Genomic DNA, 55,219 nt, shown 5'->3' with positions numbered 1-55,219 from the left:
CGACGAAGCCGAGCGCTGCGTGAAAGGCATCTGAAGCCTGGTTGGGCGGCTCGGCATTCACCTCGCAGGTGACGATGGTCTGGCCGGCACGCAATGCATGGTCGAACAGATCCTCATAGAGCCGCCGGGCATGGCCGCGGCCACGCGCTTCTCCCGCAACGACGACGCGGTCGACATAGACGAAGCGAGGATAGCGCTCGCGGAACCACAGGAAGTTCGGGCTGTCGTAGCGGGCGTCCTGGTCGAAGGTCATGATGAAGGCTTCGAGCGCGCCGATGCGGCGCGCATAAAACGCTTCGCCGAGCAGGAAGGACAGGCGTTCTGGCTCAAGCCACGACAACTCGGCCGCGTGCGCGTTGTTGAGGGCGAGGATGACGGGCTCGTCCTGCGGCGAGACCCGGTCGATCGGCAGGCGTGCCCGTTTGTTTTCTTCCTTCGCGATCATGCTTTCGCCGCCGCAATCGTCGCCGCCACCAGCGCCGCGTCGGTCACCGTGTTGCGGTACTCGCGGTCGAGGTCGGTGCCGCCCATGCCAACCCGGGGATTGCGGTAACGCATGGCGCTCGGCACGTCCTTGAGTGCGGCGAAATGCATTTCGGTCAGTCCGGTTCTTTCCCGCACCTCGGCGATGTTGTTTGGGTCGAGCCCGCCGCAGCCGAGGATGATGATGCGCTTCCCCGCCTGCCGGACGAGGGCCGCCAGCAGGGCCGCGCCCTCCAATGCGGTGTCGCGCTGGCCGCTGGTCAGCACGCGGCCGACCTTGCTGCGGATCAGCGCTTCCAGCGCATCAGTCGGATCGCGTGTCATGTCGAAGGCACGGTGGCAGGTGACGTTTAAATGCCCTGCCGCCTGCACCAATTCGCTCATCCGCTTTTCGTCGATGGTACCGTCGGCATTCAGGCAGCCGACGACGACACCGGCGACGCCAAGCTCGCGCAGCGCGCTGATATCGGCGAGCATCGAACGATACTCGGTGTCACTGTAGAGAAAATCGCCGCCGCGCGGCCGCACGATGACGTGGAATGGGATCGTCGCCAGTTCGACGGCTGCGCGCACCATGCCAAAACTCGGTGTGACGCCGCCCTCGACGAGGCTGGCGCAGAGCTCGATCCGGTCGGCGCCGGCGGCTTGCGCGGCGAGCAGGCCATCGATGCCTTCGACGCAGATTTCGATCAGCGGCAGGCGAGGGCGTTCAGTGTCGGTCACAGGGCGATCCGTTGCTGATTCAAGATTTGCAGCCCTTAGCATCGGGCTCCGTGCCGCGAAAGCCGGAACTATTGGCTCAACGCGACGGGTTGTTGCGGTTTGCAATGCGGCCAATCAACGCCTTCAACCGCCTCAACGCCGCCACCCGGCAGATGGTCGGCGCCTGGGGTGAGCCGGACCGGCTCGCCGATATGCGTCATGGCTGGTTTCGCGGCGGCGCATCAGATCCGCAAATTGTGGGCGTTGGCGCGGACGAAATCGATGAACGCCCGCAGCTTTGGCGGGACGAGGCGACGGCTGGGATAATAGAGGTGGAGCGGTTCGTAGGTGGGACAGAAAGGCTCCAGCACCTTGACCAGCGCGCCTGAGGCGAGGAGCGGCGCAGCGAGGCCTTCGACGGCAAAGGCCAGGCCAAGCCCTTGCGCGGCGGCGGTGATGCAGAGCGGCAGTGTGTTCACGACCAGACGTGCGTCGGGCGTGAACTCGACCTGGCGTCCATCGACAACAAACTCCCAGGGCGAGATGGCGCGGGTGCGGGTGAAGGCGAAGGCGATGCAGCGGTGGGCAGCGAGGTCGGCGGGTCGTTTTGGCGTGCCGTTACGCGCCAGGTAGTCGGGGCTGCCCAACACCACCGTCTGCAACGGTCCGCCTAGACGCGCGCCGATCATATCTTTCTCAAGAAGCTCGCCGATCCGCACGCCGGCATCGAAGCCCTGCGCGGCGATGTCGACGAAATTGTCGTCGAAGATCAGGCTAAGCCGCACCTCGGGGTAGGCATCCATGAACGGTCCCATCAGCGGCTCGATCAGCAGCGGCGCGGCGATCCACGGCAGGCTCAGCCGCAGCGTGCCGGCGGGGCGGTCGCGGGTCTCACGCAGTGCCGCGCCTGCCGCCCGGATCTCCTCGGTCGCTGGGCGCACGTGGTCGAAATAGTGGGCGCCGGCTTCGGTCAGGCCGACGCTGCGGGTCGTGCGGTTGAGGAGCCGCACCCCGAGACGCTCCTCGAGGCCCTTGACCGCCTCGCTGAGCGAGGCCGGGGCGACGCCGAGTTCGGCAGCGGCGCGGGTGAAGCTTTTTGCCTCCGCGACCTTCACAAAGGCGACGATGCCGCTGAACTGGTCGAGTCGCATTGTGAGGATATTCCAAATAGCCTTGTCGGACTCTACGGGTTTTTCCGGTGAACCAAAAGTCTCATGTTGGGCCCGACGAACGGCCTCGCTGTTGCGACGGCTCGATCAAGCAAGGAGACAGGACCGATGACCAGGCTCGCTTCGCTCGCCGCCGGCGCTCTCCTGGCGGTGTCCGCCGCCCCCCGCCAACGGCGGCCCGCAGGAAGACCGCAACATCCAGTTGATCAAGGACTATTACGCAGCCTATGCGACCGGGAACCCGGAGGCGGTTCGGCCCTTCCTGGCGGCCGACATCGTGTGGCGCATTCCCGGCCACCATCCGCTAGCCGGCGACAAGCGCGGGCCGGAGGAAGTGGTCGCCTTCTTCCGTGGCCTGGCCGACGGCAAATTCAGGGCTGAGCCGATCTTCTTCCAGGCGCAGGGTGATCTCGTCGTCGATATCCATCGCGGCTGGTCGAACGTCGGCTCGGGTCCCGAGATCGACCAGCTTTTCGCCCTGATGTTTCGCATCAAGGACGGCAAGATCGCCGAGGCGCAGAATTTCTTGACCGACATGTACCAGTCGGACACCTTCTACTGGACGCACTACAAGCTGAAGCCACTGCCCGGCCGACTGGCGGATGACCGCTGAGACGGCGGCCTTTAATCCGTCGCTCCGCGCTTTTCGCTCCAGGCCAAAGGAGATTTACGATGTTGAAAATCCTGACGCTGGCCACGGCAACCGCCGTCGCCCTCGGCTCAAGCGCCTTCGCCGCATCGCGCGTCGAGCGCGTTGCTTTCGCCGCGCACGGTGAGCAGATCGTCGGCGACCTCTATCTGCCCGAGGATCTGGACCCGGCGAGACCTCGACCCGCGCTGGTGGTGACCGGTGCCTGGATGACGGTGAAGGAACAGATGCCGGCCCGCTACGCCCGCGAGCTGGCCGACCGCGGCTTCGTCGCCTTGACCTTCGATTTTCGCGGCTGGGGCGAGAGCGGCGGCGCCCGCCGCCAGTATGAGGACCCCACCGCCAAGGTCGCCGACATCGAGGCGGCGGTCGCCTATCTCGCGGCCCGGCCCGAGATCAGCAAGGACCGCATCGGCGGGCTCGGCATTTGCGCCAGCTCCGGCTACACGGTCACTGCCGCCGCCAAAAATGCCGCGATCAAGTCGGTCGCTTTGGTCGCGCCCTGGCTGCACGATGCCGAGGTGGTCGAGCAGACCTATGGCGGCAAGGACGGCATTGCCAGGCTTGAAGCTGTGGGTGATGCGGCCGAGGCCGCCTATCGCCGCACCGACAAGCAGGCTTTCCTGCCCGCCGCCAGCCTGACCGACGAGCGGGCGACCATGTTCAAGGTGCCTTACTATACAGAGGCTGGTCGCGGCATGATCCCGGCCTGGCGCAACGAGGCCGATCCGGCCTTCTGGCGCGGCTGGCTGACATTCGATGCGATCCAGGCTGCCCGGCGCCTGCATCAGCCCTTGCTGATGGTGCACAGCGAGGCGGCTGCCATCCCGCAGGGCGCGCGGAAATTCTATGCGCGGCTGACCGGGCCGAAGCAGGAGCTGTGGCTCGACAACGTCACCCAGTTCGACTTCTACGACCGCGCTGCGCCGGTGAAGTCGGCGAGCGACGCCGTTGCCGCGCATTTCCGCGCCACGCTGGGCAGTGCAGGGGAGGCGGGACAATGAGCCCCGTCACCCGCCGGTTTGTTTTGGCCTCGGCAGTTTTTGCCGCGACGCTTGCCGCTCTGCCCGCCTTGAGCACCATGCAGTCCACGGCTGCGCTGACGAGCGAAGACAAGGCCGCCATCGCCGAGGCGGTGGCGGGGATCGGCCTCTATGCCGATTTGCGCGAATGGGATCGGGTAAAATCCTATTTCACGACCCGCGTCACGACCGACTATACCAGCCTTTTCGGTGGCGAGGTCGCGACCAGCGACCGCGACGCGCTGATTGCTCAGTGGCAAGGCCTGCTGCCGGGCTTCGACGCCACCCAGCACCTCATCACCAACATCGTTGTCGAAGGCGCGGGTAACGATGCGGTCGCGCGCAGCCATGTCCGCGCCAGCCACTGGATCGGCGCCCGGTTCTGGACGGTCGGCGCCAGCTATCTGCACCGGCTGGTGCGGACGCCCGAAGGCTGGCGCGTCAGCGCCATCTCGATCCATCGCTTGTACGAGGAGGGCGACCGCGCCGTGCTGGCCGCCGCTGCGGACCGGGTGGAGGCGGCGGCGAAATGACAACGCAAGGTTGCGCCGGGAACCGATTGGCGCCGACATTGGTGGTCCGGCCACTTCCCGATCATTTCATGTCGATGTGAACTCGGTTTGGTTCGGGAGTTCTGCCTCTCCTGAACATGCCTGGCGTCATGCCATGCATGGTCCGGAACGCACGGGAAAGATGGCTCTGGTCGGCGAAACCTGCCGCAATGGCGGCCTCAGCGAGGCCGAGCCCCTGTTCGATCAAGAAACTGGCGCGACGCAGTCTCCGGTCGCGGATATAAGCTGCAGGCGTCAGGCCAATCGCTTTCTTGAAATCCCGGATGACCTGGAACCGGGTGACGCGCGCGGCGTCGGCAAGCCGCTGCAGGTCGCACTGCGACCCAAGGTCGCTTTCGACAAGGTTCTCGTAGAGCGAGAACCTCCGTCGCGATCCCGAGCTTTCGATCTCCTCTACCCGCCCGCTGCAATCGCCATGCCGAACGATGAGATGTCTCAAGGCGACGAGCAGCGACGTCTCGGCTTGCGTCGCGTCCGGTGAGGTCGAGCTCCGGTGCGCTGCCATCAACGCTGCGGCGAGATCGCTGTCTTCGATATTCGGACGTGAGAAGACCGGAGCGTCAGCCCTGCCCAGTTCGTGGGCGAGGCCCGCCATCAGCGGCACCGGGGGATAAAACGTCCGGTAGGCCCAGCCTTCATCCGCACCCTGTTCCCCGTCATGCCACTCCTCGGGATTGACGACGGCAATGGTGCCTGCCGGAGCGACTATTTTGTGGCTCCCGATGCGGATGAGTTCGCAGCCAGCCGTGATCAGCGCGATCACATAGGTTGGGTGCGTGTGCAGTTCGTAGCGATGCTGCGTGAAGCGCGCCTTGAACAGGCCAAGCTCAGGGAAGCAGGGATGGCGCCAGTATTTCCTGGTCTCTGTCGCGTCCACGGTTTTTGTCCCTGCAGCGGTCAATCTGGTTCAAGACGCCTGTTGTGCGACCTTCTAATCGTGATCCAAACCGCCCTTTGCGGCTTGGAAGGAGAGCATCATGCTGCATAATGACCCGATCGCCGCTCTGACTCCAGAGGTCATAGCCTGGCGGCACCACATCCATTGCAATCCCGAACTCGGATTCAAGGAATACGAAACGGCGCGTTTCATTGCCGAGAAACTGCGCGCCTTCGGCCTCGACGAGGTGCATGAGGGGATCGGCGGCACCGGGGTCGTCGGCGTCCTGCGCACCGGCACGGGCACACGCGCCATCGGCCTTCGCGCCGAGTTGGACGCGCTTCCGGTCGCAGAAAGGACCGGTTTGCCCTATGCGTCCAGGAACGAGGGCGTGATGCACGCCTGCGGCCATGACGGCCACACCGCCATGCTGCTCGGCGCGGCCAGCCTGCTCAGCCAATCCCGCGCCTTCGACGGCACCGTCTACTTCGTCTTCCAGCCAGCCGAAGAAAACGAAGGCGGCAGCCTGCGCATGATCGAAGACGGCCTGTTTGAGCGTTTCCCGATCGAGGCGATCTATGCCGTCCACAACTGGCCGGGCCTGGAGCAGGGGACGATCGCCGCTCGCGCTGGAGCACAGATGGCGGCCGTCGACAATTTCGAGCTGACCTTCGAGGGTTTTGGCGCGCATGCCGCCATGCCGCAGCTCGGCGACGACCCGATCCTGGCCGCGGGCGCCTTTGTCCAGGCCGTTCAGCGTATCGTCAGCCGCTCGGTCGATCCGCAAACCGCGCTGGTCGTCAGCCTCACCCAGATCCACGGCGGCAAAGTCGGCAACATCGTGCCGGGCAGGGTCTGGCTGCAAGGCACTTGCCGGTTTTTCGAGCCCGGTCATTCCGATCATTGCGAGAAGCTGATCGGCGAGATCGCCCACGGCATTGCCGCAGCCCATGCGCTCAAGGCCACGCTCGACTACAAGAAGGGCTATCCGCCGCTCATCAACACGGCTGACGCCACGGCCCGCGCCATCGCGGCAGCCGCCGCCACCGTCGGCAGCGAGAACGTCTCGACCGAGTTCAGCCCGAGCCTCGGCTGCGAGGATTTCGCCTTCATGATCCGCGAGGCAGGCGGCTGCTACGCGTGGATCGGCGTCGGCGATGTCGGGCCCGGCGAGGGCCTGCACGGCGACCGCTACGTCTTCAATGACGAGATCGTGCCGACCGTGCTGCGCTACTACGTCAACCTGGTCGAGCAGACGCTTCCCGCCTCGTGAATCGTCAGAGGGAAAACTGACGGCTCAGCGGGAAACCCCGATCTGAATGCGATTCGTGCGCGATAAGCCGGGAAGGAGTCAGGCGCGAACCAACCCGACGCATCTCAGCCGGCTGTGGCCACGAGTTGCGTTACGCGGATGGGATTTTCCAGCACTGCCTGTGCGGTATCGGCCTGATTTTCATCGACCTGCGCCATCACGAAAATGACGCCTTGTTCAACATTCGGCTCACCCGGCTGTCTGGCAACATCGGCAGATGCCTGGAGAAGCCCACCAGCAAAGCCGCCGCAGGCCCCACCGACAAGAGTTAGGCCAGCCACCGCTCCGACAGGATCAATGCCGGTGGCCTCAAAAGCACCCAGGCCGATTAACAGACCAGCGGCCGCGCCAAGCGCGGCACCGCCCGGACCACGCAGGACAGCCCTGATTTCGTCGTCGTAAGGTCCGATGACGCTGATCTGTTCTTGAGAAACTCCTGCCGCCTGAAGCGCGGCAACGGCACGCGCTGCCTGGTCGCGGGAATCGAAAAGTCTGCTGATTGTTCGCATTTTGACACTGCCCATCGCATAGTCGCCCGCCGCTCATTTCGAAGCGGCGGGCGTCTCCTCCCCTCGCGTTCAGGTCACTGAATGATCTTGACGATCTTGCGTGTGCCGGGATCAACAAGAACGGTGCGATTGTCGACGACGACGTAGCGATACTCGACGTCGGGAACCTCGTGAAGCTCGACCGTCTCGGGTATCGTTGAACCGATATTGAGTTCCACCCCAGGGAGTTCCACGGATGCGAGCGGCTGCTTTTTCACATATTCCCTGATCACGGTCTCCTGTTCAGGCGCGATGATCACGTCCTGAGCGGCAACAGCGCCAACGCTGGCCAGCAGAAAAAGGCCCGCGGCTGCGGTGGAAAGATGCATTCTCATAACTGCCTCCTTTATGTCTGTGACTTGTAAGCCCATTTGCGCTGGACGGCATCAGCGCCTTGCTTACCCAAACTGGAGGCAGCCGCAAACGTTCCTTAGCTGGGCTTCGGTCCGATTTGGCAGGCCTTTGCGTAGGACCTAAGTCTGACGCGTCGCGCCCAAAGGACGATGCCGCGGGTTTCGGGGCGCACCGACTGCACGCTTCAATTGCTATGAACCATGGGCGCTATGAAACCGTAGGCGCTTTGAACCGTAGGCGACAGCGGAACGGCAAGACGGCCCGCCGCGTCCAAGCGGCGGGCGTCTCCTCCCCAGGCCATTTCAGTCAATCGATGATTTTAACGATCCTGCGTGTGCCTGGATCGACAAGAACGGTCCGATTGTCGACGACGACGTAGCGATATTGGACGTCGGGAACTTCATGAAGCTCGACCGTCTCGGGCAGCGCCGAGCCGATATTGAGCTCTACGCCAAGCAGGTTCACCGAGGCGAGCGGCTGCTTTTTCACATACTCCCTGATGACGGTCTCCTGTTCGGGCTGGATGATCACGTCCTGGGCAGCCACGGCGCCGACACTTGCCAGCAGCAGAAATCCTGCGGCTGCAGTGGAAAGATGCATTCTCATAAGTTTTTCCTTCCTGATGAGCTGTCTTGCGCTGGGACGCATCTTCGTCGCGCCAAGCTCACCTTCAACAACGAGACAGCTGCAAACGTTCCGCGGCTGGGCTTCGGTCCGACCAGAGACGCCGTGCCGATGGACCTAAGTCTGAATTGTCGTGCGCAAAGGGCGACGATGGCGTGTGGCCCGGAACCACGACTGCCAGCACTCGTTGCTCGCCGTGCGTCACGGGAGGAATCGATGGAGAATAGTGTTCACCAAGCCCGCTGGCTACTTGCACCGGTCTTCGCTGTCTCCATTGCCTTCCTGGCAATTGGAATAGTCGTCAGCTGATGAACGACCGACTTAACGATGTGGCTGATGGACGAAGATATCTGCGCAGCTAAGTCCCTTCCTGCGCCGATAAGGGACCACCCGCCATTCCTCGATTTGGCGGGTGGTCCCTCGTTTGCGTCCAATGTTCAAACGAGCTTTAGTGGGAAAACGGAAATGGACGACAACAACAAAGATCGATCGTTTCTCGACCGCGACCGCCTGTCGGTGGACCAGTATTACGAGGTGGAGCATTTCGCGCGAGAAAATGGCGTTTCGCCCAGCCAGGTCAGCAGGCTGATCAAAAAGAACGGCAACGATCGGGTGACCCTTACGCAAGCGGTGAGAGCATTGCGCGACCGGAAGTGAAAGACGCCGCACCTTCCGCCGCGCTGCCAGGGGCGACCGGTGCCTGCAGCACGTGGTTGAGGAGTCATATTTGCTGCCTCGCTCAACCATGGCAGTGGCGCTTGCGCAAAAAACCGCAAGGTTGCGGTTTTCGTCCAGCCCGCAAGCCCTAAGTTCCCTTGTTATTGATCGGTGCAGATCAAAGATGGCGTCATTTAGCGTCGTTCGACGACAGATTGGCTGGTTCTCTCGAATCGTGCCGCTGGCGCGACGCGCCGCCGACCGGGCCAGTGGAGATATGGCGCCATACAGACCGACAAGATTGCTCGATCGGTGGAATGCACTGTCGCTGGCCACTCAGTTTCTGCTCGCCGGCGGGCTGTTCTCGCTGTCGGCGATGATCGTGGTGGGAATGTCCGTGACAAGCCAGATAGAAGCCGCCGTCACCCGGAACTCGGCCGCCTCTACCGCTCTTTACGTCGACAGCGTCATCGCGCCGCTGCTTCCCGACATGCGCAAGAGTGAGATGCTGGACGAGAGCGTTGCGCACGCGCTGGATGAAACGCTGGGACAAGGCGCACTCGGCACAAGGCTCGAATCGTTCAAGCTCTGGCGCCGCGATGGCACCATCCTCTATTCAACCAATAAAAATTTGGTCGGGAAGCGCCTTCCACTCAGCGACAATCTCCGGGCCGCATTCGCCGGCGACATGGTTGCTGAATTGGACAGGGACTATGATAACCAGGCTGAGAGGGACAGCAGCCTGCATCTTCTTGAAATCTATAATCCGATGCTTCAGCCGTGGTCGGGCGAAGTCGTGGCTGTTTTGGAATTCGACGAGATCGCCACCGATTTTGAAAAGGATCTCCGGCAGGCACTCGTTCGGACCTGGTTCGATGTCGCAGCAGTCACCGCGGTTTTTTTCCTCGGGCTTTCGGTGATCGTTTTTCGTGGCAGCCGCACGATTCGTTCCCAGAGCCGCTCCTTGAAGCAGCGTATTGCCGAACTTTCCGATCTGGTCGCTCAAAACAGAATGTTGAGGCTGCGGGTGCAACGTGCTTCGCAGCGCGCCACGGCACTTAACGAACGTCACCTCAGGCGAATCGGCGCGGACCTGCACGACGGGCCGGCGCAGTTGGTTGCCCTCGCTGCGCTGGGGATTGACAGCCCCGTGCTGACCGATCCGGCCACGCCGGCTGCGGCGCGCGCACGGGAATTGCAGGTGGTCAAAGCGAATCTGGACGATGCGATGCGAGAAATCAGGAATGTCAGCAAGGGTCTTATGCTGCCGCATGTCGAGAATGCCGAGTTGACGGAAATCCTCGAGCTTGCCGTGCGAGCGCACGAAGAGCGGACCGGCGTCAAAGTGATGCTGTCCATGACCGGGAGCCACACACCCTTGTCGCCAGCGGCCAAGATCTGCATCTTTCGCTTCATTCAGGAGGCGCTGAACAACGGCTTTCACCATGCCGGGGGTGCCGATCAATCGGTCGCGAAACATTTCGACGGGGAGCGCGTTTCTATCGAGGTTTCCGACACCGGCCCAGGTTTCGACCCGAAGATCATCCATCCTGAACGGCTGGGGCTCATCGGGCTGCGTGAGCGGGTAGAAAGCCTCGGCGGCCAATTTGATGTAACATCTTCACAGAACGGCACGGTGGTGAAAATGGTTCTCAACACAGTCGAAATAGGACAGGCGTGATGGCAGCGGCCATAAAGCTCGCCATTGTCGACGACCATCCGCTGTTCAGGGAAGGCGTTGTGCGCACCCTCGAGCAGATCGGCGGGTTCGAGATCGTTGCCCAAGGCAGCAGTAGAGATGACGCCTTGCGGATATCGGAAGACCAGCAACTCGATATTCTGCTGATGGACATCTCAGTGCCTGGAGGGGGCCTCAGCGCAGTCGAGCCGGCCCTGGAGCGGCACCCGGATCTGAAAATCGTGATGCTGACCGTTTCGGAGGAAAACCAGCACGTCATGGCCGCCTTGCAGAGCGGGGCAAGAGGCTATGTCCTAAAAGGTGTCGGATCGAGAACCCTGGCCGCCATACTGCGCACGGTGGCGATGGGCGAACGGTATGTTTGTCCGCAATTGTCGGCGCGCGTGTTGGTCGACCTGTCCAGCCAACCAACCGCGATCGAGAAACCCGACGTTCTGGGCGAACTCACCAGTCGCGAAAGAGAGATCCTGACGCTCGTTGCCGCGGGATTGAGCAACAAGCGGATCGGTCTTCAGCTGAACCTGCACGAGAAAACCATAAAGCACCACATGACGCGGATTCTGGCCAAGCTCAATGTGAGCAACCGGACCGAAGCCGCGATGACATTGCGCGACGCGACCGAGCATCAGCATCCGCCTGTCCGCGATCCTGCATGAAGCAAGACAGCCTTGCGGCCTGTGGAACGCGCCATCACTCGATCATCCGGAGCAGTCTTGCCCGATCGGATTTCTTTGCCTGCCGCCGAATGATGGTGCGGCCCATGGCATCGCGCATCTCGTAATGGCCGCCGTCGATGCGCTCGCTCAGCCCGTTGGAATGCACCACACCCACGCTTGCCCCGCGCACCTCGATCCGGTCTCCAGTGGTCACGTTGATATACGTCTTGGGCTTGTTGCCAGGATTTAGCGCGGTAGCCGGATTTGTCGGGGGAGTGACGTTCAGTGCTTTTGTTTTGTTCGCATTGCCGTTCGGGTCCGTGGCCTGTGGGGCTGCGGCATTTCCAGGGTCTGTGGCATTTCCAGGGTCTGTGGCATTTCCAGGGTCTGTGGCATTTCCAGGAGCGTTTCCAGAGTTGTCGGGGCTTTCAGTGTCTCCTGAGTTGCCGGAGCCAGAGTTGCCGGAGCCGGAGTTGCCGGAGCCAGAGTTGCCGGAGCCGGAGTTGCCGGAGCCGGAGTTGCCGGAATCAGAGTTGCCGGAGTCTGAGTTCCCAGCGTTCCCAGAGTTCCCTTGTGCCCAGGCGGCCTGTGGGCTTAGCGTCAGGGACAGGCCGTCCTGTGCCACACGGTAGGGGCTGACGACGAGAACCAAGGCCGATGCGCTCAGGCAGATGGCGACGCGAAGCCCTCGAAGAGATTTGAGACTGCGCTGCGATTGAGGCCGGGCAGGCCGCGCACCGGCGAGAACTCTTGTCTCACAATGCTTCGGGCGCTGCGGCCGTATTGCGTCTGTGATCAATGAATTTGCCAATAGCACGCCAGAATATCCTTTTACCGTCACGCCCTATGTTGCATCTCTGCCTATTTCGAATTCGCCCAAGTCAATCCTTCGCCCAAGCCAATCTTCTGAACTGCACCGATTTATCAGGCTTTCGCCATCATCGGGCTGTGTCAAGACCCACCAGTCTCGAGGGGGAGAACCGGTGGGTCTCGCTGGCGCAGGAAGGGACTCATGACTGCGCGAGTGCGTTGCCTTCATCGGTGGACCTCATCAGCCGATGAAAAGCCCAACGGCTGCAACCCCGAACGCCAGGCCAAATATCGGAAAAAGCAGCCAACGTGCCTGGTGAATGCTGGGGTCCATTGCAGCCTCCTGTCACGGTGTCGGGATCGCAACGACGCCAGCAGAAGCTCGGTTCCTACAAACTCCCCCATTTCAGGCTTTTGCCATAGCGGTCCCGGACCAAAGCACTGCCTGGGCCAGCCCATGGTCGGCAAGCGGCCAGACCGAAGTCCTAGCTCAGGCCTTTTGAGCAGGGAGGACGCCGTCCAGATGTAATCCAGGTGGGAAGCGGCTGAAGAAACCTCGACACGCAGAAAGCCTGTCAGTTTGAACAGGCGTAATAACCGTGCCTTTGGTGGCAGAGACTGGTCCATGCAAACGAGGGCTCCGCCGTGGGGGCAGCGGACCCCTCGTTTAGCCCGAACTAGGGCGTCAGGCCAGAATAAGGACGATCTTGAATGTATCCGGGTCGACGATGACGATACGGCCATCGGCCAACACGAAATACTGGTACTCTTCGTAAGCTGGGACGATCTCGATGATTCGCCGTGGCAGAGGACGCAGTTCAACCCTCTGCCGCGGAACCTCGACACCCACCGAGATGTCAAAATCGACGTCGGCAACCGGTTCGACCTTTTCCTCCTTGAGGATCTGGGTGATTTGCGTTTTCTGTTCAACGGTCACATTGCTGATCGCGCCGGTCTCCGTCTCATCCTGTGACTGAGTAGTGCCCTGGGTCTGCTGCTCGGTGGTGGTACCGGCCTCGCCCTGAGTCTGTTTCTCAGTGGTGGCGCCGGCCTCGCCCTGAGTCTGTTGCTCGGTGGTGGCGCCGGCCTCGCCCTGGGTCTGCTGCTCGGTCTGGGTCTTGGCCTTGTCCTGCGCCTGTTGCTCAGTTGTGGCGCCAGCCTCGCCTTGAGTCTGCTGCTCGGTGGTTACGCCGGCTTTACCCTGGGCTTGCTCGTCTGTCTGCATCTTCGCCTTGCCTTGAGCCTGCTCCTCGGTGGTGGCGCCGGCCTTACCCTGTTTGCCCCTCGCACCTTCCGGGCAACCGGCCGAGCCAGCCGGGCAGTCGGTGCCGGACTGGCTTTGGGCCGGCTGCTGTTCCTGAGCGAATGCTGCGCCACAGCCAACGCCTATGGCCAGCATACTGGTGATCAGAACTTTTTTCACGAGACGTCTCCTTCGAAAAGTCTGTCCCTTCATGGGGAAAACCACCTCTGGAATGTTTTGTTCCAAGCGAATTGACCGGGCGCGGAAGCCGCGTCCAGGCGCGCGCCGGACTGAGCCAGCGAGCGCGCCGAATAGGCCGTGTCCTTGTTCCAGCAGAGGCGCGGGCTCTCCGTTCGGCCCACCCTTCCAACTGGCGGTTGGTAGACGCCGGGCAGCCAGCACGCGAATGATTTTTCTCGGTCCGCGCGCACCGGGCACATCTCAGCCCCCCCAAGCCGTGCTTGACCGCTTGATCGCCCCGTCGCACCTGCGGGTACGGCGGGCTTTTTTTGCCTGTGCCAGTCTGTGAGGCTGGAACACTGTCCTGCGAGGAAAATTTAGTGCCAGCAGCGTAGTATTGTCCCCTCATACAATGCTGCGAGATCGGTAGCTCCGGTCAACCCGCGTCTTCTCCCCGAGGGCGCGGGCTTTCTGCTGTTGTCCGGGCCTTCCGGCGTGACGAATGCTGCCGACGGCCTTTGCGAGAGTTCGGTTTCATCGGGAGCGATGGCGTTCGCCCGTCCTCGGCTGCGGGTTGCAGCGCTACACAGCGACGTTCCGCATGCGGTCCCTGTCCTGCGAGGAGGTTTGCTTCAGTCCCGAATTGGCCGTTCCTTGACAGCAAAAAGTGCGCTTCACATATTTTCCGCAGCCGTCGCTCACGGCTCTCTTGGAAGCTCAAACACTCGTTCAGTTGAATGGAGGTTCTAATGAACGACAGGACTTTCGACCGGCCTGTTTTCGTCAGGAAAGGGGAGTTCATGGTGGAAGAAATCGAATGCCTGGCTGATGCTTTCGAGTTCCTGCAGGAATGGCCGAACAATCGCAGAGGGCCAATCTTTGACACGGCGTTCCGCGCCTGCCAGCGCGCCTATGATGGCCAGGTTCCCATTTCAGTTGCACGCGAGGCCTTCGCCGGCTTCGCGAGATCGGCCAAGATCCTCGAGGACGTCTCTGCAGCAATGCCCTGGATGACGGCACAGAAAACCGGTCGCGGTGGCGTTACTGCCTAACCGATGTAGCTGCCTGAGGCGCGTTGCGTTGGAATGGACTCGTGCGACGCATGCGGCGCGCTTGGGGTTTACGCATGCCGTTATTGCAAACCGCTGCGCACCCTCAGTTCCTGCCCGAGGGCGTGCTTTGCGCGACATGCATTACATTAGCGAAAAGATGGCCGGCGCCGCAGGGAGCGGGGGAGGTGGGGTCGCCTAGGGTGGCGCCGAGCCAGGCGAATGGCCGGGGCAGGAGACATACCTGCCCGGAACTGCTCATTCACCGCCGCCACACCCGCCGCCACAGCCATCACCGCATCCACCACCGCCGCCGCCGCAGCCTCCGCCATTAGCGTTCCGTCTGTTTCTTCGCGGCCGCCCGACCGGAAGCAGGCGCGTAAGGGCGACGAATGCCGCCATTCCGACAATCAACATCCACGCGGATGAATTCCAATCGAGACTCCATCCTGCCCACAAAACGAAGAAGGCATAGAAGGCAGCGGTGCCGAGTTGGCTCTTCGTGACATATGGCAGCCGCGATGTCTCGACGACCGTGTGTCGCTCGGCGTCCCCGAAAACCTACCGGCCATGATCTCACTGAATATCAACGGGCGAGAGCACGAGATTGACGTTGACCCCGAAACTCCGATCCTTTGGGTCCTGCGTGACACGCTCGGAATGAGCGGCACCAAATTCGGCTGCGGGGCAGCGCTCTGTGGCGCCTGTACGGTGCATCTGGATGGCGAGGCAATCCGCTCGTGCAGCACACCGGTTTCCGCCGTTGAAAGCGGCAGGATCACCACGATTGAAAAGACAACCGACGGCACCGACCGTGTCGGCGCGGCTGTCCAAGCTGCATGGGTCAGGCACGACGTGGCACAATGCGGCTACTGTCAGAGCGGCCAGATCATGAGCGCGACGGCTTTGCTCGCGTCGCTGTCGCCCGGCGCGCAGCCGACCGCCGAAGAGATCGACTCCGCCATGGCCGGAAACATATGCCGCTGTGGAACCTATGCCCGTATCCGCGCCGCTATAGCCGACGCCGCCAGCACCCTCGTCTGAAGGAGACGCATATGTTCCCCAACATGGATCACAAAGAGCTGCCGCGTGCGCTGCAACACATCATGGAACGGGGCCGTTCGGCCGGCCCGCGAGCGTCTATTCCGGCACGGTTGACCCGGCCGGCAATCCAGGCCGACACGCTGTTGCTGTCGTTTCTCAGCCTTGGCGGCCCGCTCGACAACCGAGCCGGCGTTCGGGCTCAAACCAATGGTGTCACGTCCAACGCCGATTTCCGGCATCAGACAGAGGCGAGGGACTGATCGATGCAGGGCTATGGCTTCTAGTCAGGGCGGAACTTCAGCGATTTCCAATGATTGTATGTGACCAGCGGGCACGCACCTCCGTTGCCCGCTGCAGATCGGGCCGCAACAACCCGATCGGGCCCGCGCTCTCCGCCAGAGGCGCGGGCTTTTCAGTGACAGCCCGTAAGGCCCGTGGCCGAAGAGAGGGACGACTCCAACAATGCGTTACCCGGTTTTCACAGTTGGACGATCCTCTACGGTTAGGGGCTTAGCTCGGTGCTAGCTGCCAAGCGCTAGCGGTGAAAACCTGACGCTTGATACCCGAAAGGGAATACCGCTTTGGGTGGTTTCTGCCCTCCGCCTCGCCAATCGAAACGAGCAGGCAGCGCCAGAAGCGGACGCCCTGCGACGACTTTGTGAACGTCTCAATCGGGGCCGTAAGCGGACCGGCAGCTTTGGGCTGCGAATATTCAAGATCGGACATTCAGGTTGGTGTGGGCATCGTCGTGACCTGAACTCAAGCGGACGTCTGCCAGACAGGTTTCCCCTCGCCACCTCAGGGATAACTGCGCCCCAAGCAGTTACAAAAGGCTCAATGAAGATTTGAACGACGCCAACTCATCGTATGCGATCGGAACCGAGTGTTGCTGTTCTGTGTACACGCCGGACCGCACATCGGAAACAAACTCGCCGCGCGCATATCGCCCACCGCTGCCATGTGATAGCCTTTTGACTCAGTCGTGGCCGAAGCCGCTGGATTAGCCAACTGAAAATTCGCTCGGTGTCAGCCATGCCAGATCGAAAAAGCGAGACTCGATGGTCCAACGGCGCTGGCGCTGACCACGACCTGATAATCGTTGGTGGTGGTCTTGCAGGGGCTTCGCTGGCCATCGCCCTCGCCGGCCGCGGCTTGAGAATACTCATTGTCGAACACCAAGACGAATTCAGGGACCGCATCCGCGGCGAGGTTCTCATGCCCTGGGGGAGTCTAGAGGCGCGGCGCCTGGGCATCTACGACTTGCTTCTGGAAAGCTGCGCCATGGAGGCAGCCTATTATTCGAGATTCAGGAGCGGCTCACCGCCCGCTGTGCGCGACCTGCTTGCGACGACGCCCGGCGAAACCTGCTGCATGACATTTCCCCATCCGCAGATGCAAACAGTCCTCTTGCAACATGCCGAGAGTCTAGGAACCACGGTCACGCGTGGTCACGTAGCCTCCTCGGTGACCCTTGGAGACGTGCCACGAGTTCACATCGGCGGTGACAGCAAAGGCCTCTCTGCGCGCCTGGTCGTTCTGGCAGACGGCCGAGATTCGCGGTTGCGCTCACTTCTCGGTTTTGAGGTGAGGCATGACCCCGAGCAACTCGTTACGGCCGGCATGATCCTGGAGGGCGAAGTCGATTGTTCGGAGTTTTTGGCCGGCAATGCTCCGCCACCGGCAAGCACTATCAACCTCTTCTATGATCCCAAGGGCGGGCGAATGGTGATCGCGATGCGAATTGCGCCCGGTCGCAACCGTATCTATCTCATCTATCACAAGGATGTACTGCCGAAGCGCTTGTCCGGCCGCCATTCGGTAGAAGAAATGGTCCTGCAGCTTAAGGCTACAGGCGCGCCGGGCCACTGGTTTGATCGAGCACGGCAGGCGGGTCCATTTGCCAGCTTCGACGGATCGCACCGATGGGTCGACAGACCTTATCGCGACGGGGTCGTTCTGATTGGCGATACGGCCGCCGCCACCGATCCTGCCTGGGGCAGGGGGTTGTCGCGAACGCTTCGCGATGTCCGGTTGTTGCGGGATCAATTGCTGGATAGTTCCGATTGGCGATCGGCAGCGGAAGCCTACGCCAGCGACCACGATGATTTCTACGGCCGAATGCGACGCTTGGAGGAGATGGAGACAGCTCTGCTGTTCGAGCGGGGAGAAGCGGCTGACCGGCGGCGCGAGCATGCATTCGCACTTTTTGCTCGTGATCCGGCACGTATCCCCGATGCAACCGGACTAGGGCCCGAGGCGCCGTCAGATGATCAGGCGCGTGCCCGTTATTTCGGGGAAATCTGAGATCTTCGCAACGGGGCGGCAACGACCACGTCATTCGACAACCGGAAGTCCGACCCGTCGCGTTAATGCCGGAGTGGGTCGGACCGAGACATTCCGCCAGTAGCTGGCCAATGACTGCTCATGGCGCAACCACGACCCTCAGCGTGGTTCTTGGGATGTCGGCTTTCAGAAAGGGGCAATGCTGATCTCAATGTCCGATTTTAGGCGCAAATCGGACGTTGGCCAATGTCCGACTCCAAGGGTGCCGTATGCGGTCATCACGCGGGTCCGCAATGGACTGGAATTTTACCATCTGAACCGGAACGAACAGGCAATGTCTCGGGCCATTGAGGCACATTCATCAAACTCGGACCTCGATTAGAAACGGCCCATGGCGCGACAAGGCCGCGTCAAGCAGCGTACTGAACGTCTCGCAGGTGGTGGCAACTGCTGCCTCTACTCCCAAACCGCGCGCAAGGGAGACCCAATCGATTGGGGGATTATCGAGATCGAGCATTCGTTGAGCATTTGTCCCGATGGAGGCGACCCCCACGTTACGCATCTCGGCGTGGAGGATGGCGTAAGTCCGATTTGAGAAGATGATCGTCGTCACGTCGAGATGCTCGCGGGCTTGCGTCCAAAGCCCCTGCACGGTGTACATGGCGCTCCCGTCGGCCTGGAGATTAATTACCTTTCGATCCGGGCACCCGATAGCAGCACCAGTTGCCAGAGGGATGCCGTCACCGATGGATCCCCCCGTCGGCGAGATGAAGTCATGTGGAGCCGCAAAGGCGGAGAGCGCGAAGAACCGTCGGCCAGAGGTTATTGCCTCCTCGCATATGATGGCGTTCTCGGGAATTTTGTGCGTCACAATAACCGCAACCGCATCGTCGGTCAGTTGTCCAACTGGATAGCCTTCGTCTCCATTTGGCGCGATCAGTTGCAGCGACTGCGTTCGCTTCACGCCGAGCTCGTCATGCAGTGCTTCCAGCGCTCCCTTCAAATCCTCGCCGTGCTTGGCCAAGGTCAGGACCGTACAACCATCCCGAACCAGTCTGCCCGGCTTTCCGGGGTACGCGAAGAACGCCACCGGTTCCGGCGCGCCGACAAGAACTAGCAGGTCGACGTCCTTCAAGACTTCGAGCGCCAAGTCGATCGGATAAGGAATGCGCACCGGAGCGACCCGCCCGAGGCCACGCTGAGTGTGGGCTACCAACACTTCGTTGAAGAGCCGAACGTCGCACGCAATCGCGATCCGGCCTGCGATTGTAAGAGCGTCGGCGCGCGCAGCGGTTCCGCTGACAACCATTGCGACGCGCCCCGGATTGGCGCGAATGGCGCTTGCCACCGCTCGCACCGTTTGAGGATCTGGCGCGCGCGATGCGTCGATCGATATCTTTCGCGAAGGCGACGGCGTGGCAACTTCTCCCCACGCGGCATCGGCAGGCAGAATCATCGTTGCAACTCCTGGCGGCGACAACGAGGCACGATAGGCCGCCTCAGCCGTAGGGCCGACATCCAGGGAACCGTTGACGCGACGCACCCAATTCGACATCGGCGCGGCCAGTCCTTCGATGTCCGTGGTCAATGGCGCGTCGAGCGGAAGGTGATAGGAAGCATGGTCACCCACGATATTTATCATCGGAGTGCGGGCGCGGCGGGCGTTGTGCAAATTGGCCAGCCCATTGGCCAGCCCTGGTCCTGTGTGAAGCAAGGTTGCGGCGGGGCGACCGGTCATTCGTGCGTAGCCGTCGGCGGCGCCGGTGACCACGCCCTCGCTGAGACCGAGCACGCATCGCAATTCTGGCTTGCGATCCAGCGCTGCAACGAAATGCATTTCCGATGTTCCCGGATTGGCGAAGCATACGGTGACATCATTCGCCAAAAGCACTTCAGCGAGGACATCCGCCCCATTCGTACGAACCGCTTGACTGTCTGCCCTCACGTGCGCCCCCCGATGGTCTCACCACGGGCATCTTTGCATGTCTTCGCGGATCGTCCAGAATAAGTTTTGCTGATCCGCGAAATCGAGCGCTTCATCGACGGCATCAAATCGGGTTCTGCGATCCTCGCTGAACTCGGGAATTTGTCTGCCTTCTGGGGCAAAGCTGTCTGTGGCCGGCCGCTTTTGAGGAATGGACGCGACCGTCGGATTGACTGCAATTGGGCGCATTGCTGCCGTTCGCAAGAGGAGAATGAAGGTCGCCTTCGGGTCAAGGGCGTGAATTCGGCACGGGCGAACGAATTTCCGCAACGGGTCGGTAGCGGGAATTTAGCGTCGGTACCAAGCGTCAGAATTTAACCACTAGGCGGCTTTCTGTCAGATATATAATCGGCGCCTTGACTAAGGCGTCTCGCCCGCGGTTCCCAAAGGTGCTGCGGGCTTTTTTTGTTGTCCGAGATGTCCTGAATCGTATTAGTTGCGCAGAATGCCTTAGCCGGAGGGGTGCTATGCCGATTTATCGAAAAGCCAATGAATTAGGCGTCTTCAGTGCATCCGAAGTAGCTACGCTGGGCCGTGTGTTCGACCGGCTCAAGCGTGAGGGCGACTCCGAACAGCTACGTGAGGCTCTCGCGTCCCGGATCCTTGCAAATTATACGGCCGGTATCACTGACGAGGACGAACTCGTCTTAGCGTCAAAACTGCCGTTAGGTCGGTAGACGCAAAGCAAAGCCCCCACAGCCCCGACGAACTTCATGCAACCACCGCCATGTCTTCGCGTTTAGCCACTTCAATTCTGGAGAGCGACAGAGATGCCGGCGTTTATATCGATTACGATCTACCTGAATGACAGGTCGATGCTAGTGGCGTCGATCCCCGATGCTGAGACGGCGCTTCAGGAACCATGGCCATTCATGGACAAGCCATCCCGACTTAGAGCAATTCGAATGATCGAGGAATGCTTGGCCGGACACTGCACCCAACAAGCCGCGTTCGATGCCTTCAAGGCGGCAGCAAGTGAACAAGGCCTTCTTAAGCGAAAGCCTCCAAGCGTAGGCCTTAGGAAATTCGACTGGGTTGCTGAAGACCTGCTGTGAGGTTGATGGATCGAATAATGCGAAAGTTGGCCAGCATGTTTTTCTGCAGCCCTGCGGACTCACGTTCCGTTCACTCTCGCTAATATAAGCCGGCCGCCTAGAATCGAATAAGTGCGTAAAATTGTAAGTACCGGCGCCGGCCGGCTCGAGTTCATTCCGCCGATGTTGCCTACCTTGGTAGCAAAGCCGCCCCAAGGCGATGACTGGATGCATGAAGCCAAATTCGACGGCTACCGGTCCCAGATCATCATCGACGCCGACGGTGTGCGGATCTTCACCCGCCGCGGCCTAGACTGGACATCGAAGTACCGCAACTGGTCGAGGCAGCCAAAGGTCTCAGCGTACAGAACGCCATCATCGACGGCGAAGTCGTCGTGTTAAATGATGCTGGCCTTTCGGATTTCGCCGCGCTGCGCAAGGCAATCACCAGGCGCCAGCACGACCTCTACTTCGTCGCGTTCGATCTGCTGCATCTTAACGGCCACGACTTGCGCGACATGGCACTTGAGGATCGGCGGGAAATCCTGGCCGGGCTTATAGGGTCTGACAGCCGTCCAGTTCAGCGAGACGATGCCGGGCGAAGCCAACGCGATCTATCATCTGATCGACGCGGCCGGGCTGGAAGGGATGGTATCGAAGCGTCGAGACAGCAAATATCGCAGCGGCCCGACCACCAATTGGCTGAAGACAAAATCCTTCACCGAAAGCGAGTTTGAACTTCTTGGCGTCGAACGCGAGCGGGGTAAGCCGGCGTTCGCCCTGATGGCCGAGCCGGAGACCCGCAAATATATCGGCAGTGCGTTCGTCAGCGTCAACCGCGAGATGCGGGAGCGACTTTGGAAGCGCGTCCATGAGCATGCCGGGCCATCGCCTAAGGACATGCCAAAGCGGCCGGCAACGCAGTGGGTCAAGCCGGGGATAAAAGCCCGCGTGAAGCATCTGAGAGGCGAGGAAGATCTTCGGCACGCCTCGCTGCAGGATTTCTGGGATGACGAGTGAGCTTCCGCTTCGATCTGAATCTCGTTTTGTTGACCCTTAAGCAGCCGCACTTGCGGTAGGTTGATTGAGTCGACCCTAAGGCGCTTCAGCCCTGCTTGACGAAGCCGGCGGTGACCTCATCTTTGTGGGCGGCGAAAGCTGCCAGGACCTCGGTTTTCTCGGGCTTCGGAACCTTGAAATGGTCCAGGGTCCGCCCGAGTTCCGCTGCGACCTCATCAAATTCCGCGGGTGAGATCCGGAGATCCCGGTGGGCTTCCTCAAGGCCAAGGTGCGTCGTGCCGGGCTTGGTGGCCACAAACTTGAAGGGCCCGCCAGAAACGTCGCAGACCCACAGCGTGCGCATGAACTTGAGGCCGGGCAGCCTTCCAAGGTTCTTGGTGTGCCATTCGCGCAGCTGCGGGTTCTCGGACGTCTGGCCGACGATGGGGTTCTTCACGATGGCGTCGCTGAAGTGATCCACCACCGCTGCGATGGCGAAGACGCCTCCCAGCCGCTCGTACAGACTGTTCTCAGGCGTGGTTTGGTTGGCCTGCGCGGAGGTATTATCCGCCGCTGCCAAAGCCATCGGGGCGACGGCCAGCCCGGCGACGACGCTTCGTCTTGTGAAAGAGGTCGAAACAACCGTTTTCATCTCTGGTCTCCTTCGAGTTGAGCCAGAGCGGCAGCAGCCTGTCTGGCAGCTTTGTTGAAGTGACATCGGATACTTTGCCGTATCCGGCATGCTCTATGGGACTAACGAGCCACCCGGCGGAATTATTCCGATCGACCGCATTCCATTGGACGAGAGCCATGACCATTAGGTGAGGGGCGATTGGCGCGGCCGCACTTATGACCAGAGCGTTGCGCCGTGCGTTGTTTCGTATCCATGGCGGTTTTCGAGATACCGAAACAGGTCTCCCTGTTCCCTCCCTAGGCGGCCTAAAATGCCTGCCGCTCAACCTCAAGAGAACCTAGCGCGACTGTCGCGGGCTGTTTCGCTCAGAGCTGCGACCAATCCGCTTGCCCTTATCATCGAAATCAGGATTATATTCCTCCCCGTTGCGGCGAACCCTTCAACGGAGATCGCCATGCCCCAAAAGACCCTCGCCGACACCCTGGCCGCCCGCGAAACCATCTATGTGAATTGCGGACACCCGATGTGCTGCAAATCGATGAAGCTCGACATTCAGGCCCTGATTGACAGGCTCGGCCGTGACCACGGCTCGATGCATGACGACCTGGTCGGGCTCTTGTCTGCTCAAATTGCAAGGCTGCCGGCCGTGACCGCCGGCAGGTGTTCTTCACATGCATTCCTGACTACGAAGGCCAGCAGCGGGCGCGCAATCGCGATTGGAAGCCAACTTTCGAACGAAGGGGGCTGAGGGTGGCCGGCGCCACTTGGGGGGCGTTGGGGTAAGGCGCTTGACGGCGCCGGCCAGGCGGATTGGGGTAGGGTCCGCCGTTGAAAACTATCGGGCTTGGCGATTCAAATAATTCAATCCACCAGTAGTCATGGTCTGAGGGTTGAGTCCCGCTGGCTCATTTCGCGGGGAAGATCTTCGGCAGTCGACGCTTCGATGCGTTCGGCTACCAGCTCTTGCAAACGCCACAATTGCCTGTCGTGAATCCCCATACCCTCAAGGTGACTTACAGTGCTGTGGAGATAGTCGGCCATGGAACCCCACGGACCGCACGCGACCGCGAGCGCGTCGGCGATCTGTTCCAGCGACAGCCCGCGGACATAGCGTCCGCTGTTCCGGTTAATCACAAAGGTGATCGCGTGAAGCGGTCCGTTCTCGCTGCGAACATTCACCCAACGCGGCGAATGAGCGGACGGCTTGGCGCGCATCTCACGACGAAAGAGCCTGCCGAGATTGGCCTCGATAGCATCCGGCGGCAGGCGATAGACTGCGCCCTTGCAATGCCCGCCACGGTCGAGCGACAACATGAGACCGGGTTTGCTGTCTGATCCTCGAAACCACCGGTCCCAACCGAGGCAGAAGGAGCGGTGCCACCCGGGCACGAAGCCCACCTGCTGCTCCACGAAATCACAGGCCGGGTTCCACATCAGCGATCCATAGGCAAAGAGCCAGACCTCATCAGCTGACGGTGCGGTGGCAAGTATCGCCCGGACGGTGTCATCATGGTCGGCGTCGGACGGCGCGGTGAAGGGCTGTGGCAGAGAATCGTCCACACTGAGGACTCTGGCGACTAGCTCGGGCGTTAGCCGCATTCGACTGGGTTTCGGGGCCATCCAGGGCATGTTGCCCCTCCCAAAGTTACTGTGGAGCAGATCACCAATGCGAGGCGCGCGCAAGTGAACGCGCACGGCAAAGGCCAAGGACGGCACCGGTCATTCTTGAACCATCCTCATACGGCTATATCGGCGGAGGCTTTCTTCGAGGACCATAGCGGTTGAGATGGCGACGCCCGTGGGTCCAAACTTCCTTGTGGATTCCAAAATGCCAAGCGTAGCTCCAGCAAACAATCTGCCGTCGTTTGATGTTGATGGATCGTTTGCCGCCAGCAGATATTCGTCAACGTCGTTGTAAAGGGCATTGGGAGCCGGCATTTTCAGTTGAGCAAGCTGATCAACCGTTGCCTTAGTTCGGCTCTCCCTCTCAAAAAACCAGAAGTATGCCATGTAGCGAGCGAAGCCGTAGAGGGCCAGCACCATTTGAGCCAACCAAATTGCGACAGTGACTGCCGCGGCTACTACCAATTCGCCAGGCCAATCGTTCCAGAGCGATGCTATGGCCAGGACGATCGCAAAATCCAAAATCGACCAAAGAATAATGCCTGCCCAAAAGCTGCGGCTCTCAGATGATTGAAACCTTGTGGCCATGATTGCCTGTGCTCCCCGCCTTGCTGGTCATCGTGGAGCAACGTTTGGTTACGCGCAAGCATCTCCGGCAACGACGGGTTTAGCTACTCCGCCGCTCCTTTCGGCAGAAAGCCCTTGGCCTCAAGGTCGTCCACTGTGAGTTTCTCGACATAGGCAGCGACCATGCGCCTGTCTGCCTTTGGGTCCTTGGAACGGAGTCGCATCATCGGCGTTACCGGCCAACCAAACGCTGCCAACGATATCGAGGAACGGGCGTGATCGAGTTGACCGAGACGGAAAAGCGCTTTCTCAAGCGCGTTGACACCATCACTCACGTTCCCTGGTCGAACAAAGTCACAGCCGCAGATGCCAAAGGCAAGCCCATGCGTATCGCAAGGGCAACGTTTGTCCGATTAAGAGACGACGGCATCATTATCCGATCTACTAGCGACCTGACCTCGAACACCTACGTCATTAATCCTGCACCCGTGACGCCACAAGTCGAGGAAGTGCAGGAAGCGTCCTGATCGGGCGGGCACGGGCGGCGCGTCAATCCTTCTTCAGCCTCACGCCGGCGCCGCCGCCATTCTCCGGGATGAACTCGACGCCGGCGGCTTCGAGGGCTGTCTGAAGATCGAGCAATGTGCGGTCATACGGCGCCCCGTTTCCCAGCTTGGAATTTTGCAATTGTCGCCTTCGCCACCTCCGGTGGTGGCGGGCTTTTTTTGCTGGGGCGGTCAGTTCGGCGCGATTAACGCTCGCTGCGATTTCCAAAACTGAGTGTCGATCGCGTCTTTAGTAGCCGCCACCGCCAGTACTGCTGGCACTGCCACTACTGCTCCCGCTCGATGTAGAGGCGGTTGGCGGTGCGGGTGGAGCCTCGCCGCGTGGTGCTGTCATGCAGGCCGTCAAAAGTAATACCGAAAACAGGATGAAGAGGCGCATATCGATAACCTCCTTTTGGTAGGGTGTTCTCTATCGACAACGTCTCAGGTCCATCATTATTCCGCGAAGTTTGATCGGAATGCCCGCCGCCTCACCGTGGCAGGCTTTTCCATTCCATCGAGGGGTAAATCAGGGTCGCGCCCTCGGCCACATAGTCAGTGACCTTCCATCCCTCAATGCAGAACTCTAAATGGACAAAGTTGGCTTCCCCCTCGTTTGCACTGAGTTCTAGGGCAGCACCGTTCTTGTCGAGGAACTCACGCAAGCGATGTCGCAATTCGTGCAGCCAAAGATCACGTTTGCCGTCTGGGGAGATCTGAAGTTCAACCGCAAGGTCAACATCGGGCCCGTGGGACGTATCTTTTTCACGCCGCTGCCCTGAGAATCGCGACCCGAATATCCACGCCCTCTCAACGATTTCCCGCTGTTCATCGAGCCACACTAGCAGGCCGGCCAACTGTTTGGACGTCATGTGAAGTCCGAAGGCGGACGGGTTTGCTGGTGGAAGAGAGCTCATATGTCGCCAGCCATGATTCGTGCAGATGTAGCCCCCAACGTAGCCCTGAACGGGTCTCGCCAACTCGATGCAAGCTACGAAAATCAGCTAAGTGCTTGAAAATGTTGGCTCCCCGGGCCGGATTCGAACCAGCGACCAACCGGTTAACAGCCGGTTGCTCTACCACTGAGCTACCGGGGAACAGAGGCTCTCATGTGAGTGGCGCAGCCTATAGCAAACCCGTTTCGGCTTTGCAAAGAAGCATTTCGTATTTTTCGGCGCTTTTTCGCGCCACGGTTTCTGGCAATCATGTGCGTGCGTCCTCATATGAGCCGTCTGGCGGGGTGCGCGGAACCGAAAAGGCGGTTGCGGCTTTCGTCAGCTAGTGCTTTTAGTTTGCCCGAACGGACCACTGACCAGACATGAGCGCAGCAAGCCACAACCACCCACCGGCACGAAAAATATCGGTCTTCGGCCGTGAGTTCACCATGCCGCGCTCGCGCGGCCTCAGGATTGCAATCGGCGTCGTGCTGATCTTCGGCGGCATTCTCGGCTTTCTGCCGATCCTGGGCTTCTGGATGGTGCCGATCGGATTGCTTGTGCTCTCCTACGAGTTTGCCGTGGTGCGTCGCCACCGGCGCCGCCTCGTCGTGTGGTGGGAGCGGCGGCGGCGGCCGAACTGACGGCTGTACCGACTTCGCAAGCCGGCAAGCCCTGCGAAGGCGTCTTTCCGGCGACCTGGCTAAATGCCCGGACTGGCTGAGAGCCTTGTTTGGAAATTCTGCTCCGACGGCCAGATGATGGCGGTTCTGCGCTTACCTACGGCGCCGCGCGTCCAATTGGAAGCGCAGCGCTCTGATGTCCGCTGCGCTCCGGTTCTCGGAGCATGCGTGTCGTTGGCTCGACGCGTGGCATCGTGGCCGAGGGGAAACCGTCGGGAATGCACCATGGCCGCTTGACGGCATTTTCGCCGCAACCTATTGGAACCGGGTGGAACGCCGGGAGCAATGAGGCCTCGTGGCGGAGTGGTTACGCAGAGGACTGCAAATCCTTGCACCCCGGTTCGATTCCGGGCGAGGCCTCCAAATGCCCAAGCTCCCGCGCACCAGCGCCCGGGGGCTTGAGTTCCAGTCGACATGAGCCGCGGTCTTGGCGCGGCAAGCGGATCGATCTTGGGCGGATTGATCTTGAACAGGTTGGTCTTGGGCGGATTGGTTGGAACATGAGCGCTGATTTTGCCGAACGTCGAGTAAAAATGGTCGACGGCCAGGTCCGCACCACCGACGTAACCAGCGCGCCGCTGCTCGAGGCGATGCTTGTCGTGCCGCGCGAGGCCTTTGTCGCCCCCGATCAGCGCGATCTGGCCTATATCGACGAGGACATCCGCATTGCCAATACCGCGGACGGCCCGCGCTATCTCATGGAGCCTTCGCCGCTGGCCAAGCTGATGCAACTGGCCGAGATCGGCCCTGGGGATTCGGCGCTCGATGTCGGCTGCGGCACCGGCTATGCGGCGGCGATCCTGTCGCGGCTGGCAAAGTCCGTCGTTGCGCTCGAAAGCGATGCGGCATTGGCCGAGACTGCGATGTCGACGCTTTCGGCGCTGGGCTGCGACAATGTCAGCGTGGTCAAGGGACCGCTGCCGGAAGGGCATGCCGCGGGAGCGCCCTACGACGTCATTTTCATCGGCGGCAGCGTGGAGAAAGTGCCGGAACCGTTGCTCGACCAGCTTGCCGAAGGCGGTCGGCTCGTCGCCGTCGAAGGGCAGGGGAATTCGGGTGTGGCCCGATTGTTCCTGAAAAAAGGGGGGGTCGTAACCGGAAGAGGCGCCTTTAATGCGGCAATTAAGCCACTACCGGGATTCGATCGTATTCGTGCGTTCGAGTTCTGAGTGATTTTGGCTTGCAGCAAAGCCGTTGTCATGTTCGCTTGCGCTTGAACAATTGTTGCTGATCCGCACAACCGGGGTGTTCTTTTGGGGGCAGACAGCAGGGAACCTGAAACACACGGCGCCGGCTGCTCGAATGGGAGAAGCCGGCGCGGTGTGGTTCCCATGCAAAACGAATGAGGGAATAACGTGCCGTCTTTACGAAAGAGTCTTTTTGTCGCCTTCCTTTCGGCGACCGCGCTTTCTCCGCTAGGCGCCTCGGCGGAAACCATTCTCGGTGCACTTTCAAAAGCCTATCAGAACAATTCCCAGCTCAATTCGGCCCGCGCCGGCGTCCGCGTCACCGATGAGGGCGTTGCCATCGCCAAGTCCGGCTGGCGCCCGACCATCACCGGTTCCGCGAACATCGACTACTCCAGGGGCCATTTCGATGCCCGTAGAAATGAGCCCAACGTGCCCGGGCAGAACGGAAAAATCGCGATAACCACCGGCAACTTTGGCGTCCAGATCGACCAGACCCTGTTCGACGGCTTTCAGACCAGGAACAACGTCGCCGCCGCCGAAGCGCAGGTCCGCGCCTCGTTCGAGAGCCTGCGCAACACCGAAGAGAACATCCTGTTCAATGCGGCAAGCGCCTACATGGACGTGATTCGCGACCGCCAAGTGGCGGTGCTGACGGAGCAGAACCTGCAGTTCCTGACCGAGCAGGCGCGCGCAGCGCGTTCGCGCTTCGAGGTCGGCGAAGGCACCCGCACCGACGTCGCACAGGCCGATGCCGAGCGCTCTTCCGCCGTGGCGGAACTGGCCGCCGCCCGCGCGCAGGCGCTGGCGAGCGCTGCGACCTATCGCCAGATCGTCGGCGACGACCCCGGCAGGCTCAGGGCCGCTTCGCCGCTGGCGAAATTGTTGCCGTCGAATCTCGATGCGGCGATCGCGATCGCATCCGTTGAGCACCCGGCCATCCTCGCTACCCAGCATCTGGTCGACGCGGCGGCGTTTTCGGTGAAATCAGCCGAAGGCGCGCTGCTGCCGCAGCTTTCGGCTTCCGCCGGCGTTTCCAGTGCCTATCGCAGATCCGATCCTCTCAGCGATCAGGATGGCACAACCAATACGGCCAACATCGGTGCCACCTTGACCATACCGATCTATTCGGGCGGGCGGACGTCGGCGATAGTGCGTCAGAACAAGGAATCGCTCAGCCAGGCCCGGATCGAGGTCGATGTCAGCCGCGACACCGTGCGGCAGGCCGTGACCTCGGCGTGGACGCAATATATCGCCGCCCAGCAAACCGTGGTGGCCAACAGGCAGGTGATCGCCGCCGCGCAGCTTGCCCTGAGCGGCGTCATCGAGGAGCGCAATGTCGGCCAGCGCACCACGCTCGACGTTCTCAACGCCCAGGCCACGCTCATCACCGCCAAGATCAACCAGGCCAGCGCCGAACGCGATTTGGTGGTGGCGAGCTATGCCATCCTGTCTGCTGTCGGTCGTCTTTCGGTCGAGCGTCTCGCCCTTCAGGTGGTGAAATACAAGCCCGAAGAACATTACAATGCGGTCAAGGACAAGTGGTTCGGCCTGCGCACGCCAGACGGCCGCTGATCACCTCACCAGTTTCAACTTCCGTCCAGTTTCAAGCTATTTAGCCCGCGCGTCCAAAAAAGGACGCGCGGGCTCTAATCTGTTGAAATCCAACATGCCCTCAGATTGGGGATTCTCGTAAGTCGATCCGTGGGTTACGCTGTCGCCATGATTCGAATCCGGCTTTGGCCGGACAGGAAATCTGCAACGAGTCACAAGGGCGGCGGATGTGACGATGGCGACGGCAAGCAGCGTACAGCGCGAACCTTCCATGGAGGAGATACTGGCTTCCATAAGGAGGATCATCGAGGACAACGACACCGGCCGCAAGCAGCCGGACGAAACGGACGACCTGCTGCAGGATCTGACGTCGGTAGCCGTGCCGGCACCGGCGGTAGCTATGCCGGCACCGGCGGCAGGCGTGGCGCCGCCGGAGGTAGGCGTGGCGCCACCAGCGGCAGGCAGGGCGCCGCCTGAGGTGAGTGCGTTTCGCGCCGAGTTGCGTCCGGGATTCGACGCCAGGAGGCCGGCCACGCTGACCGAGGTGCAGGCGCAACCGTCGGCCGTCGAGCCTGTCATCGCGCGCGGGGAGCCGCCGGTGCGTTCCGATTCGGCTCCGGTCAAATCGCCCGTGACGCTTGCTGGTGACAGGGTCGCGGCCGAAGCGGCCCCGGTCGCCAAGCCGGGGCCGGATGCGCCTGCGACGGCAAGGGTTGCGGAGACGACCGACAGTATCGTTGCCGGGTGGCGGCGTGATATCGCCGCAATTAGCGAAGCGAAGACCGTGGCCAAGCCGGACAGGGCCCCAGACAGGGCTGAGCTGCGACAGACGCCGGATTCCGAACCGAAGGCCGAAATTATCGAGGACGCGGCCGAATCTGCTTTCGAGCCGGCCCCGTCGCGAAGCGGGTTGGCGCGCCCGGCGACGAGCGAGCCACCGTCCGCTCGTCCGGCGATACTTTCCGAACATACCGGCCGGCAAGTTGCCGCCGCCTTCGGCGAGCTTTCCGATGCGTTCGCCAGCCGCAGCAAGAAAACCTTCGATGAGATGGCCGAGGAGATGCTGAGGCCCATGCTGCAGGACTGGCTGGACAACAATCTGCCGACGCTGGTCGAGCGGCTGGTGCGCGAAGAGATCGAACGTGTAGCGCGCGGCGCGCAATAACTGCTTCCAAGCGCTCGACTGGCCAATTATCGAAGTCGGCGCCGCCCCTCATCTGCCTGCCGGCATCTTCTCCCGGTTTAGGGGCGGGGAGAAGGAGCTGGCCGCAGCCTGGGCACCCTTCCTGCAACGCTCAAGGTTGGCGAAATCTTTTGCGAAGGCGTCTTTCTCCCTGTCACTATACGGGGAGAAATGCCCGGCAGGGCAATGAGGGGCAGCGCAAACCTCAAAGCGATTGCCCTGCGACACTCACTTCTGCAAGTTGCCCCGATCTGCCCAGGCGCTATTTGCTGCCCGGCGCTATTTGCTGCCATGGCCGTCTGCCGCTCGCTTGCGGTTGACTTGGCCAAAACCTTCCGATTTACACCGGACCAGCAAAAACCCGACAGCCCGGACGCCTTTCCATGCTCGAAAAAACCTACGACGCAAAAATCGTCGAGCCGAAGATCGCCAAAGTCTGGGAGGAGGCCGACGCGTTTCGTGCCGGCGCACGCGCCGAGGAGGGCGCGGAAGCCTTCACCATCGTCATCCCGCCGCCGAACGTCACCGGCTCGCTGCATATGGGCCATGCGCTCAACAACACGCTGCAGGACATTCTGGTGCGCTTCGAGCGCATGCGCGGCAAGAACGTGCTGTGGCAGCCCGGCATGGACCACGCCGGCATCGCCACCCAGATGGTGGTCGAGCGCCAGCTTATGGAGAAGCAGATCCACCGCCGCGACCTGACGCGCGATGAGTTCATCGAAAAGGTCTGGGAGTGGAAGGCCGAATCCGGCGGCGCGATCTTCAACCAGCTGAAGCGGCTGGGGGCCTCGGCCGACTGGAGCCGAGAGCGTTTCACCATGGACGAGGGTCTGTCCAGGGCGGTGCTCGAAGTGTTTGTCACCCTCTACAAGGAGGGCCTGATCTACAAGGACAAGCGCCTTGTGAACTGGGACCCGAAGCTGTTGACTGCAATTTCCGACCTCGAGGTCGAACAGCAGGAGGTCAACGGCAATCTCTGGCATTTCCGCTACCCCGTCGAGGGCGAAGTTTTCGATCCGGAAAATCCAAAAACCTTCATCACCGTGGCGACGACGCGGCCCGAGACGATGCTGGGCGATACGGCGGTGGCGGTGCATCCCGACGACGAGCGTTTTCGGCATCTGGTCGGCAAGAACCTCGTCCTGCCGATCGTCGGCCGCAAGATCCCGGTGGTGGCGGACCAATATTCCGATCCGGAGAAAGGTAGCGGCGCGGTCAAGATCACGCCGGCGCACGACTTCAACGACTTCGAGGTCGGCAGGCGCCACAAGCTGCCGGCCATCAATATCCTCACCGTCGAGGCGGCGGTCGCCCTCACCGACAATGACGAGTTTCTCGCCGGGCTGGAGGTAACGCCAGAGCGTCAGGCCGTCTGGGATAAACTCAACGGCCTCGATCGTTTCGTCGCGCGCAAGAAGATCGTCGAGCTGATGGAGGCGGGCGGCTTCCTCGAAAAGGTCGAGCCGCATCGCCATGCCGTGCCGCATGGCGATCGCGGCGGCGTGCCGATCGAACCGTTCCTGACCGAACAATGGTATGCGAACGCGGCGGAACTCGCCAAGCCGGCGATCGCCTCGGTGCGCGAGGGCCGCACCAGGTTCGTGCCGAAAAACTGGGAGAAGACTTACTTCGACTGGATGGAGAACATCCAGCCCTGGTGCATTTCGCGCCAGCTCTGGTGGGGACACCAGATCCCGGCCTGGTACGGGCCGGACGGCCGCATCTTCGTCGAGAAGACCGAGGAGGAGGCGCTCGCCGCCGCAATCGAATATTATCTGGCGCTGGAAGGGCCGTGGAAGGCCTGGGTCGAGGACAAACTCGAGAATTTCAAGCCGGGCGAAATCCTGATCCGCGACGAGGATGTGCTCGACACATGGTTTTCGTCGGCGCTGTGGCCGTTCTCGACGCTCGGCTGGCCGGACCAGACGCCGGAGCTGAAGACCCACTACCAGACCGACGTGCTGGTAACCGGCTTCGACATCATCTTCTTCTGGGTCGCTCGCATGATGATGATGGGCCTGCATTTCATGGGGGAGGAGCCGTTCCACACCGTCTATGTCCATGCGCTGGTGCGCGACAAGAACGGGCAGAAGATGTCGAAGTCGAAAGGCAACGTCATCGACCCGCTCGATCTCATCGACGAATATGGCGCCGACGCACTGCGCTTCACGCTGACGGTGATGGCCGCGCAAGGGCGTGACGTGAAGCTCGATCCGGCTCGTATCGCCGGCTACCGTAATTTTGGCACCAAGCTGTGGAACGCGACGCGTTTTGCCGAGATGAACGACGTCGCGAGAAACGACGATTTCTGGCTGAACGACGCCAAGCTGGCGGTCAACCGCTGGATCCTGACCGAACTGACGCGCGCGGCGCGTGAAATCACTGATGGAATCACTTCATACCGGTTCAACGAGGCTGCGACTGCTGCCTACCGCTTCGTCTGGAACCTGTTCTGCGACTGGTACCTGGAACTGTTGAAGCCGGTCTTCATGGGCGCGGACGAGGCTGCCAAGGCCGAGAGCCGGGCTTGCGTCGCCTTCGTGCTCGACGAGATCTACAAGCTGCTGCATCCGATGATGCCGTTCATGACCGAAGAGCTGTGGGCTGAGACATCGGGTGAGGGCAAGGAACGGCCGTCGCTGCTTTGCCATGCCGCGTGGCCGTCGCCCGACTTCGAGGACGAGGCAGCGGCCGCCGACATCAACTGGCTGATCGACCTGGTCTCAGGCATCCGTTCCGTGCGTTCGGAAATGAACGTGCCGCCGGCGGCGATCGCGCCGCTGATGGTGATCGGGGCCAATACCGCAACCCGCGAAAGGCTTGAGCGTCAGACCTCGGCCATCAAGCGACTGGCGCGGGTCGGCGACATCTCGCTTGTCGATACGGCGCCCAAGGGCTCCGCCCAGATCGTGCTCAACGAGGCCACCATCTGCCTGCCGCTCGGCAGCCTGATCGACCTTGCCGCCGAGGCGGCGCGGCTGCAGAAGGAACTGGTCAAGGTGACTGAAGAGATCGCCCGCCTGCACAAGAAGCTGTCCAACGACAAATTCGTCGCCAACGCACCGGAAGATGTCGTCGAAGCCGAGCGCGAAAAACTCGCCGAATATCGCGAGGCGCAAGAGAAGCTTTCGGTGGCGCTGACACGCGTGCGCGAAGCCGGTTGACCCATCATCTCTGGTATTTGAGAGTTTAAACGGCTGAGGAAGCGGATTTGCCAAACCGGCTTCCGCTTTTTGGGCCTGATGCTCCGGATTCGCGAGTTCTGCGAACGCGCTTTTCGGGCGGCTTCCTGCACGAAAAATAGGCATTCCGCAGCGTAAATCTTGACGTAAACGGAATGTTTTGGCCCCCATTGTTGCCATAATGTAACAATGGGCTCGGTTGCCGCAAAACGGGCGGTTTTTGCGCAGTTTCAGGTTTGTTTTTCCGAGTTTTTTTGCTCGATTTGCAGCCAAATGGTCGTTTTCCGGCTCTGCGGTGAAGCTGTCACCTTGTCTGAAATACGGTCGGCGAGGCGTACATGTACGCATCGAGAATTCGTTGTTGCGCCGTTAACCTGAATTGGGTCTAGCTTAGTCCATTCGTACTAGGGGAGGACATTCATGAACAATTTGCGTCTGAAAGCGCTGCTGGGGGCGGGGTGCTTTTCGCTGTTGATGTCGGGCGTTGTCAACGCCGGCGGCTTCGACCGGGGCGGTGTCAACATCGACCAGTTGTTCGATGCCACGCCATATTCGATCGACGCCGGCGTCACCTATGTTTCGCCACAGCGCACACTGAAGAATGTGCGGCGCCTGGATGGCTCGGGACTGTCGTCTTCGTCTGTGGACGTTGGTGGGGACTATGCGGTGCCGCGCATCGGCATCAAGGCCAACATCTTTGAGCCAGTGGATTGCCTTGCGAGCTATACGGAACCGTATGGTGCTGAGGCGGACTTCGGAACGAACAACGCCTATTCGCCTTCAGCGGTCGAATACTACGTCAGAACAAATGATTTCGGGCTTACCTGCTCCTACAAGGTGAATGTCGGCAAGGGCGCCCTGCGCTTCATCGGCGGGGTCTCCTACCAGGAGGTCGATGCATTCCTGTCGCGCCAGACCTTGCTGGCCTTCGGCAATACCGGCCTCGGCAAGTTCCAGCTTTCCGACGAGGCGTGGGGCTGGCGTGCTGGCGCCGCCTATGAAATTCCCGAAATCGCCTTGCGCGCAAGCCTGGTCTACTCTTCGAGCTATAAATATGACGAACTGTCGGGAACCGTCGACACCACCGGTTTCAGGGGCACCTTTCCAGCGGATCTGGTTCCAGGCGCCACCGGAGTGTTCCCTGTGTCCGCCTCGGCCGAGATACCCCAGGCCGTGGAACTCAAGCTGCAGAGCGGCATAGCGCCCGGCTGGCTGGCGTTTGGTTCTATCCGCTGGCAGGAATGGAGCAAGCTTGGCGTCATTCCGATCCAAGGTGTTCGCAGCCCTGTAACCGGTGCTCCCTCGCCAGTTTCCTTCGACCTGCTCTATCGCGACGGCTGGACGGTCACGGGCGGCATAGCGCACAAATTCACCGACCAACTGTCGGCCGCGGTTTCGCTGACCTGGGATCGTGGAACCTCGACGACCTCCGGCTATCAATCGGACACCTGGGCCGTCGCCAGCGGCATCTCCTATTCGCCGAACGACAAGATCGAGGTCAGACTTGGTGGCTCGATCGGTGTCCTCACCAGCGGAACGTCGACCTTCACCGGGGTTGGCGACGCCGCAAACAACGTCACCTACACATATGACGACGATCTGCTCCTTGCCGGCTCAGCTTCGGTTAAGGTCAAGTTCTAAACATCTGTTTTCAATAGCAAAAAGGCCGGGAGATGCCCGGCCTTTTTGCTTGAGAGGCCTCCCGGCGACCAAGCGGCGTTGCAATTACGCCGCTTCCCTCTGCCTCACGCGATCGTGATGTTTTGGCAACAGTTTCTGAACAACCCTCGCGCCACAACGGCGCTCGCCGACATTGCCTACTTCCCGCCATAAACCCGGCGCACCTCGAATGCGTCCCAGGCATGCCAAAAGGCTCGGCTATGGGGCAGGTCGCGCCGCAGGTCTCATCGCCCCGGGGCAAGGGAAGAGAATGAACGCCAGAGTCATCTCCAAGGCCAAGCTGCCCAGCCGCTATGTGACCGTCGGTCCGGCGCGTGCGCCGCACCGCTCCTATCTTTATGCGATGGGGTTGTCGGCGGCCGAGATCGCGCAGCCGCTGGTCGGCGTCGCGAGCTGCTGGAACGAGGCGGCACCCTGCAACATCTCGCTGATGCGCCAGGCGCAGGTGGTCAAGAAGGGCGTCGCAGCGGCTAACGGCACGCCGCGCGAATTCTGCACCATCACCGTCACGGACGGCATCGCCATGGGCCACCAGGGCATGAAATCGTCGCTGGTGTCGCGCGAGGTCATCGCCGATTCGGTCGAACTCACCATGCGCGGCCATTGCTACGATGCGCTGGTCGGCCTTGCCGGTTGCGACAAGTCGCTGCCCGGCATGATGATGGCCATGGTGCGGCTCAACGTGCCGTCGATCTTCATCTACGGCGGCTCGATCCTGCCCGGTTCCTACAAGGGCCGGCAGATCACCGTGCAGGATGTGTTCGAGGCCGTCGGCCAGCACTCGGTCGGCACGATCGGCGACGCCGAACTCCTCGAAATCGAGCAAGCGGCTTGTCCGTCGGCCGGCTCCTGCGGCGCCCAGTTTACCGCCAACACCATGGCCACCGTCGCCGAGGCGATCGGGCTGGCGCTGCCCTATTCCTGCGGGGCGCCGGCGCCCTATGAGATGCGCGACCGCTTCAATTTCGCGTCCGGCGAAAAGATCATGGAACTGATCGCAAGGAATATCCGCCCGCGCGACATCGTCACTCCGAAGGCGCTGGAGAATGCGGCGACCGTGGTCTCGGCAACCGGCGGCTCGACCAACGCGGCGCTGCATTTGCCGGCGATCGCGCATGAGGCGGGGATAAAGTTCGACCTGTTCGACGTCGCCAGGATCTTCGAGAACACGCCTTATATCGCCGATCTGAAGCCGGGCGGCAAATATGTCGCCAAGGACATGTTCGAGGCCGGCGGCATTCCGCTCTTGATGAAGACGTTGCTCGACCACGGCTATCTGCATGGCGACTGCCTGACCGTGACCGGCCGTACTTTAGCCGAAAATATGGAGCACGTTGCCTGGAATGATAGCCAGGATGTGGTCCGTCCCGCCAACCGACCAATCACCCGAACGGGTGGCGTCGTGGGCTTGAAGGGAAACCTTGCCCCCGAAGGCGCGATCGTGAAGGTCGCGGGCATGTCGGAGCTTAAATTCTCTGGTCCGGCACGCTGCTTCGATTCGGAAGAGGAATGTTTCCAGGCGGTTACGGATCGCAGCTACAGCGAAGGCGAGGTCCTCGTGATCCGCTACGAGGGACCGCGCGGCGGTCCGGGCATGCGCGAAATGCTGTCGACGACGGCGGCTCTCTATGGCCAGGGCATGGGCGGCAAGGTGGCTCTCATCACCGACGGGCGTTTTTCGGGCGCGACACGCGGTTTTTGCATCGGCCACGTCGGGCCGGAAGCCGCTGTGGGTGGCCCGATCGGGCTGCTCAGGGATGGCGACTTGATCTCGATCGACGCGGTGAACGGCACTATCGACGTGGCGCTGTCCGACGCCGAACTGGCGACCAGGGCACAGGCATGGAAGGCGCGCGCGACCGACTATCAGTCGGGCGCGATCTGGAAATATGCACAAACGGTAGGGCCTGCCCGCGACGGGGCGGTCACCCATCCCGGTGGTGCGAGAGAAACACATTGTTATGCGGATATCTGAGTTGCTGAGGCTGTCTGTCTTTTCGGCACTGGTCGCGATCGCCACTTTTGGCGCGACCTTGGGCGCCGCAGGCCAGGCCATGGCCTTCGATGACAAGGTGTTCGACGACAAGACCGGCGTGAAGCCGCAGTCGAGCCCGTGGGCGGTGTTCCAGTTCGGCTTCTCCGCCTACAAGAACGGCCGCAAGGAGCAGGCTGCTGAGGCTTATAAATACGCGGCCGAAAACGGCCAGATCGGCGCCACCTGGAAGCTTGCGCGCATGTATGCCGAGGGTGACGGCGTCGAGCGCGACGACTACGCGGCGTTCAAGTTCTTCAGCGAGATCGTCGACCAGGACGTCGAGCCCGGTTCGCCGGAAGAGAGCTATGTCTCGGACGCGCTCGTGGCGCTCGGCGACTATCTGAGGAAGGGCATCCCCGGCAGCCCGATCAAAGAGAACGAGGTGGCGGCCCAGGAGTACTACATGCGCGCCGCCGCCAACTACCGCAACCCGAATGCCCAGTTCGAGATGGGCCAGATCTTCCTGAATGGCAAGGGCGGCGTCAAGGCGAGCATCAAGCAGGCCGGCCGCTGGTTCCAACTCGCTGCGGAAAAGGGCCATGCCGGCGCGCAGGCGACGCTCGGCCACCTGCTCTTCCAGAGCGGCAAGATCGTTCGGGGGCTGGCGATGATGACCGCGGCGCTTGAACGGGCCGCGCCTTCCGACCAGCCATGGATACGCGGCATGCAGGAAGAGGCGTTTGCCGCCGCGGGCGAGGCCGACCGCCGCACCGCGATTTCGCTGGCCGACGACATCCTCACCAAGGGTGGCGGCGACCGGTAGTCGCGAAGCCAGCACGAAGCCAACAGCTGGGAAGACTGGGTCAATAGTCAGGAAGAGTGGGGATCTCGAGAAAGTCGAGATCAATTCTCGGTCGGTTTCGTCGGAACGGGACCGGACTCCGGCGTTGAAATCGGCGTGGCCGGCGGCGCCAGCTTGGTTTTAGGACAATCGTTCCGGATCCTTGTCCATGACGTGTTGTTGAGCACCATGTCGCAGCGGGCGAGATGGCTCCGACCGGAAAGCGTCAGGCAGGCGACCTGGCCGATCTGGAATGATGTTCCGTTGGCCAGGCATGCAGGATTGGCAAGCGCCGACGTCGCCGCGAGGGCGAGCGCGGCGGCACATGGGCAAATCGCAAACCTGATCGTCATCCTGAACCCCGGCCGAACCCGGATTGCAGCGGAAACCCCGATTGTGGCGATATGACGGTCCATCCACCGGGAATCCGGCGGTTCTGGCCCCGAATGATCAGATTGGCGCAAAACCCAGTTCGATGGCGACCGGCACGTGATCCGAGGGCTTTTCCCAGGCGCGCACGTGCTTTTCGATCGAGGCCGAGGAAAAGCGGTTGGCGGCCTCGGGCGAGAGCAGCAAGTGATCGATGCGGATGCCGTTGTTCTTCTGCCAGGCGCCGGCCTGATAGTCCCAGAACGTAAAAATGTCCGGCGAGTCGGTGACCGCGCGCACGGCTTCGGTGAAGCCGAGGTTCTTCAGCCGGCGGAACGCCTGCCTGGTCTGCGGCTGGAACAGCGCATCGCCGAGCCAGTTCTCCGGGAACTTCGCATCGATCGGTTCGGGGATGACATTGTAGTCGCCGGCCAGCACCAGCGCCTCTTCGAGCGAGAGCCGTTCCTCGGCCCAGCGCTCCAGCCGCGCCATCCAGGACAGCTTGTAGGAGAACTTCTTCTCGTCATCGATCGGATTGCCGTTCGGCAAATACAGCGAGGCAACGCGCAACGCGCCCTTGTCGGTCGAGAACACGCCCTCGATGAAACGCGCCTGATCGTCGGCATCGTCGCCCGGCAGGCCCCTGATGACCTCGTCGAAGCGCAGCTTCGACAGGATGGCGACGCCGTTGAATCCCTTTTGGCCATAGATTTCGACGTTGTAGCCAAGCGCCTCGATCTCGGCCCGCGGAAACTGCTCGTCGACCGTCTTGATCTCCTGCAGGCAGGCAATATCGGGCGCGCTTTCCGTCAGCCAGTGGGTCAAATTGCCGATACGGGCCCGAACACCATTGATGTTCCAGGTGACGATTTTCATGACGGCCTCATTGCTGCTCGGGCGGATGGCGTTCGACGAGGCCGATCGTATTGCCTGCCGGATCCTTTAGAAAGGCCATCCATTCGCTTTCCCCCGCCGGCCCGAACAGGCCCTCGGTATCGCGGTGGACGAGCATCGGCGGCGCAGTGAAGGGGACACCGGCGGCTTTTGCCGAGGCGTGGAAATCGTCAAGGCCCGAAATGTCGAAATAGACGGTGCCGGCCGGCAGGCCATCGGTGAACAGCAGCCGCACATCGCCGGCCATGATGAAGGCGATGCCAGGCGGATCGAAGCGCACGTGCACGGCCATGCCAAGCACGTCTTGCCAGAACGCCAGCGTTGCATCGAGATCGCGCCCGGCTGAAAGCGCGACCTGACGGACCGCGCTAATGGTAGGCATTCTCTAAATACTGAAGCTGGTGCCGCAGCCGCACGAGGCGACCGCATTCGGGTTCCTGATCTGGAACGACTGGCCCATCAGATCGTCGACGAAATCGATCACCGAGCCGCCCATATAGACCAGCGAGAGGTCATCGATCAGCACGGTGGCGCCGTCCTTCTCAATGGCGACGTCGTCATCGTTGCGGGTGTCGACCAGGTCGAACTTGTAGGAAAAGCCGGAACAGCCACCGCCCTCGACCGAAACACGCAGCGCCATCTTGCCGGCTTCGCCAGACACAATCTTGGCAATCCGCCTGGCGGCGGCGTCGGTCATCTCGACTTTCATGGCGGTCTTGGCATCAGCGCCCATGGGCGTCACCTTGCTTTCGGTTTCACATGATAGGTATGAAGCGCGAGGGGGCAAGTCAACTGCGTCGTAGGCTATGGAAAATTGATTGGGGCTATGGAAATTGGTTGGGGCTATGGAAATCGGTTGGGGCGATGACAAATGAGTTGGGCGACATCGGATTCGGCTATCGGCCACGAGCGGCCTATGCCTGCGATCCGGCAAAGTCGCGCGGGCGGCTGTTCGACGAGGTGGAGAGCCCGACCCGGACGCCGTTCCAGCGCGACCGCGACCGCATCATCCATTCGACGGCCTTCCGCCGGCTGAAGCACAAGACGCAGGTGTTCGTCGCGCATGAGGGCGACCATTACCGCACCCGGCTGACGCATTCGATCGAGGTGGCGCAGATCGCGCGCGCCCTGGCGCGGGCGCTGCGCGGCGACGAGGACCTGGCAGAGGCGGTGGCGCTGGTGCACGATTTCGGTCACACGCCCTTCGGCCATACCGGCGAGGACGCGCTGAACCAGAAGATGGCGGCCTGGGGCGGCTTCGACCACAATGCACAGTCGCTGCGCGTGGTGACGCGGCTGGAGAGCCGCTATGCCGAATTCGACGGGCTGAACCTCACCTGGGAGACGCTGGAGGGGCTGGTCAAGCACAACGGGCCTCTGACCGACGCCAGCGGAAACGGGCTGAAGGGGCCGGTGCCGCAAGCGATCCGCGACTATTCGGAATTGCACGACCTCGAACTCGACCGCTTCGCCGGCATCGAGGCGCAGTGCGCGGCGATCGCCGACGACATCGCTTACAACAGCCATGACATCGACGACGGCCTGAGGTCGGGCCTTCTGAAGCTCGACATGCTGGAAAATGTCTCGCTGCCCGGCTCGATCCTCGACGGCGTGCGTCAGCGCTATCCGGCGCTGGACGATGTGAGGACAGGGCACGAACTGATGCGCCGGCAGATCACGATGATGGTCGAGGATGTCATCGTCTCCACCACCGCCAATCTCGCCCGCATCAAGCCTGACAGCGCCGACGCGGTGAGGGCGGCAGGCGAGACGATGGTGACCTTTTCAGCCGAAATGGCCGCTTTCGAAGAGGAATTGAAAGCCTTTCTCTACAAGCATCTCTATCGACACAGCGAAGTCGTGCGCGTGCGCAACCAGGCCGAGCAGATCGTCAACGACCTGTTCGAGGTCTATTTCGCCGATCCGCGCGCCATGCCCGATGGCTGGCGCGAAGGGCTCGACCGGGCTGATGATCGCATCAAGGCGCGCAGCGTCGCCGATTTCCTGGCGGGCATGACGGATACCTACGCTTTGAAGGAACACCGCCGTTTGTTTGACCATACGCCTGAATTAAGCTAGGCGGGGCTCGATTTTGCCGGCCAATAGACCGGATTCCCGCAAAGCGCCAGAGCCAGGGCCACACCAATGAACATCTTCGCCGATTTCAACGCGCGAATTATAAAGGCCGTCGAAGCGCTTGATTTGAAAGACAAAGACGGCGGTTCGCTGGACTTGTCGCGCGTCTCCGTCGAGCCGCCGCGCGACGCCAGCCATGGCGACCTGGCGACCAATGCGGCAATGGTGCTGGCCAAGCCGACTGGCCAGCCGCCGCGCGCACTGGCTGAAAGGCTGGCGCAAGCGCTGCGCGCCGACCCGGACATCGCCGCTGCAGACGTTGCCGGTCCGGGCTTCGTCAATCTCAGGCTCCAGGACGCGTTCTGGCAGGTGCATCTGACTGCGCTGCTCGGCGAAGGCCGCAATTACGGCCGCTCGACCGTTGGCGGCGGCAAGAAGGCCAATGTCGAATATGTCTCGGCTAACCCGACCGGACCGATGCATGTCGGCCATTGCCGCGGCGCCGTGGTGGGTGATGCGCTCGCCAATCTGATGGCCTTCGCCGGTTATGACGTGATCAAGGAATATGTCATCAACGACGCCGGTTCGCAGATCGACGTGCTCGGCCGCTCCGCCATGCTGCGTTACCGCGAGGCGCTCGGCGACGACATCGGCGAGATTCCTGCCGGGCTCTATCCGGGCGACTATCTCGTGCCGGTCGGACAGGCTCTGGTAAGCGAATTTGGCCGTTCCTTGCTGCAGATGCCGGACGAAGAAGCGCTTGCCATTGTCAAGGACAGGACGATCGACGCGATGATGGCAATGATCCGTGAGGATCTGGCGCTGCTCAATGTGCATCACGACGTCTTTTTCTCGGAGCGCACCCTGCACGCCGACAACGCCCGGAAAATCCGCTCGGCGATCAACGACCTGACCCTCAAGGGCCATATCTACAAGGGCAAGCTGCCGCCGCCCAAGGGCGAGAAGCCGGACGACTGGGAGGATCGCGAGCAGACGCTGTTCCGCTCGACAGCGGTCGGCGACGACATGGACCGGGCGCTGGTCAAGTCGGACGGCACCTTCACCTATTTTGCCGCGGACGTCGCCTATCTGAAGGACAAGGTCGATCGCGGTTTCGTCGAGCTGATCTATGTGCTTGGCGCCGATCATGGCGGTTATGTAAAGCGCCTGGAAGCGCTCGCCCGGGCGATTTCCGGCGACGAGGTGAAGCTCACCGTGCTGCTTTGCCAGTTGGTAAAGCTTTTTCGCGAGGGCGAGCCGGTGCGCATGTCGAAGCGGTCGGGCGATTTCGTAACGCTGCGCGAAGTGGTGGAGGAGGTCGGTCGCGACCCGATCCGCTTCATGATGCTCTACCGCAAGAACGATGCGCCGCTCGATTTCGACTTCGCCAAAGTGACCGAGCAGTCCAAGGACAATCCGGTGTTCTACGTCCAGTACGCCTCGGCGCGCTGCCATTCGGTGTTCCGGCAGGCGAGCGAACAGTTGGGCGAGGCCAATTTCGATCGCAATCGGCTGGCCGCCGCCACCGCTTCGCTGACCGACGAAGGCGAGATCGGCCTGATCAGGAAGCTTGCCGAATATCCGCGGCTGATCGAATCCGCGGCGCTTGCGCTCGAGCCGCACCGGCTGGCATTCTACCTCTACGATCTTGCCTCCAGCTTCCACGGACATTGGAACCGCGGCACCGAAAATCCCGACTTACGTTTTGTTAAGGTTAACGACCGACAATTGACCCATGCCAGACTAGGGCTGGTGCAGGCTGTTTCGGACGTTTTGACGTCCGGCCTGACGCTGATCGGAGCCGATGCGCCCACCGAAATGCGTTAGGTTTGACTAAAAAACCTGTCACCTTTTGCCCACATTGCGCTGGTAAGGGCCAACCCTGCGCGACGTCAACGGCGTCCGAATGAGTGCGAGTTCGGGAACAATAATGGCAGACAGAACCCAGCTGAAAGCAGCCGCCCAAAACGATATCGCCAACGATGATCCGTTCGCGGAACTGACCAGGATCATGGGCTTCGACCCGCGCCAGCCGGTCAAGCCGCAGGCCCAGTCGACGGCGGCTGCAGCAAGTCAGCCAGTGGACGACGGCGATTTCGGCATCGACCTCGAGAAGGAGTTGATGGGCGAATTCGGCGGCGACGCCAATGACGGCGCAGCCGAGCTTCGCGAGCCGGCTTTCGACGCGGCTGCTACTGACCCAATCGACGACGAGCTTGTCGCGTCGCTCGAACAGGATCTCCTGCTCGACGACGATGCGGTAGACGAAACCGCCGTTGCCATTGCTGCCGACGATGTGCGCTCTGGCGTTGCCGGAACTCCCTCGGCTGCTGAAGCTGCTTTCGACGACGATTTCGACGAGGCGCTCGCCAGTTCGCTCGAAGACGTGTCGCTATTCGAAGACGATTTGCCGGTGGACGACAGGCTTGGGAACGACGAGCTTGGGAACGACGAGCTTGCCGCGTCGCTCGAACAGGATTTCCGGCTGGACGACGACACGGCGGACGAAACTGCCCATGTCGTTGCCGCCGCCGACCTGGGTTCCGGTGTTGCCGAAGTATCCGCGCCGGCTGTTGAAGCGGCGTTCGACGACGATTTTGACCATGCGATCGCCAGTTCGCTCGAAGACGTGTCGCCGTTCGAAGACGATTTGCCGGTAAACGACGAACTCTCTGCGTCGCTCGAACAGGATTTCCGGCTGGACGACGATGCGACGGACGAACAGAATACCGTCGCCGACATCTCCGCGCCGGCCGCTGACCCCGCCTTCGACGATGAATTCGACAACGCCGTCGCAAGCTCACTCGGAGACGAGCTGACGCTCGACGGGCACGTGCAGGTGGAGCAGGCTGCCGAAGCCGCCGACATCGAATCCGGGTTCGACGATGAATTCGACAACGCCGTCGCAAGCTCGCTCGAAGACGAGCTGACGCTCGACGAGCATGAGCCGATCGAGGCCGCTGTCGAGGCTCCCGCTGCGGCTGTTTGGGCCGTTTCGGATGAGTCCGACGAGGACTTTGCCGACCACGACACTATGGCCGACGTCGCCATGGATGACGTCGACATGGATTTCGACATTCGCACGGCTGAGCCGATCGAAGTCGACGAGCCGGAAATTGACGAGCCGGATTCTATCGCCGCCAACGACGACGAGCCTTCCGCCGCGACCCCGGAACATGCGTTGGACGACGATCTTGAATTGAGCTTGGACGACACGCTTGCCGATGAAGCCGAGGAGCCGGCTACTCAGGCCCCCGGCGTTGCAGCCGAACCGACGGCGCCAGCCGCCGTCGCTGAGGAGCGGAGCCTCGAAGACGAATTGAACGCGCTGTTGGGCACCATGAGCGCACGGGCTGCCCCGGTGGCAGCGTCCGCGGCCGCCATGGTCCAGCAACCTGTAGCCGCGGCTGGAGAAGCCGCCGACGAACCAGTGGATCCCACCGACGAACTGGCCGGGAGCCTTGACGAGCAAGACCTTTCGGAGCAGTCGAATGAAGACGCGGTCCAGGCCGCCGACTCCGATCTCGACACCGTTCTCCTCGACGGGCTCGTGGGCCATGATTTCGGCGCTGAAGATGCTGCCGGACCGGCTGATATCGATTTCGACGACGATGCATTGCACGCCGCCTTCGCCAAGGACATCGGTCTGGATCATGGCGATGACGTTGCGGCCGCCGCTCCACAGCAGGATCCGAATGATTCGCTCAGCTGGATGACGGCACCCTCCGCCGCGCCTGCGCCGGCCCGTTCGTGGAGCCGCGTAACGCCGGTCGCACAGCCGCAGCCTGCCTTTGCAGCCCAGCCGACGGCTTCGGCGACCACAGAAACAACGACACCGCCAACGGCTGCGGCACCCTCCTATCAGGATGAGCCGGCCTATCAGGATGAGCCAGCTGAAGGCGATGCCGCCGATGCGGCGCCTGCGCCAGTGCAAAGCGAACAAGCCTCTGCATATGACGAGATGCCCGATGTCGAGACGGTCGATGTGCCCGAGCGCGTCGTGGCGCTGGCGGACGACCTCGATATTCCGGAACTCGACTCCAATGAAGACGAACTGCCGGCGCCTGCCTATGACGATCTCGATACCGAGTTCGCCAACCTTCTCTCGGAAATGAATGCCGTGGACGTCGCTGCCGGGCCGGCGCGCAGCGCGGCCTATGACGACGAATCCTACAATACCGGATTCAAGCCGGGGGCCGGACCCCAGCCGGGGGCCGGGTTCCAGTCAGGCCATGAGCCCGACCGCGTTGAAACGCGAACCTATGCGGCGAGACCCGCAGTATCGCCCGTCAATGCCTCTTACGCCGATGCCGCCAGCGGCTTCGATCTGGGCGACTTGCCCAGCGGCCGACCGGTTTCGCAAGCGCAAGCCAACGACTTTGCCCTGGACGAACTCGACTACGACCCCGAACTGGATGAGGCCATGTCGGTTCCAGGCCTGGCCGAGCAGGATGCCGCGAGGCCCCGGAGCCGCGGCCTGCTGGTCGCCGCAGTCGTCGGCGCCGTGGCGATCGCCGGCGGTCTCGGCGTCTTCGCGCTGTCTTTCGGCGGCAACGGCGGCACCGATGCGCCGGTCATCGTCAAGGCGGACAACGCACCGATCAAGGTCAGGCCGGAAAACCCGGGCGGCACCGTCGTGCCGAACCAGGACAACAAGGTTTACGACGCCGTGGCCAAGGGGGGCGCGAGGCCTGCCGAACCGGTCCAGGAAAAACTGGTCACCAACACCGAAGAGCCGGTGGACGTGGCGGCCAAGGAACCGCCGCAGAGCCGTGTGGTCGATCTTTCGCCCGACGACATCGACACGGCTGAAGCCGCCGATGCGGCCGGCGGCACGCAAGCGGCCGGGAATGCCGACGCCGCCGCGCCGGCACCCAAGTCCGAGGATCGTATCGCCCAGGTTCTGCAAGAGGCCGAGCAGGGCATCGAGCCGGATGTCGTCGCCGTTGCGCCACGCAAGGTGAGAACCATGGTGGTCAAATCTGATGGTTCACTGGTTGCGCGCGAGGATCCGGCGCCTGCGGCATCGCAGGTGGCTGCCGTCGAGCCTGTCGATCCGGCGCCGCAGCTTGTGGCCGCCCCGGCGGGTCAGGCCGGCGAAGCGGCGCAGACCGGTACCGTAGCGTCTGTTGCCGACCAGGCAAGTGGCGACCTGTTGGGCGGCGACCCAGTGGCCGGCGACCGGGCCGAAACCGCCACGCCGGAAGCAGTCAATCTGGCCGCCGTGCCCACGGCTGAGGCTGAAGCTCAAACCAACCAGCCTGCCAACACGCCGGCCACGGTTCCGGTGGCGCCGCAGCGTCCGTCCGACCAGCCGGTCGACGTCGTCGGTGAGGTCAAGCCCGACCAGGTTGCGTCCATCAGTCCGGCGGCGGCCTCGACCGGCGGTGGCTCGTGGTCGATGCAGATCGCCTCGCAGCCGACCGTCGAAAGCGCCCAGTCGACCTATCAGGATCTGCAGCGTCGCTATGGCAGCGTGCTTTCCGGCCACACGGCCAACATCGTCAAGGCCGAGATCGCCGGCAAGGGAACGTTCTATCGCGTTCGCGTCCCGGCGAAGTCGCGCAACGATGCGATCAGCCTGTGCACCAACTACAAGGCTGCCGGCGGCAACTGTTTCGTGTCGCGCTAACCATTTTCAAATCTCCCGCCCTTGGGCCGAAAGAACCGGCGCGGTCACAGACCACGCCGGTTTTCTATGGTGGAAGGAGTTCCTCGTGTGGAAGGGATTCCGGCTCGAGCGATGTGGCTCGATGCGATTCCCTTTGTCTGCGTGAAGCTCTAAACTCCCGCCCATGACCGAATCAAAATCCATGATCCTTGGCTGCGCCGGGAAATCGCTCACACGCGACGAAATGAGTTTCTATCGCAGCGAATGCCCGTGGGGATTCATCCTGTTTGCCCGCAACATCGGCGAGGCCGAGCAGATCCGCGATCTGGTCGCCGCGATGCGCGATTGTGTCGAGCGCCCGGACGCCCCGGTGTTCATCGACCAGGAAGGCGGCCGTGTGCAGCGCCTGCGGCCGCCGCTGGCACCGAATTATCCGGCCGGTGGCGCGCTCGGCGCCTTGTGGCGCAACGACCACGATGCCGGCAACCGCGCAGCATGGCTGATGGCGCGGCTGCATGCTTTCGACCTGCTGCGCTACGGCATCACGGCTGATTGCCTGCCGGTGCTCGACGTGCCGATCGAAGGCGCCAGCGACGTCATCGGCGCGCGCGCCTATGGCAAGGAGCCTCGTGCCGTCATCGAACTGGGCCGCGCCGCGGCGGAGGGCCTGATGTCGGGAGGCGTGCTGCCGGTGATGAAGCATATTCCCGGGCATGGACGGGCCTTTGCCGACACGCATTTCGAACTGCCGACCGTCGATGCCTCGATGAGCGACTTGCAGCGGCATGATTTCGCCCCGTTCAGGGAGCTCAATCATTTGCCGATGGCGATGACGGCGCATGTCGTCTACAGCGCGATCGACCCGAAGAACCCGGCCACGACCTCCGGCAAGGTCATCGACGAGATCATCCGCGGCGAAATCGGTTTCGACGGGCTGCTGATGAGCGACGACACCTCGATGAAGGCACTTTCTGGGGATTTCCCGACAAAGGCGGCGGCGATCCTTGCGGCGGGCTGCGATCTGGTCCTTCACTGCAACGGCGTTTTCGAGGAGATGGTCGGCATTGCGTCGCGCACAACGGGGCTTGAAGGCACGTCGCTGCAACGCGCGCAACGGGCGCTGACCTATATCAAGAACCGCGATCGGGCTGATGAAACCGAGATACGCGCCGAATTCGCCACCTATTTCGATGCGGTGGCCTAGACCATGATCCCGAACGGTGGGAGCCGGTTTTTCGGAACAGATCACGGTCAAACACGAAGTTAGAAGCAAAGGAAGCGACAGGAAGTGGCGGAAACATTGGACAGCAAGGCCGGCAAGGCCGCACCGATGGACCGTCTTTGGGCCGAGAACGACGATTCGCGGCTGACCGGCGATCCCGCACTGGTCGTCGATGTCGACGGTTTCGAGGGCCCGCTCGATCTTCTGCTGCATCTTGCCCGCAACCAGAAGGTCGATCTGTCGCGCATCTCGATCCTGGCGCTGGCCGAGCAATATCTGGCCTTCGTCGAAAAGGTGAGGGCGCTCAGGCTGGAGCTTGCCGCCGACTATCTGGTGATGGCGGCGTGGCTGGCGTTTCTCAAGTCGAAGCTTTTGATCCCCAAGCAACCCGGCGACGACGGTGAAAGCGGCGAGGAATTGGCGGCGGTGCTGCAATTCCGGTTGAAGCGACTGGAAGCGATGCGTGACGCGGCGGCACGCCTGGTCAATCGCAATCGGCTCGGGCGCGACGTGTTCGCCCGCGGCATGCCGGAAATGGTCATCGTCGAGAAACGCAACGCCTATTCGGCCTCGCTCTACGATCTGCTGACCGCCTATGCGGCGCAACGCCAGAAGCAGGCGATCACCAATGTGACGATCGCCAGGCGCGGTGTGTGGTCGCTCAAGGATGCGCGCGACATCCTGAACAGGCTGATCGGCACGCTTGCCGACTGGACGGCGCTGGACCGTTTCCTGGTCGAATATCTGACCGACCCGGACGAGCGGCGTACCGCGATTGCCAGTTCGTTTGCGGCGACGCTGGAACTGGTGCGCGAAGGCAAAATGGAAATGCGGCAGGACGACGTGTTCGCGCCGCTCTATCTGCGCGGTCGTGCGCAAGGCATCAGGGCAGTTGAGGTGGCATCATGAGCGAGCGCACCAACGCTTCGGTCATTCCGTTCAAGGTCGACGACGAGACCGAAGACGGCGTGCTCGCCGAGGTGCCGGCAGAAAGTCAGGCCCAGAACTTGTCCCAGAATCCTGGCGAGCGGCTGCATATGGCAGAGGCCGTGCGCATGGCCGAGGCGATCGTGTTCGCCAGCGCCGAGCCGGTCAGCGAAAAGCAGCTTGCCGGGCGCCTGCCCGACGGCATCAATATTGCCGCGGCGATGGCTGAACTGCAGCAGATTTATGCGCGGCGCGGCGTCAATCTGGTGCGCGTTGGCGATGCCTGGGCGTTCCGCACCGCCGGCGATCTCGCTTTCCTGATGAGCCGCGACACGGTGCAGCAGAAGAAGCTTTCCCGTGCGGCGCTCGAAGTGCTGGCGATCATCGCCTACCACCAGCCGGTGACGCGCGCCGAGATCGAGGATATCAGAGGCGTCGAGACCTCGAAGGGCACGCTGGACACGCTGATGGAGACCGAATGGGTGAAGATGCGCGGCCGGCGCCGCACGCCCGGCCGTCCCGTCACCTACGGCACCACCGACATCTTCCTCGACCATTTCGCGTTGGAGGAGATCCGCGATCTCCCAGGCATGGAGGAATTGAAGGGTGCCGGGCTGCTTTCGGGCCGCATGCCGTCGAATTTTTCCATTCCGATGCCGCCGGCCGACCCGGATGTGCTGACCGATGACGAGGATCCGCTGACCGACATCGACCTTGAGGAACTCGGCCTGTTGACGCCGCGTGTCGAGGAAGATTGACCGCAAGCGACGTGCCGAAAGCGATGGTATTTAACGGCTGCGCCGATTGGTAGCGGGCTGAGGCGCCGAAACTGCGTGACTTCGGCCACTCATTTATAAACTCTGTCGCGGTTGTGTTTGAATCCCGGCGCGAAAGCGCATAGATCATCGTCAGAGAAAACTTTCGAGAGAGATTGTTATGGGTTCATTTTCGATTTGGCATTGGCTGATCGTGCTGGTGATCGTGCTGCTGGTGTTCGGTCGCGGCAAGATTCCCGAGCTGATGGGTGACATGGCCAAGGGTATCAAGAGCTTCAAGAAGGGCATCGCCGACGACGAGGTTGCCGAGGACAAGCGCACCGTCGAGCACCGTGCCGACGAAACCGTTTCGGCCGCGAAGGAAAAGGCCAGCAAGAGCTGAGCCCAAAACTTTAGTCGGAACGTATCGCCATGTTCGACATCGGCTGGACCGAGATGCTGGTGATCGCGATCGTCATGATCGTGGTCGTCGGGCCTAAGGATTTACCCAAGATGCTGCGCACTTTTGGCCGCACGACGGCGAAGATGCGCGGCATGGCAGCCGACTTCCAGAAACAGTTCAACGATGCGCTGAAGGAGGCCGAGCTTGACGACGTCAAGAAGTCGGTCGATTCACTCAGAAGCCTCAACCCGGCCGCCGAGATCAGGAAACAGCTCAACCCGTTCGAGCAGGCGGCGGCCGACGTCCGTTCAGGCGTCGACGCGGTGATGAAGCCGAAGCCGGCCGCAGACCCGGTCGCGCCGGCTGCTTCGACGCCGCAGGATACCGAGCTGAACAATGGCGCGACGGTGCTGCCGGGCGTCGATGCCCCGGAAGCGGCGCCGGCGGCGCCGACCTTTCCGGCGATGACCGATGGTTCGGTGACACCGCCTGTCGCGACGGCGGCGCCGGCCGCATCGCCAAAGGCCTCGGCGGCGAAGACGGAGGCCGCGCCAGCGAAAGCGATGCCGGCCTCCAAGGCCGCAGCGAAGCCAGCGGCAAAACCTGCTGTGACAAAGACCGCGGCTAAAAAGGCCGAGCCGAAGCCCGCACCAGCAACGGTGAAGAAGCCGGCCGCAGCCGCCAAAAAGACGGCGGGAGCCGCCAAGTGAGCATTTCGGAAAAGGACGAGATCGACAAGTCGGCGGCTCCGCTGATGGAGCATTTGATCGAGTTGCGCCGGCGGCTGATGTGGTCGATCGGCGGGTTCTTCGTCGCCTTCCTGTTCTGCTTCTTCTTCGCCAAGCAGTTGTTCAACCTGCTGGTCATCCCGTTCAAATGGGCGACGCAATGGGCAGGGCTCGACCCGCACAAGGTGGAGCTGATCTACACGGCGCCGCAGGAATTCTTCTTCACCCAGGTCAAGCTGGCGATGTTCGGCGGCATGGTGATCGCCTTTCCGCTGATCGCCACCCAGATCTACAAATTCATCGCGCCCGGCCTCTACAAGAATGAACGCAACGCCTTCCTGCCGTTCCTGATCGCTTCGCCGATCCTGTTCCTGATGGGCGCGTCGCTGGTCTATTTCTTTTTCACGCCGATGGTGATGTGGTTCTTCCTCGCCATGCAGCAGGCCGGCACCGACGACCAGGTGCAGATTTCGCTGCTGCCGAAAGTGTCGGAATATCTCAGCCTGATCATGACGCTGATCTTCTCCTTCGGTCTGGTGTTCCAGTTGCCCGTGGTGACCAGCCTGATGACGCGGGTGGGCATGCTGTCGTCCGAGGCGCTGGTCGAAAAGCGCAAATGGGCAATCGTCATCGCTTTCGTCGTCGCGGCTATTCTGACGCCGCCCGATCCGATAAGCCAGATCGGCCTGGCCGTTCCCACGATCCTTCTCTACGAGGTCTCGATCTGGTCGGCCCGGCTGATCGAGCGCAGCAAGGAACGGGAACGTCTGGCGCGCGAGAAGCGGGAGGCTGCGGAAGCGGCGGCCGAAAAGCCGGCGGACGCGTCATCGACCTAGCGGCATCGCCGTTATCTTCAGGTTTGCGGGACGGCGCGGGGCGCGAGGGAACTCGATCTTCACATCTTGCATCGGTCAAGGATGCGGTTTACGCCCCCTCTAGCCTACTTGAGGACGAACAGACCATGCTTGACATCAAATGGATTCGCGACAATCCGAAGGCCCTTGTCGAGGCGCTCCAGAAGCGCTCGTGGCCGGTTGCGGAGGCGCAGTCCACGGTCGATGATCTGATCGCCAGGGACGAGGCGCGGCGCGAACATCTGACCGAGCTGCAGACCAGGCAGGAGCGCCGCAACGCCGCCTCGAGAGAAATCGGCAACGCCATGCGCTCGGGCGACGCCGCCCTTGCCGAAAGACTGAAGGCCGAGGTCGGCGAGATCAAGGCCTTCATCCAGAACGGCGAGGCGCGCGAACGCGAGCTCGACAAGGCGCTGAACGACGCATTGGCGGTGCTGCCCAACGTGCCGCTCGACGACGTGCCGGTCGGCAAGGACGAGCACGACAACGTCGTCAAGCGCACCGTCGGCAAGGTGCCGGCCCGCCCGAACTGGGTGAAGGAGCATTTCGAGATCGGCGAAGCGCTCGGCATGATGGATTTTGAGCGGGCGGCGAAACTGTCCGGTTCGCGGTTCACGGTGCTCAAGGGCGGACTGGCACGGATGGAACGCGCGCTCGGCCAGTTCATGCTGGACCTGCATACGACCGAGCATGGCTACGAGGAGGTCCAGCCGCCGCTGATGGTGCGCGACGAAGCGCTTTTCGGCACCGGGCAACTGCCGAAGTTCGAGGAGGATCTGTTCTTCGCCCCGCATGGGGACGGCAGGCTTGGCCTCATTCCCACCGCCGAAGTGCCGCTGACCAATCTCGTGCGCGAAGACATCACGCCGCATGAAAGACTGCCGCTGCGCTATACCGCGCTGACCTCGTGCTTCCGCTCGGAAGCGGGCTCGGCCGGGCGTGACACGCGTGGCATGCTGCGCCAGCACCAGTTCTACAAGGTCGAACTGGTGTCGATCACCGACCAGGACACCTCGCTTGCCGAGCACGAGCGGATGACCGAATGCGCTGAGGAAGTGCTGAAGCGGCTCGGCCTGCCGTTCCGCACCGTGACGCTGTGCACCGGCGACATGGGCTTTGGCGCGCGCAAGACCTATGACATCGAGGTCTGGCTGCCGGGCCAGAACGCCTATCGCGAGATTTCGTCCTGCTCGGTCTGTGGCGATTTCCAGGCACGGCGCATGGATGCCCGCTACAAGGACAAGGACGGCAAGGGCAACCGCTTCGTCCACACGCTGAACGGTTCCGGCACCGCCGTCGGCCGCGCCCTTATTGCCGTCATCGAAAACTACCAGAATGAGGATGGCAGCGTAACCATTCCTGAAGCGCTTCGGCCTTACATGGGCGGTCTGGAAAAGATCGAATCGAGATAATGCGCATCCTCCTGACCAATGATGACGGCATCCATGCCGAGGGCCTTGCATCGCTCGAACGCATCGCCCGCACGCTGTCGGACGATGTCTGGGTGGTGGCGCCGGAGCAGGATCAGTCCGGCTATGCGCATTCGCTGTCGATCTCGGAGCCGCTGCGCCTGAGAAAGATCGGCGAAAAGCACTTTGCCGTGCGCGGTACGCCGACCGACTGCGTCATCATGGGCGTAAAAAAAATCCTGCCCGCAGCACCAGACCTGATCCTGTCCGGGGTCAATTCCGGCGCCAACATCGCCGACGACGTCACCTATTCGGGCACCGTTGCCGGCGCCATGGAAGGCGCGCTGCTCGGTGTGCGCTCGATCGCGCTCAGCCAGGCTTATTCCTATGTCGGCGAGGATCGCCTCGTCCCTTACGAGACCACCGAGGCGCTGGCGCCGGCGCTGCTCAAAAAACTGGTCGCCATGCCGCTGCCGGATGGCGTGCTGCTCAACGTCAATTTTCCGAATTGCCTTCCCGAAGAGATCGCCGGCACGGTGGTCACCTCGCAAGGCAAGCTCGTCCACAGCCTGTGGGTCGACGAGCGCCGCGACGGCCGCGGGCTTCCCTATTATTGGCTGCGCTTCGGCCGCGAGCCGGTCGAGGGCAAGCAAGGCACTGATCTCTATGCCATGCGCAACCGGCTGGTGTCGGTGACGCCGCTGCAGCTCGATCTCACAGCGCATGAGATCCGTGATCAACTGACCAAGGCGCTCGCATGAACCTGAACCATGGTCCGACGGGCGATGACCGCGAAGGCTTCGCCGCTTTCCTGCTCCGCCTGCGTGGCAAGGGCGTGGTGCCGAAGGCGCTGATCGCCGCCTTTGAGGCGACGCCGCGGCGCGGCTTCCTTTCCGCACAGTTCCATCCGATCGCCTGGTCGGACCGCATGCTGCCGATCGAATGCGGCGAGGCGATCGAGGGCGCCGATCTGCAAGCCGCGGTGATCGCAGCACTTGCCATCGAGCCCGGCAACCGGGTGCTCGAGATCGGCACCGGGTCGGGCTACACGGCGGCGGTGATGTCGCGGCTCGCCGCGCGCGTCGTCACCGTCGATCGCTACAAGACGCTGGTCGAGCAGGCCAAACAGCGCTTCGAGGCGCTCGGCATCGGCAATGTCATCGTGCGCCAGGCGGACGGCTCCAACGGACTGGCCAATGAAGCGCCGTTCGACCGTATCGTCGCATGGGCGGCCTTCGACAGCCTGCCGCGCTTCCTGCTCGATCAACTGTCGAGCGGCGGCATCGTCATCGCCCCGATCGGACCCGAGGAGGGCGAGCAGGTGCTGGCCAAACTGACCAAGGTCGGCAGCCGCTTCGAACGCGAGGACATCGGTCTGGTACGCCTGCAGCCGATCCTGCGCAGCGTAGCCGCCGTCATCTAGGATCCG

Annotated in this window: 55 protein-coding genes, 2 tRNA genes and 2 pseudogenes (1 of these 59 running past the window's edge); 37 read left to right on the top strand and 22 right to left on the bottom strand. The window is 62.0% G+C overall.

The window, feature by feature from the left end; all coding sequences use genetic code 11:
• The 3 genes from AC0L28_RS09900 to AC0L28_RS09890 all read right to left on the bottom strand — a co-directional run.
• A protein-coding gene (locus AC0L28_RS09900; RefSeq protein WP_287229238.1) for a GNAT family N-acetyltransferase crosses the window boundary here: on the bottom strand, positions 1-445 show its 5' portion. Its footprint begins 71 nt before the window's first position; only the first 445 of its 516 coding nucleotides appear in the window; its start codon is at positions 443-445; the stop codon falls past the left edge of the window.
• Positions 442-1,248, bottom strand: a complete 807-nt coding sequence (locus AC0L28_RS09895) for a copper homeostasis protein CutC (protein ID WP_128246839.1) — start codon at positions 1,246-1,248, stop codon at positions 442-444. Before AC0L28_RS09895 ends, AC0L28_RS09900 begins: the two co-directional genes overlap by 4 nt.
• A gap of 179 nt (positions 1,249-1,427) precedes the next feature.
• The gene (locus AC0L28_RS09890; RefSeq protein WP_128246838.1) at positions 1,428-2,336 is read right to left on the bottom strand and encodes a LysR family transcriptional regulator; all 909 of its coding nucleotides are present in this window, start codon (positions 2,334-2,336) and stop codon (positions 1,428-1,430) included.
• A 220-nt stretch (positions 2,337-2,556) separates the two neighbouring features.
• Between AC0L28_RS09890 and AC0L28_RS09885 the strand changes: the two genes are divergently transcribed.
• Genes AC0L28_RS09885 through AC0L28_RS09875 form a run of 3 tightly spaced genes read left to right on the top strand, consistent with a single transcriptional unit; the run spans position 2,557 to position 4,558 of the window.
• Positions 2,557-2,967 (top strand): nuclear transport factor 2 family protein, encoded by a 411-nt coding sequence (locus AC0L28_RS09885; protein WP_473477056.1) that lies wholly within the window; start codon positions 2,557-2,559, stop codon positions 2,965-2,967.
• Between the two features lie 59 nt (positions 2,968-3,026).
• Positions 3,027-4,007, top strand: coding sequence for an alpha/beta hydrolase (locus tag AC0L28_RS09880; RefSeq protein WP_473477054.1), 981 nt, complete (start codon positions 3,027-3,029; stop codon positions 4,005-4,007).
• Complete coding sequence (locus AC0L28_RS09875; RefSeq protein WP_473477051.1) at positions 4,004-4,558, top strand: nuclear transport factor 2 family protein; 555 nt, start codon at positions 4,004-4,006, stop codon at positions 4,556-4,558. Before AC0L28_RS09880 ends, AC0L28_RS09875 begins: the two co-directional genes overlap by 4 nt.
• A gap of 61 nt (positions 4,559-4,619) precedes the next feature.
• Here AC0L28_RS09875 and AC0L28_RS09870 read toward each other — a convergent pair whose 3' ends face one another.
• On the bottom strand, positions 4,620-5,474 hold the full coding sequence (locus tag AC0L28_RS09870; RefSeq protein WP_473477049.1) for an AraC family transcriptional regulator: 855 nt from the start codon (positions 5,472-5,474) through the stop codon (positions 4,620-4,622).
• 100 nt (positions 5,475-5,574) lie between these two features.
• Here AC0L28_RS09870 and AC0L28_RS09865 point away from each other — a divergent pair, with 100 nt between their 5' ends.
• Positions 5,575-6,747, top strand: coding sequence for an amidohydrolase (locus AC0L28_RS09865; protein WP_473477046.1), 1,173 nt, complete (start codon positions 5,575-5,577; stop codon positions 6,745-6,747).
• Positions 6,748-6,851: 104 nt separating this feature from the next.
• Here the strand turns inward: AC0L28_RS09865 and AC0L28_RS09860 are convergent, their stop codons facing one another.
• The 3 genes from AC0L28_RS09860 to AC0L28_RS09850 all read right to left on the bottom strand — a co-directional run bounded on the left by AC0L28_RS09860 (position 6,852) and on the right by AC0L28_RS09850 (position 8,294).
• The gene (locus tag AC0L28_RS09860) at positions 6,852-7,310 is read right to left on the bottom strand and encodes a hypothetical protein (protein WP_473477043.1); all 459 of its coding nucleotides are present in this window, start codon (positions 7,308-7,310) and stop codon (positions 6,852-6,854) included.
• Positions 7,311-7,369: 59 nt separating this feature from the next.
• A complete protein-coding gene (locus AC0L28_RS09855; RefSeq protein ID WP_031256955.1) occupies positions 7,370-7,669 on the bottom strand; it encodes a DUF1236 domain-containing protein in 300 nt (99 codons plus the stop codon).
• A 325-nt stretch (positions 7,670-7,994) separates the two neighbouring features.
• Entirely contained in the window at positions 7,995-8,294 is a 300-nt protein-coding gene (locus AC0L28_RS09850) for a DUF1236 domain-containing protein (protein ID WP_027156174.1), read from the bottom strand.
• A gap of 354 nt (positions 8,295-8,648) precedes the next feature.
• Between AC0L28_RS09850 and AC0L28_RS09845 the strand changes: the two genes are divergently transcribed.
• From AC0L28_RS09845 to AC0L28_RS09835, 3 genes are all read left to right on the top strand, one after another.
• Positions 8,649-8,969: a DUF3606 domain-containing protein gene (locus tag AC0L28_RS09845; RefSeq protein WP_287257902.1), complete on the top strand. Its 321-nt coding sequence runs from the start codon at positions 8,649-8,651 to the stop codon at positions 8,967-8,969.
• Between the two features lie 277 nt (positions 8,970-9,246).
• Positions 9,247-10,650: a sensor histidine kinase gene (locus tag AC0L28_RS09840; protein ID WP_473477089.1), complete on the top strand. Its 1,404-nt coding sequence runs from the start codon at positions 9,247-9,249 to the stop codon at positions 10,648-10,650.
• Entirely contained in the window at positions 10,650-11,324 is a 675-nt protein-coding gene (locus AC0L28_RS09835; RefSeq protein WP_128166726.1) for a LuxR C-terminal-related transcriptional regulator, read from the top strand. The genes AC0L28_RS09840 and AC0L28_RS09835 overlap by 1 nt, the downstream gene beginning before the upstream one ends.
• 34 nt (positions 11,325-11,358) lie before the next feature.
• Here AC0L28_RS09835 and AC0L28_RS09830 read toward each other — a convergent pair whose 3' ends face one another.
• Both AC0L28_RS09830 and AC0L28_RS09825 read right to left on the bottom strand, forming a co-directional pair.
• A complete protein-coding gene (locus AC0L28_RS09830) occupies positions 11,359-11,976 on the bottom strand; it encodes a hypothetical protein (RefSeq protein WP_473477039.1) in 618 nt (205 codons plus the stop codon).
• Positions 11,977-12,819: 843 nt separating this feature from the next.
• Positions 12,820-13,557: a DUF1236 domain-containing protein gene (locus tag AC0L28_RS09825; RefSeq protein ID WP_473477036.1), complete on the bottom strand. Its 738-nt coding sequence runs from the start codon at positions 13,555-13,557 to the stop codon at positions 12,820-12,822.
• 749 nt (positions 13,558-14,306) lie between these two features.
• On the opposite strand from AC0L28_RS09825, the gene AC0L28_RS09820 reads away from it, so the two are divergent.
• The 4 genes from AC0L28_RS09820 to AC0L28_RS09805 all read left to right on the top strand — a co-directional run bounded on the left by AC0L28_RS09820 (position 14,307) and on the right by AC0L28_RS09805 (position 17,954).
• Positions 14,307-14,609 (top strand): DUF982 domain-containing protein, encoded by a 303-nt coding sequence (locus AC0L28_RS09820; protein ID WP_023803628.1) that lies wholly within the window; start codon positions 14,307-14,309, stop codon positions 14,607-14,609.
• A gap of 567 nt (positions 14,610-15,176) precedes the next feature.
• Complete coding sequence (locus tag AC0L28_RS09815) at positions 15,177-15,650, top strand: (2Fe-2S)-binding protein (protein ID WP_473477087.1); 474 nt, start codon at positions 15,177-15,179, stop codon at positions 15,648-15,650.
• A gap of 11 nt (positions 15,651-15,661) precedes the next feature.
• Entirely contained in the window at positions 15,662-15,910 is a 249-nt protein-coding gene (locus AC0L28_RS09810) for a hypothetical protein (RefSeq protein WP_128177179.1), read from the top strand.
• 772 nt (positions 15,911-16,682) lie between these two features.
• A complete protein-coding gene (locus AC0L28_RS09805) occupies positions 16,683-17,954 on the top strand; it encodes an FAD-dependent oxidoreductase (RefSeq protein WP_473477033.1) in 1,272 nt (423 codons plus the stop codon).
• A 340-nt stretch (positions 17,955-18,294) separates the two neighbouring features.
• Here the strand turns inward: AC0L28_RS09805 and AC0L28_RS09800 are convergent, their stop codons facing one another.
• Positions 18,295-19,878, bottom strand: a complete 1,584-nt coding sequence (locus AC0L28_RS09800; RefSeq protein ID WP_128177175.1) for an acetolactate synthase large subunit — start codon at positions 19,876-19,878, stop codon at positions 18,295-18,297.
• 18 nt (positions 19,879-19,896) lie between these two features.
• Positions 19,897-20,106 carry a hypothetical protein gene (locus AC0L28_RS09795; RefSeq protein ID WP_128177173.1) on the bottom strand — a complete coding sequence of 70 codons (210 nt, stop codon included), beginning with the start codon at positions 20,104-20,106 and terminating at the stop codon, positions 19,897-19,899.
• A 581-nt stretch (positions 20,107-20,687) separates the two neighbouring features.
• On the opposite strand from AC0L28_RS09795, the gene AC0L28_RS09790 reads away from it, so the two are divergent.
• The 3 genes and pseudogenes from AC0L28_RS09790 (at position 20,688) to AC0L28_RS09780 (ending at position 21,971) form a co-directional block, all read left to right on the top strand.
• Positions 20,688-20,972 carry a DUF982 domain-containing protein gene (locus AC0L28_RS09790; RefSeq protein ID WP_128177168.1) on the top strand — a complete coding sequence of 95 codons (285 nt, stop codon included), beginning with the start codon at positions 20,688-20,690 and terminating at the stop codon, positions 20,970-20,972.
• Between the two features lie 162 nt (positions 20,973-21,134).
• Positions 21,135-21,466 (top strand): annotated as a pseudogene (locus AC0L28_RS09785) (ATP-dependent DNA ligase); the annotation flags it as partial.
• A gap of 76 nt (positions 21,467-21,542) precedes the next feature.
• Positions 21,543-21,971 (top strand): hypothetical protein, encoded by a 429-nt coding sequence (locus AC0L28_RS09780; protein WP_473477093.1) that lies wholly within the window; start codon positions 21,543-21,545, stop codon positions 21,969-21,971.
• 85 nt (positions 21,972-22,056) lie between these two features.
• On the opposite strand, the gene AC0L28_RS09775 is transcribed toward AC0L28_RS09780, so the two are convergent.
• A complete protein-coding gene (locus tag AC0L28_RS09775) occupies positions 22,057-22,602 on the bottom strand; it encodes a group I truncated hemoglobin (protein WP_128171168.1) in 546 nt (181 codons plus the stop codon).
• Positions 22,603-23,038: 436 nt separating this feature from the next.
• Between AC0L28_RS09775 and AC0L28_RS09770 the strand changes: the two genes are divergently transcribed.
• Positions 23,039-23,332, top strand: a complete 294-nt coding sequence (locus AC0L28_RS09770; protein ID WP_473477029.1) for a hypothetical protein — start codon at positions 23,039-23,041, stop codon at positions 23,330-23,332.
• Between the two features lie 128 nt (positions 23,333-23,460).
• Here AC0L28_RS09770 and AC0L28_RS09765 read toward each other — a convergent pair whose 3' ends face one another.
• From AC0L28_RS09765 to AC0L28_RS09755, 3 genes are all read right to left on the bottom strand, one after another.
• Positions 23,461-24,144 carry a gamma-glutamylcyclotransferase gene (locus AC0L28_RS09765; protein ID WP_287181150.1) on the bottom strand — a complete coding sequence of 228 codons (684 nt, stop codon included), beginning with the start codon at positions 24,142-24,144 and terminating at the stop codon, positions 23,461-23,463.
• A gap of 159 nt (positions 24,145-24,303) precedes the next feature.
• A complete protein-coding gene (locus tag AC0L28_RS09760; RefSeq protein ID WP_473477027.1) occupies positions 24,304-24,795 on the bottom strand; it encodes a hypothetical protein in 492 nt (163 codons plus the stop codon).
• A gap of 83 nt (positions 24,796-24,878) precedes the next feature.
• Positions 24,879-25,001 carry a hypothetical protein gene (locus tag AC0L28_RS09755; protein ID WP_287119453.1) on the bottom strand — a complete coding sequence of 41 codons (123 nt, stop codon included), beginning with the start codon at positions 24,999-25,001 and terminating at the stop codon, positions 24,879-24,881.
• Between the two features lie 48 nt (positions 25,002-25,049).
• On the opposite strand from AC0L28_RS09755, the gene AC0L28_RS09750 reads away from it, so the two are divergent.
• A complete protein-coding gene (locus AC0L28_RS09750) occupies positions 25,050-25,301 on the top strand; it encodes a hypothetical protein (RefSeq protein WP_128171165.1) in 252 nt (83 codons plus the stop codon).
• Between the two features lie 22 nt (positions 25,302-25,323).
• Here AC0L28_RS09750 and AC0L28_RS09745 read toward each other — a convergent pair.
• The 3 genes and pseudogenes from AC0L28_RS09745 to AC0L28_RS09735 form a co-directional block, all read right to left on the bottom strand.
• Positions 25,324-25,480, bottom strand: a pseudogene (locus AC0L28_RS09745) (XRE family transcriptional regulator); the annotation flags it as partial.
• 330 nt (positions 25,481-25,810) lie between these two features.
• On the bottom strand, positions 25,811-26,191 hold the full coding sequence (locus AC0L28_RS09740) for a hypothetical protein (RefSeq protein WP_128176470.1): 381 nt from the start codon (positions 26,189-26,191) through the stop codon (positions 25,811-25,813).
• Positions 26,192-26,341: 150 nt separating this feature from the next.
• Positions 26,342-26,416 (bottom strand) — tRNA-Asn (locus AC0L28_RS09735).
• 221 nt (positions 26,417-26,637) lie between these two features.
• On the opposite strand from AC0L28_RS09735, the gene AC0L28_RS09730 reads away from it, so the two are divergent.
• The 9 genes from AC0L28_RS09730 (at position 26,638) to AC0L28_RS09690 (ending at position 38,524) form a co-directional block, all read left to right on the top strand.
• The gene (locus AC0L28_RS09730) at positions 26,638-26,898 is read left to right on the top strand and encodes a hypothetical protein (RefSeq protein WP_023802589.1); all 261 of its coding nucleotides are present in this window, start codon (positions 26,638-26,640) and stop codon (positions 26,896-26,898) included.
• A gap of 328 nt (positions 26,899-27,226) precedes the next feature.
• Positions 27,227-27,300, top strand: a tRNA-Cys gene (locus tag AC0L28_RS09725).
• 137 nt (positions 27,301-27,437) lie between these two features.
• Positions 27,438-28,106 carry a protein-L-isoaspartate O-methyltransferase family protein gene (locus tag AC0L28_RS09720; RefSeq protein WP_023802588.1) on the top strand — a complete coding sequence of 223 codons (669 nt, stop codon included), beginning with the start codon at positions 27,438-27,440 and terminating at the stop codon, positions 28,104-28,106.
• A gap of 186 nt (positions 28,107-28,292) precedes the next feature.
• Positions 28,293-29,699, top strand: coding sequence for a TolC family outer membrane protein (locus AC0L28_RS09715; RefSeq protein WP_023802587.1), 1,407 nt, complete (start codon positions 28,293-28,295; stop codon positions 29,697-29,699).
• Positions 29,700-29,913: 214 nt separating this feature from the next.
• Complete coding sequence (locus AC0L28_RS09710) at positions 29,914-30,843, top strand: PopZ family protein (protein ID WP_023802586.1); 930 nt, start codon at positions 29,914-29,916, stop codon at positions 30,841-30,843.
• 401 nt (positions 30,844-31,244) lie between these two features.
• A complete protein-coding gene (locus AC0L28_RS09705) occupies positions 31,245-34,028 on the top strand; it encodes a valine--tRNA ligase (RefSeq protein WP_473477023.1) in 2,784 nt (927 codons plus the stop codon).
• 438 nt (positions 34,029-34,466) lie between these two features.
• Positions 34,467-35,687, top strand: coding sequence for an OmpP1/FadL family transporter (locus tag AC0L28_RS09700; protein ID WP_473477021.1), 1,221 nt, complete (start codon positions 34,467-34,469; stop codon positions 35,685-35,687).
• A 289-nt stretch (positions 35,688-35,976) separates the two neighbouring features.
• On the top strand, positions 35,977-37,701 hold the full coding sequence (ilvD, locus tag AC0L28_RS09695) for a dihydroxy-acid dehydratase (RefSeq protein ID WP_473477019.1): 1,725 nt from the start codon (positions 35,977-35,979) through the stop codon (positions 37,699-37,701).
• Complete coding sequence (locus tag AC0L28_RS09690) at positions 37,688-38,524, top strand: tetratricopeptide repeat protein (RefSeq protein ID WP_023802582.1); 837 nt, start codon at positions 37,688-37,690, stop codon at positions 38,522-38,524. The genes ilvD and AC0L28_RS09690 overlap by 14 nt, the downstream gene beginning before the upstream one ends.
• An 80-nt stretch (positions 38,525-38,604) precedes the next feature.
• Here the strand turns inward: AC0L28_RS09690 and AC0L28_RS09685 are convergent, their stop codons facing one another.
• From AC0L28_RS09685 to erpA, 4 genes are all read right to left on the bottom strand, one after another.
• Complete coding sequence (locus tag AC0L28_RS09685; RefSeq protein WP_023802581.1) at positions 38,605-38,895, bottom strand: hypothetical protein; 291 nt, start codon at positions 38,893-38,895, stop codon at positions 38,605-38,607.
• Positions 38,896-38,992: 97 nt separating this feature from the next.
• Complete coding sequence (gene xth, locus AC0L28_RS09680) at positions 38,993-39,787, bottom strand: exodeoxyribonuclease III (RefSeq protein ID WP_023802580.1); 795 nt, start codon at positions 39,785-39,787, stop codon at positions 38,993-38,995.
• 7 nt (positions 39,788-39,794) lie between these two features.
• Positions 39,795-40,187 (bottom strand): VOC family protein, encoded by a 393-nt coding sequence (locus AC0L28_RS09675; RefSeq protein WP_287376939.1) that lies wholly within the window; start codon positions 40,185-40,187, stop codon positions 39,795-39,797.
• Between the two features lie 3 nt (positions 40,188-40,190).
• A complete protein-coding gene (gene erpA / locus AC0L28_RS09670) occupies positions 40,191-40,538 on the bottom strand; it encodes an iron-sulfur cluster insertion protein ErpA (RefSeq protein ID WP_287376942.1) in 348 nt (115 codons plus the stop codon).
• A gap of 131 nt (positions 40,539-40,669) precedes the next feature.
• Between erpA and AC0L28_RS09665 the strand changes: the two genes are divergently transcribed.
• The 12 genes from AC0L28_RS09665 to AC0L28_RS09610 all read left to right on the top strand — a co-directional run bounded on the left by AC0L28_RS09665 (position 40,670) and on the right by AC0L28_RS09610 (position 55,213).
• Complete coding sequence (locus AC0L28_RS09665; RefSeq protein ID WP_287285638.1) at positions 40,670-41,884, top strand: deoxyguanosinetriphosphate triphosphohydrolase; 1,215 nt, start codon at positions 40,670-40,672, stop codon at positions 41,882-41,884.
• 66 nt (positions 41,885-41,950) lie between these two features.
• The gene (gene argS / locus AC0L28_RS09660) at positions 41,951-43,708 is read left to right on the top strand and encodes an arginine--tRNA ligase (protein ID WP_473477016.1); all 1,758 of its coding nucleotides are present in this window, start codon (positions 41,951-41,953) and stop codon (positions 43,706-43,708) included.
• A 103-nt stretch (positions 43,709-43,811) separates the two neighbouring features.
• Positions 43,812-47,513, top strand: a complete 3,702-nt coding sequence (locus AC0L28_RS09655; RefSeq protein WP_473477014.1) for an SPOR domain-containing protein — start codon at positions 43,812-43,814, stop codon at positions 47,511-47,513.
• A gap of 163 nt (positions 47,514-47,676) precedes the next feature.
• Positions 47,677-48,696: a beta-N-acetylhexosaminidase gene (gene nagZ / locus AC0L28_RS09650; protein ID WP_473477011.1), complete on the top strand. Its 1,020-nt coding sequence runs from the start codon at positions 47,677-47,679 to the stop codon at positions 48,694-48,696.
• A gap of 126 nt (positions 48,697-48,822) precedes the next feature.
• A complete protein-coding gene (locus AC0L28_RS09645; RefSeq protein WP_023802574.1) occupies positions 48,823-49,623 on the top strand; it encodes a segregation and condensation protein A in 801 nt (266 codons plus the stop codon).
• The gene (scpB, locus tag AC0L28_RS09640) at positions 49,620-50,399 is read left to right on the top strand and encodes an SMC-Scp complex subunit ScpB (RefSeq protein WP_091596919.1); all 780 of its coding nucleotides are present in this window, start codon (positions 49,620-49,622) and stop codon (positions 50,397-50,399) included. Before AC0L28_RS09645 ends, scpB begins: the two co-directional genes overlap by 4 nt.
• Positions 50,400-50,577: 178 nt before the next feature.
• Positions 50,578-50,799, top strand: coding sequence for a twin-arginine translocase TatA/TatE family subunit (locus AC0L28_RS09635; RefSeq protein WP_023802572.1), 222 nt, complete (start codon positions 50,578-50,580; stop codon positions 50,797-50,799).
• Positions 50,800-50,828: 29 nt separating this feature from the next.
• The gene (gene tatB, locus AC0L28_RS09630) at positions 50,829-51,509 is read left to right on the top strand and encodes a Sec-independent protein translocase protein TatB (RefSeq protein ID WP_128169972.1); all 681 of its coding nucleotides are present in this window, start codon (positions 50,829-50,831) and stop codon (positions 51,507-51,509) included.
• 44 nt (positions 51,510-51,553) lie between these two features.
• Positions 51,554-52,363, top strand: a complete 810-nt coding sequence (gene tatC, locus AC0L28_RS09625) for a twin-arginine translocase subunit TatC (protein ID WP_051407946.1) — start codon at positions 51,554-51,556, stop codon at positions 52,361-52,363.
• A 125-nt stretch (positions 52,364-52,488) separates the two neighbouring features.
• Positions 52,489-53,793 (top strand): serine--tRNA ligase, encoded by a 1,305-nt coding sequence (gene serS, locus AC0L28_RS09620; protein WP_128169971.1) that lies wholly within the window; start codon positions 52,489-52,491, stop codon positions 53,791-53,793.
• On the top strand, positions 53,793-54,551 hold the full coding sequence (surE, locus tag AC0L28_RS09615) for a 5'/3'-nucleotidase SurE (RefSeq protein ID WP_128169970.1): 759 nt from the start codon (positions 53,793-53,795) through the stop codon (positions 54,549-54,551). Before serS ends, surE begins: the two co-directional genes overlap by 1 nt.
• Entirely contained in the window at positions 54,548-55,213 is a 666-nt protein-coding gene (locus AC0L28_RS09610) for a protein-L-isoaspartate(D-aspartate) O-methyltransferase (protein ID WP_128169969.1), read from the top strand. Before surE ends, AC0L28_RS09610 begins: the two co-directional genes overlap by 4 nt.
• Positions 55,214-55,219: the final 6 nt, after the last annotated feature.

It is taken from the genome of Mesorhizobium sp. WSM4847 (assembly GCF_055811335.1).
The sequence above is the reverse complement of the archived record's forward strand: the minus strand, read 5'-3'. Positions and strand labels throughout refer to the sequence as shown.

What these genes read in the sequence shown, in the direction of transcription:
- AC0L28_RS09845 (WP_287257902.1), top strand. Translation starts at nt 8,649, where the DNA reads ATGGACGAAGATATCTGCGCAGCTAAGTCCCTTCCTGCGCCGATAAGG.
- AC0L28_RS09840 (WP_473477089.1), top strand. Translation starts at nt 9,247, where the DNA reads ATGGCGCCATACAGACCGACAAGATTGCTCGATCGGTGGAATGCACTG.
- AC0L28_RS09685 (WP_023802581.1), bottom strand. Translation starts at nt 38,895, where the DNA reads ATGACGATCAGGTTTGCGATTTGCCCATGTGCCGCCGCGCTCGCCCTC.
- AC0L28_RS09655 (WP_473477014.1), top strand. Translation starts at nt 43,812, where the DNA reads ATGGCAGACAGAACCCAGCTGAAAGCAGCCGCCCAAAACGATATCGCC.
- argS (WP_473477016.1), top strand. Translation starts at nt 41,951, where the DNA reads ATGAACATCTTCGCCGATTTCAACGCGCGAATTATAAAGGCCGTCGAA.
- AC0L28_RS09720 (WP_023802588.1), top strand. Translation starts at nt 27,438, where the DNA reads ATGAGCGCTGATTTTGCCGAACGTCGAGTAAAAATGGTCGACGGCCAG.
- AC0L28_RS09775 (WP_128171168.1), bottom strand. Translation starts at nt 22,602, where the DNA reads ATGAAAACGGTTGTTTCGACCTCTTTCACAAGACGAAGCGTCGTCGCC.
- AC0L28_RS09835 (WP_128166726.1), top strand. Translation starts at nt 10,650, where the DNA reads ATGGCAGCGGCCATAAAGCTCGCCATTGTCGACGACCATCCGCTGTTC.
- AC0L28_RS09690 (WP_023802582.1), top strand. Translation starts at nt 37,688, where the DNA reads ATGCGGATATCTGAGTTGCTGAGGCTGTCTGTCTTTTCGGCACTGGTC.
- AC0L28_RS09610 (WP_128169969.1), top strand. Translation starts at nt 54,548, where the DNA reads ATGAACCTGAACCATGGTCCGACGGGCGATGACCGCGAAGGCTTCGCC.
- AC0L28_RS09710 (WP_023802586.1), top strand. Translation starts at nt 29,914, where the DNA reads ATGGCGACGGCAAGCAGCGTACAGCGCGAACCTTCCATGGAGGAGATA.
- surE (WP_128169970.1), top strand. Translation starts at nt 53,793, where the DNA reads ATGCGCATCCTCCTGACCAATGATGACGGCATCCATGCCGAGGGCCTT.
- tatB (WP_128169972.1), top strand. Translation starts at nt 50,829, where the DNA reads ATGTTCGACATCGGCTGGACCGAGATGCTGGTGATCGCGATCGTCATG.
- AC0L28_RS09810 (WP_128177179.1), top strand. Translation starts at nt 15,662, where the DNA reads ATGTTCCCCAACATGGATCACAAAGAGCTGCCGCGTGCGCTGCAACAC.
- AC0L28_RS09865 (WP_473477046.1), top strand. Translation starts at nt 5,575, where the DNA reads ATGCTGCATAATGACCCGATCGCCGCTCTGACTCCAGAGGTCATAGCC.
- AC0L28_RS09760 (WP_473477027.1), bottom strand. Translation starts at nt 24,795, where the DNA reads ATGGCCACAAGGTTTCAATCATCTGAGAGCCGCAGCTTTTGGGCAGGC.
- tatC (WP_051407946.1), top strand. Translation starts at nt 51,554, where the DNA reads ATGGAGCATTTGATCGAGTTGCGCCGGCGGCTGATGTGGTCGATCGGC.
- AC0L28_RS09820 (WP_023803628.1), top strand. Translation starts at nt 14,307, where the DNA reads ATGAACGACAGGACTTTCGACCGGCCTGTTTTCGTCAGGAAAGGGGAG.
- AC0L28_RS09730 (WP_023802589.1), top strand. Translation starts at nt 26,638, where the DNA reads ATGAGCGCAGCAAGCCACAACCACCCACCGGCACGAAAAATATCGGTC.
- xth (WP_023802580.1), bottom strand. Translation starts at nt 39,787, where the DNA reads ATGAAAATCGTCACCTGGAACATCAATGGTGTTCGGGCCCGTATCGGC.
- AC0L28_RS09795 (WP_128177173.1), bottom strand. Translation starts at nt 20,106, where the DNA reads ATGCGCCCAATTGCAGTCAATCCGACGGTCGCGTCCATTCCTCAAAAG.
- AC0L28_RS09705 (WP_473477023.1), top strand. Translation starts at nt 31,245, where the DNA reads ATGCTCGAAAAAACCTACGACGCAAAAATCGTCGAGCCGAAGATCGCC.
- AC0L28_RS09875 (WP_473477051.1), top strand. Translation starts at nt 4,004, where the DNA reads ATGAGCCCCGTCACCCGCCGGTTTGTTTTGGCCTCGGCAGTTTTTGCC.
- AC0L28_RS09770 (WP_473477029.1), top strand. Translation starts at nt 23,039, where the DNA reads ATGCCCCAAAAGACCCTCGCCGACACCCTGGCCGCCCGCGAAACCATC.
- AC0L28_RS09880 (WP_473477054.1), top strand. Translation starts at nt 3,027, where the DNA reads ATGTTGAAAATCCTGACGCTGGCCACGGCAACCGCCGTCGCCCTCGGC.
- AC0L28_RS09675 (WP_287376939.1), bottom strand. Translation starts at nt 40,187, where the DNA reads ATGCCTACCATTAGCGCGGTCCGTCAGGTCGCGCTTTCAGCCGGGCGC.
- AC0L28_RS09790 (WP_128177168.1), top strand. Translation starts at nt 20,688, where the DNA reads ATGCCGGCGTTTATATCGATTACGATCTACCTGAATGACAGGTCGATG.
- serS (WP_128169971.1), top strand. Translation starts at nt 52,489, where the DNA reads ATGCTTGACATCAAATGGATTCGCGACAATCCGAAGGCCCTTGTCGAG.
- AC0L28_RS09635 (WP_023802572.1), top strand. Translation starts at nt 50,578, where the DNA reads ATGGGTTCATTTTCGATTTGGCATTGGCTGATCGTGCTGGTGATCGTG.
- nagZ (WP_473477011.1), top strand. Translation starts at nt 47,677, where the DNA reads ATGACCGAATCAAAATCCATGATCCTTGGCTGCGCCGGGAAATCGCTC.
- AC0L28_RS09890 (WP_128246838.1), bottom strand. Translation starts at nt 2,336, where the DNA reads ATGCGACTCGACCAGTTCAGCGGCATCGTCGCCTTTGTGAAGGTCGCG.
- AC0L28_RS09645 (WP_023802574.1), top strand. Translation starts at nt 48,823, where the DNA reads ATGGACCGTCTTTGGGCCGAGAACGACGATTCGCGGCTGACCGGCGAT.
- AC0L28_RS09815 (WP_473477087.1), top strand. Translation starts at nt 15,177, where the DNA reads ATGATCTCACTGAATATCAACGGGCGAGAGCACGAGATTGACGTTGAC.
- ilvD (WP_473477019.1), top strand. Translation starts at nt 35,977, where the DNA reads ATGAACGCCAGAGTCATCTCCAAGGCCAAGCTGCCCAGCCGCTATGTG.
- AC0L28_RS09740 (WP_128176470.1), bottom strand. Translation starts at nt 26,191, where the DNA reads ATGACGTCCAAACAGTTGGCCGGCCTGCTAGTGTGGCTCGATGAACAG.
- AC0L28_RS09665 (WP_287285638.1), top strand. Translation starts at nt 40,670, where the DNA reads ATGACAAATGAGTTGGGCGACATCGGATTCGGCTATCGGCCACGAGCG.
- AC0L28_RS09895 (WP_128246839.1), bottom strand. Translation starts at nt 1,248, where the DNA reads ATGCTAAGGGCTGCAAATCTTGAATCAGCAACGGATCGCCCTGTGACC.
- scpB (WP_091596919.1), top strand. Translation starts at nt 49,620, where the DNA reads ATGAGCGAGCGCACCAACGCTTCGGTCATTCCGTTCAAGGTCGACGAC.
- AC0L28_RS09700 (WP_473477021.1), top strand. Translation starts at nt 34,467, where the DNA reads ATGAACAATTTGCGTCTGAAAGCGCTGCTGGGGGCGGGGTGCTTTTCG.
- AC0L28_RS09755 (WP_287119453.1), bottom strand. Translation starts at nt 25,001, where the DNA reads ATGATGCGACTCCGTTCCAAGGACCCAAAGGCAGACAGGCGCATGGTC.
- AC0L28_RS09805 (WP_473477033.1), top strand. Translation starts at nt 16,683, where the DNA reads ATGCCAGATCGAAAAAGCGAGACTCGATGGTCCAACGGCGCTGGCGCT.
- AC0L28_RS09855 (WP_031256955.1), bottom strand. Translation starts at nt 7,669, where the DNA reads ATGAGAATGCATCTTTCCACCGCAGCCGCGGGCCTTTTTCTGCTGGCC.
- AC0L28_RS09860 (WP_473477043.1), bottom strand. Translation starts at nt 7,310, where the DNA reads ATGGGCAGTGTCAAAATGCGAACAATCAGCAGACTTTTCGATTCCCGC.
- AC0L28_RS09850 (WP_027156174.1), bottom strand. Translation starts at nt 8,294, where the DNA reads ATGAGAATGCATCTTTCCACTGCAGCCGCAGGATTTCTGCTGCTGGCA.
- AC0L28_RS09780 (WP_473477093.1), top strand. Translation starts at nt 21,543, where the DNA reads ATGCCGGGCGAAGCCAACGCGATCTATCATCTGATCGACGCGGCCGGG.
- erpA (WP_287376942.1), bottom strand. Translation starts at nt 40,538, where the DNA reads ATGGGCGCTGATGCCAAGACCGCCATGAAAGTCGAGATGACCGACGCC.